The organism is Pseudomonas sp. 67(2021), assembly GCF_017491835.1.
GTDB lineage: Bacteria > Pseudomonadota > Gammaproteobacteria > Pseudomonadales > Pseudomonadaceae > Aquipseudomonas > Aquipseudomonas atacamensis.
Window position 1 is genome coordinate 1 of the sequence record NZ_JAFGYL010000002.1, and the last position, 57,671, is coordinate 57,671.

A 57,671-nucleotide genomic window follows, 5' to 3' on the forward strand; every position below is an offset into this window, starting at 1 on the left:
GTGGAGACGCGACGCCTCCGGCGCCCGCGACCGGATTAACCTTGTCGGCCGATGGCCGGGTGCTGAGTGGTTTTGGCGAAGCTGGCAGTGTCGTTCAGGTACGCGATGCAGCCGGCAACCTTTTGGGTTCCGGTACCGTTGGCGCCGATGGCAGTTTCCAGGTCGACCTGGGTACGCCACAGAACAATGGCCAGCCGCTCGACGTCACGCTCACCGACCCTGCGGGCAACGTTTCGACGCCGGGTACGGTCACTGCGCCGGATACCACCGCGCCCACTGCGCCTGGCAACCTCGCTGTGAGCGCAGATGGCACGCAACTCGGCGGCACCGGTGAAGTCGGCTCGACCATCCAGGTGCGCGCCGCCGATGGCACGCTGCTCGGCAGCGCCTTGGTTGCGGCGGATGGCACCTTCAGCGTCGTCCTCAGCCCCGCGCAAACCGGCGGTCAGCCGCTGACAGTGAATGCCACCGATGCCGCAGGCAACACCTCGACCGGCGCAACGGTCAGCGCGCCGGAGATCGTCGAACCGACGACGCCAGGCAATCTTGGTTTGAGCAGCGACGGCAGCCAACTGACCGGCACCGCCCGGGCCGGCACCACGATCGAAGTCCGTGCCGCCAACGGCGAATTGCTCGGGCGCGCGGCGGTGGCCGCTGACGGTACTTTCCTGCTGACGCTGGTTCGTGCGCAGGCCAACGGTGAAACCTTCAGTGTCGTGGCAGTCAACAGCGCCGGTGCGCAATCGCCGGCCATCACCTTCAATGCGCCGGACATCACCGGCCCCGCCGCTGCTACGGATCTGACGGTGAGCAGCGATGGCCTCTCGGTCACCGGCCGTGGCGAACCCGGCAGCACAGTCAGCGTCACCAATGCCCAAGGCACACTGCTCGGCACGGCTTTAGTCGCAGCCGATGGCTCGTTCACCGTGCAACTGAGCGCCGCGCAAATCGATGGTGAGGCGCTGAGCGTGCTGGTCACCGACGCCGCCGGCAACCCTTCGCCAGCAGCGACCGTTATCGCCATTGATCTCGACGGACTGACCCAGCCGAGCGACGTTGCCCTGAGCGTGGATGGCCTGCAGATGAAAGGTCGCGGCCAGGTCGGTTCGACCGTGACAGTGCGCGACGCCAACGGCAATCTGCTCGGCTCGGCAGTGGTCGCTGCGGATGGCACGTTCACGGTGCAATTGAGCAGCCCGCAGAACAATGGTGAAACGTTGCAGATCAGTGCCAGCGACGCCGCTGGCAACACCTCCGCCCCATTGACCTATGTAACGCCTGACACCCAAGGCCCGGCGGCGGTGTCCAACCTGACACTCGATGGCCAGGGACAGACGCTGACCGGCAAAGGCGAAATCGGCGCCTCGGTCATCGTGCGCGATCCGGCCGGCAATATCATCGGCACCGGCACGGTGGGTGCCGACGGCAATTTTACCGTTCCACTTTCCACACCACAGACCGATGCGCAACAGCTGCAAGTGATCCAGACCGACGCGGACGGCAATCCTTCGGCGCCGGTCAACGTGATCGCACCCGATCTGACCACGCCGGTTGCCGTGACCGATGTAAGCATTTCCGCCAATGGCGCCGTGGTCTCCGGCGCGGGTCAGATCGGCGCCACCGTTACTGTCACTGACACCAATGGGACCGTGCTGGGAACAGCTGTCGTCGGCAGCAACGGCCGGTTCGAAGTCACGTTGTCCTCGCCACAAACCAATGGCCAGAACCTCAGCGTCGTGCAGACCGATGGCTCGCCGTCGGGCTCGCCGGCAGTTCCAGTTGAAGCGCCGGATATTCAGGCCCCAACGGCTCCTTCGGATCTGACGCTGAATGCAGGTGGCACTGAACTGAGTGGCACCGGCGAGCCCGGTGCCACGGTGTCGGTCAAGGATTCGGCCGGCAATGTGTTGGGCACCGCGATCGTCGACGGCAGCGGCGCCTTCACAGTGCCGCTGAACAGCCCGCAGATCGAAGGCCAGCAACTGCAAGTCAGCCAATCGGATGGCGTGAACGTTTCCCCCGGCACACCACTGACGGCGACGGACACCACCGCGCCGCTGGCGCCGGACAATGTCGTGCTCGCCAGTAACGGCGTGACCTTGACCGGCACCGGGCAAGCGGGCAGCACCGTAACCGTCAGCGCGCCCGACGGCACGGTGCTTGGCACTACGGTGGTCGCCAGCGACGGCAATTTCAGCGTCAATCTGAGCCCGGCTCAGCTCGACGGTCAGGTGCTGAACGTGATCCAGACCGATGCGAGCGCCCTGCCCTCGCCGGCCACGCCGGTCACCGCACCGGACATCACCGCCCCACCTGCACCGAGCGGTCTGCTCATCGATCCGGCGGGTGCCACGGTCACCGGCACCACGCAGCCCAATAACACGGTGCAGGTGCTGGATACCGACGGCAACGTCATCGGCACCGCGACCGCTGACGGCACGGGCGCCTTCACGGTCGACCTCGATACTGCGCAGACCAATGGCGAAGCCTTGCAAGTCGTGGTGTCGGATGGCGCCAACAGTTCGCTTCCCGGCAGCGTCACCGCGCCGGACAGCACCCCGCCGGCAGCGGTCAGCGATCTCGCGCTCAACCCCGCCGGTACGCAAGTGTCGGGACTTGCCGAACCGGGCACGACGGTCACCGTCAGCATTGCCGGCGGTGGCGCTGTGCTGGGCACCGCGACGGCCGATGCGGATGGCCGCTTCGTCGTGACCCTCAGTCCACCGGCCGAGCCTGGCGGCAATCTGGAAGTCATCAGCACGGATGGCGGCGGTAATGATTCGCCCGTCGTGCCGCTGGCAGGACTGGACGGTAGCCAAGTCGCGACCCCGACCGATCTGGCCTTGAGTGCCGATGGTTTCACCCTGACCGGCGCCGGTACGCCCGGTTGCACCGTGACGGTGACCAGCAGCAGCGGCACGGTGCTCGGCTCCGGGCTGATCAACAGCTTCGGCCGCTTCACCCTGTTGCTCAGTAGCAAACAGATCAACGCGCAAGTTCTCCAGGTGACGGCCACCAGTCCCGACGGTGACGTGTCGATTCCGGGCACGGTGACGGCGGTCGATGGCACGGCGCCGGACGCTGTGACCAATCTGGCGCTGAACACCAACGGCACGACACTCACTGGACGCGGAGAGGCCGGGGCGACGGTCACTGTCACCGACGCCACAGGTACCGTGCTCGGTACTGCACTGGTCGCCAGCAATGGCACGTTCAGCCTGACGCTGACGCCGGCACAACTTAATGGCCAGGCGCTTACCGCGATCCAGAGCGACGCCGCCGGCAACCTGTCGCAACCTGCCGGCATCATTGCCACCGATCTGCAACCGCCCGCCGCAGCGACTGGCGTTACGATCAATGACGTCGGCACCGTGGTCAAAGGCCAGGGCGAAGCCGGCAGCACCGTGACCGTGCGCGATGCCGCCGGTAACGTGTTGGCCACCGGCGTGGTCGATCAGAGCGGCAACTTCCAGGTCACTTTGCCCAATGCGCAGAACACCGGCGAAACCCTGCAGGTCACTCTGACCGACGCCAACGGCAACACTTCGACGTCCGCTGGCGTGATCAGCGTCGACGGCACCCCGCCGGCCGCTGTGCAGAATCCACTGATCAGCGCCGATGGCAGCACCCTCAGCGGCACAGGTGAGGCTGGCGCAACAGTCAATGTCACCACCGCCAACGGCACCCTGCTGGGCAGCGCCGTGGTTGGCGCGGACGGCTCGTTCAGCGTGACCCTGGCGCCAGCACCGACCAATGGTGAGGCGCTGGCGATCAGCCAGACCGACCCTGCCGGCAACGTCTCGCCATCGACCAGCGTCACCGCACCCGACATCAGCCCACCGGCGGCGCTGACCCAAGTCGCGGTGAATGCTGACGGCGTCACCGTCACTGGTCATGGCGAACCGGGCGCCACGGTGTCTGTGCGCAGCGCCGACGGCACCTTGCTCGGCACCGCGCAGGTCGGCAGTGGCGGCGCGTTCACTGTCACCCTCAACGCAGCACAACTGAATGCCGAAGTGCTGACCGTCACTCAGGAAGATCCGCCGGGCAATGTCTCGACGGCGGTTGAAGTGGTTGCGGTGGATCTGACTGCGCCGGCGATCCCGAGCGGCTTGACCTTGAATGCAGCAGGCGTGCAACTGGCCGGTAACGCCGAGGCCGGCAGTACGGTGACCGTACGCGACAGCCAGGGCAATCTTCTCGGCACCACCACGGCGGCCGCAAACGGCACTTTCCAGATTACCCTCAACAGCCCGCAAACCAACGGCCAGTCGCTGAACGTGACGGCCACCGATGCGGCAGGCAATCCGTCATCCCCGGCAATCGTCAATGCCGTCGATAGCACGGCACCGTTGGTAGCGAGCGATCTGGCGGTGAGCGCCAATGGTGCCACCCTGACCGGCATCGGCGAGGTCGGCGCCAGCGTGGAAGTTCGCGATGCCGGCGGTGTTTTGCTGGGTACTGCGACCGTTGCCAGCAATGGCAATTTCAGCGTCACGTTGTCCCCGGCAGCGGTGGCTGGATCGAATCTTTCCGTGGTGCAGATCGATGCTGCCGGCAACACCGGACCGGCGGCGCCGGTGACTGCGCCGGGCAATCTGGCGGAAACTGCACCGACCAATCTGGTCCTCAGCGCCGACGGTCTGACCCTGACCGGCTCGGCCACCGCCGGCAGTACCGTGAGCATTCGCAATGCCTCGGGCGTGTTGCTCGGCAGCGCGCTGGTGGCGGCCAATGGCACTTTCAGCGTCACCCTCAACGCCGCGCAACTCAACGGCGAACAACTGTCTGCCGTGGCGACGTCGAGCACCGGTATCAATTCATCCCCGACCGACTACACCGCTGCCGATATCGCCGCGCCAACACCGCTGAGTGAACTAAGCCTGGCACCGAACGGCACGGCCCTGACCGGGCGCGGTGAAGCCGGCGCCACGGTGACCGTGCTCGGCACCGGCGGAGTGGTTCTCGGCAGCGCGGTGGTGGCGGCCAACGGCACGTTCAGCGTCACCCTCAGCCCGGCGCAGACTTCGGGGCAGACCCTGAGCCTGAGCCAGGCCGACGCCGCCGGCAACGAATCCAACAGCGTCAACCTGATCGCCCCGGATCTGATCGCGCCCAATGCGCCGGCGGCGCTGGTGGCAAGTGCTGACGGCACCTTGCTGTCGGGTACCGGTGAGGCCGGCACCACGGTCAACGTGTACAACGCCGCCGGAGCGCTGGTCGGGACAGGCACCGTGAGCATCGACGGCACGTTTGCGATCACCCTGACCACGCCGCAAGCCAATGGCCAGGCGCTGACCGTGTCTCTGACGGATGCGGCGGGCAACACCTCGGCAGCCACGCCGTTCACTTCGGTCGACAGCACACCGCCAGCGGCCGTTTCGCAACTGAGCATCGGCGGCGACGGCGCAAGCCTGACCGGGCGCGGCGAACCCGGCGCGCAAGTCCGGGTCATCGACAGCGACGGCAACGTGCTTGGCACCGCCGTGGTCAGCGCGACCGGTACCTTCACCCTGCCACTGAACCCGGCGTTGACCAATGCCGAAGTGATCACCCTGGTCCAGGCCGACGCAGCGGGCAACGACTCGCCGGCAGTGAACCTGACGACACCGGACTTCACCCCGCCTGATCCACTGGACAACGTCGATATCAACTCGTCCGGCGCGTTGGTCATCGGTACTGGCGAACCCGGCGCGACCGTGACCGTGCGCGATGCCAACGGCACTTTGCTCGGCACCAGCGTGGTACTCGGCGACGGCACCTTCAGCGTCACCCTCAATCCGCCGCAGATCAACGAACAGATCCTCAGCGTGCAGCAGGCTGATCCACCCGGCAACGTCAGCGCCCCGGTGACGGTCACCGCACCGGATCTGACCCCGCCAGCGACGCCGGCCGATCTGCAACTGAATGCCGATGGCGGCCTGCTCACCGGTACCGGCGAAGTCGGCGCCACTGTCCGTGTGACGTCGGCCGATGGCACCGAACTGGGCACCGGCACCGTGGGTAGCGATGGTCGTTTCCAGATCACCGTGACCCCGGTGCAGACCAATGGCCAAGCGCTGTTCGTGGTGTTGGCGGATGCGGCAGGAAATGCCTCGCCTGCCGGCACCCTGACGGCGCCTGACAGCACGCCTCCTGCAGCACTGACCGATGTCGAGATCGACGCCAGCGGCAGCCTGATCACCGGCTCCGGTGCGGCTGGCTCGCAGGTGGTCGTCACCAATGCGCTGGGCACCATCGTCGGCACTGGCACGGTGCAGGCCGACGGCAGTTTCAGCGTGACGCTCGACCAGCCGCTGCTCAATGGTGAAGCCTTATCGGTGATCCAGCGCGATGCGGCGGGCAACCCTTCGCCGATCGTGCCCGTTACTGCGCCGGACATCACCCTGCCCGCTGCGCCAACAGGCCTCGCTCTTACGTCCGACGGCGTGACACTGACCGGTACCGGTGAAGCCGGCGCCACGGTGCGCGTGCTCAGCGCGACTGGCACTGTGTTGGGCTCGGCAACCGTGGCCGCCAATGGCTCGTTCAGCGTGACCCTCAATCCGCCGCAGGTGAATGGCGAGCTGTTGAGCGTCAATCAGACTGATCCGGCTTCAAACATTTCACCCACAGCACCTCTGCAAGCGGGCGACAGCACTGATCCACTGGAAGTGGCCGACCTCAACGTCAGCCAGGACGGCTTGACCGTCACCGGTACCGGCGAGCCCGGCGCAACCGTCACCGTGCTTGACGGCGCGGTGGTGCTCGGCACAGCGACGGTGGCGGCAGATGGCAGTTTCAGCGTCACGTTGTCGGCTGCGCAACTCGATGGTCGCGCACTGTCGGTCGTGCAGGCCGACGCACAAAACAACCAGTCCGACCCCGTACTGGTCGACGCGCCGGACAGCACTGCACCTATCGCACCAACGGTGACATCGCTGACCGGCGCGGGCACCTTGCTCGCCGGGACCGCTGAAGCCGGCAGCACCGTGACTGTGCTGTCCGCCACCGGCACCGTGCTCGGCACAGCGGTGGCATTGGGCGACGGCACCTACACCGTCACGCTGAATCCGGCCCAGGCCAACGGTCAGTTGTTGTCGGTGATCGCGACGGACGAGGCGCAAAACGCATCGCCAGCGCTGCTCTACCCGGCGGCTGATACTACCGCTCCAGATGCCGTCACCGGTCTGACCATCAGCGGCGATCTGAGCCAGCTCGCCGGTCGTGGCGAAGCCGGCGCGAGTGTCGAGGTGACCGATGCGCTGGGCAACATTGTCGGCAGCGGCACAGTGGCCGCCAACGGCACATTCCTGATCGATCTGGCCCCAGGCATCACCACCGGCCAAGTGCTGACAGTGAATCAAACAGACGTCGCAACTAACGTGTCCGCAGACGCCGACCTGACTGTTCCGGCAGTGCCAGCCCCGGCTGCGCCGGACAATCTTGTGCTGACAGCCGACGGCGTGACGCTGACCGGCACGGCGGCGATCGGCACCATCATCAATGTCTACGCGCCGGACAACAGCCTGATCGGCACCGGCGTCACCGGCGGGGATGGCACGTTCAGCGTGGTGCTGACGCCTGCGCAAACCAACGGCCAAAGCCTGGAAGTCACCGCCAACACTGCGTTGGGTGGCGCCTCGCTGCCGACTGAAATCACCGCAGGCGACGCCTCGGCGCCGGCGCCACTCAGCGATCTGGCGGTCAACGCCAACGGCACTTTGGTTACCGGTCGCGGCGAAGTCGGCGCGTCGGTGACCATCACCGGCGCTGGCGGCGTGGTGTTGGGCAATGCGACGGTTGGCGCCAATGGCACTTTCAGCGCACAGCTCAATACGCCGCAGGTCAACGGTCAGGTGCTCAATGCGACACAGACCGATGCGTCCAATAACACCTCATCCGGGCTTAACGTAACGGCGCCCGATATCACTCCCCCGGCCGCTCCGACGGCGCTGGTACTCAGCGGCGCCGGACTGGTGCTCGGCGGGCTCGGTGAAGCCGGCGCCACCGTTACTGTGCGCGGTGTCGGTGGCGCGGTGCTGGGCACGGCGACGGTGGCGGGCAATGGCTCGTTCTCGGTGACCTTGTCATCGGCGCAACTCAACGGCCAGCAACTGAGCGTCACGCAGAGCGATGCGGCGGGCAACGTTTCGCCGGTTACCAACCTCAGCGTCGCCGATACCACCGCGCCAGCGCCGCTGAGCAATGTCAGCCTGAACGGCACCGGGCTGGCGGTCAGCGGCACGGGTGAAGCCGGCGCGACCGTCAGCGTGACCAACGCAGCCGGTACCGTCCTCGGCACCGCCGTGGTCAATGCTGGGGGCACCTTCACCGTGCAACTGTCCAGCGCGCAACTGAACGGCCAACAGCTCAACGTCCAACAGGCCGACCCGACGGGCAATCTGTCGCAGGTCTTCAATCTGACGGCCCCTGACGTGCAGGCGCCGATTGCAGCCAGCGGTCTGACGCTCGCTGCCAACGGTCTGACTTTGAGCGGTACGGGCGAAGCCGGTGCGACGGTCAACGTCTACGGCCCGGGCGGCGCGCTGATTGGCACCGCCACCGTAGGCAGTGGCGGCACGTTCAGCTTCAACCTGAACACCGCGCAACTCGACGGGCAGCTGTTGACCGTGCGTCTGGTCGACCCGGCCGGCAATCTGTCGCCCAACGCCAGCCTGACAGCGCCGGACATTACCGCGCCCGGCGCGCCGACCGGCGTCAGCGTCAATGGCAGCGGCACCGTGCTCACTGGCGTCGGTGTGCCCGGTTCGACCATCAGCGTACGCGGCGTCGGCGGTGTGGTGCTCGGCACCGCGACCGTTGCCGCCAACGGCAGCTTTTCGGTAGTACTGGCATCGGCGCAGATCAACAGCCAGGTGCTCAGCGTCACCCAGGCCGATCCGAGCGGCAACGTATCGGCTGCGGCGAACGCGACGGCGCCAGACCTGACGCCTCCAGCGGCGGCCACCGCGCTGCTGGTCGGCGCCGACGGCCTGACCGTCACCGGTACCGGCGAAGCCGGCGCAACCGTGACCATCAAGTCGGCCAGCGGCACCGTCCTGGGCACCGCTACGGTCAACAACCTCGGCGTGTTTACCGTCACCCTGAGCAGTGCGCAGATCAACGGTGAAAACCTCACCGTCAACCTCAGCGACGCACGCGGCAACGTTTCGGTGGCCGCCAACGTCATTGCGCCGGACGTCGACGTCAACGCGCCAGTGATCGCCAGCGATAACCTCGCCGTCGGCACCGTCACCCTGGCTCCGGTCACCGCGTCGCAGACCTTCAACGACTCGTTCACTACGCTGCTGGCCGGGTTCTCGAAAACCTTCACTTTCACCGTCGCCGGCGGCACGCGTCTTGATCCGACCCTGACGCTAACCACCAGCAGCCTGATTTCGCTGATCGATGGCGTGGTCTACACCCTGCAAGTCAAGGATGCCAGCGGCAACTGGGTGACTCTGGATGTCAACGGCAGCGGCGGCCTGCTCGACCTGATCGCGCTCGCCGGCCAAGGCGTGCGGGTCGACATCGGTAACCTGCTGTCAGGCGATTATCGACTGACGGTTTCAAGCACCGGCATCGGCGTGCTGACCACGGTCAATACCCAGCTGCAACTGGATGTCAGCAGCCTGACCCAGTTCAACGGCATTGCCGGGCCAGCGGTGACCGGCAACGTCATCACCAACGTTGGCGTCGATGGCACGGCCGATCAGACCGGCCCGGACAACGGCGCGCAGTTGCAGATCTTCAAGAACGGCGTCTGGGTCAGCGCTGGGGCCGGCACCACGGTGCAAGGGTTGTACGGCACGCTGACCATCGACGCCAACGGCAACTACAGCTACAAACCGAACGGCAGTGTCGGCAGCGTCGGCAAAGTCGACGTGTTCAACTATCAACTGGTGCACCCGAACGGTTTGAGCGACACCGCCAATCTGTATGTGCGCATCGACAGCCCGCAAGCCAGCGAAGTGTGGAATGACGCCAATCTCGGCAGCCCGGCACTGGTGGTTGATGCCACAGCGGACATCGCCTCAACCGACGTCACCCTGATCAACCGCGAAGTCACCACCAACTCTGCCCTTGGCACGTTCAATGTGCTGCTGGGCGGCGGCAGCGGTAACTACAACACCGTGGTCGCGGCCGATACCGTCAGTGACCTGACCGTGGTGGTCAATTCGAGCAACCTGTTGGCGCTGCTCGGTTCGATGACGGTGGGCCTGTACAAGCTCAACACCGCCACCAACCAGTACGTGCTGGTCAAGAGTTACGGCGGCAACGCGCTGGTCAATCTCGGCGGCGGCAACTACGGGATCAAGTTCGACGACCAGACCGCCGGCAGTTATCAGGTGCGGGTGGCAGTGGGCGGCCTCGGCCTGCTGACCAGCGTCAACACCAGCCTGATCAACGTCGCGACCTACAACAATCAGTTCGTGGTCGGCAGCTACACGCCGGTATCGGGCAATCTGCTCACCGACACCGCTGGCGGCGGCGCCGATGTGTTGGGCTCGGTCTACACCTTGCTCAGCGTGCTGGTCGCCGGCAATTACGTTGCGCCGGGTTACAACGGCGTCTCGCTGGTCGGTAACTACGGCACCCTGGTGGTCCAAGCCAACGGCAACTACACCTACACGCTCAAGGCCGGGCTGACCGATGCGGTGATCGGCCAGGAAGACACCTTCACCTACCAACTCACCCACCCCAACGGCACCGTGGATACCGCGACGCTGACCATCGACCTGAACAAGGCCGGCGCATTTGCCAGCACCGCTTTCTCGGCCCTGGCCAGTGATGACCTCGGTCTGGCCCATGCCACTGGCAGCGACTTGATCCAGGGCACCGAGGGCAACGACACCCTCGACGGCTCGCACGGTGGCGCCGTGACCCTGCAAGGTGGCGGTGGCGACGACACGCTGATCATCGCCGATCAGCAATTCACCTCGGTGGACGGCGGCAGCGGCACCGACACCCTGCTCTGGGCCGGTGGCGACGTGTCGATCAACCTCGGGGATCTGCAGAGCAAAATCCACAACGTCGAAATCCTTGACCTCAACCATTCCAGTGCCGTTGCGCTGACACTGAATCTCAGCGATCTGCTGGCGATCACGTCCTCGGACAACAACACCCTGCTGATCAAGGGTGACGACAGGGACAGCGTGCACATGACCGATGGCTGGGTCGCCGATGGCACGCAACAGGCCGACGGCATCGACTATGTTCAATACACGGCGCAGGAGGATCCGAGCCACCACTTGTGGGTACAGAACGGCATTCAAGTGGTTTGAAACAAGACATCGAACGTTGGTCTCTCAACAGTAAGGGAAGTCTGTGGAGTCAGTTTTTCGCCAGAAATGGCCGGTGGTCCTGTTGACCATCGGCCTCTACCCCGCTTTCACCGTCGGCGTTCGCGCCGACGACAATCTCGACAGCAGCTTGCGCAGCATCAGCCCGTCGCAACTGCAACAACCGGCAGGCAATGAAAGCCGTCAGCGCCCTGCCCCTGCTCTGAAAGCGTCCGCCGATGCGGACGCGTTGGGGCTGGAACAAGCGGTCAGGCTCGCCGTGGACTGGCACCCACGCATCGGCGAAGCCATCGGCACCCTGTTCCAGCAAGGCGAAGGGGTCAACGTCGCCGAATCCGGCTATTACCCGCAGGTCACCGGCGGCATCAAGGGTGGCTACACCAGCGGTTACGGCAGCGATGCCGGCAGCCAGTCGGTGAACATTTCCCTGAAACAGATGCTGTATGACTTCGGCAAGGTTTCCAGTTCGGTCGACGCCGCCCGCGCCCGGGTGGCGCGCAGTCAGGCCGGGATTCTGCTGGCGATCGACGACATCGCCCGCGACACCGCCAGGGCCTACATCGAGGTGCAGCGTTATCAGCGTCTGCTCGAGGTTGCGCGCGAGCAGATTCAGGGCATCGGCGGCATCGTTGATCTGGCCAAACAGCGCAGCGACATGGGCGCCAGCACCCGTTCCGATATGGTCCAGGCGCAGTCCCGGTCCGAAGGCGCGACGGCGACGTTGCAGGAATTCAAGGCGCAATACGCACGCTGGCAAGCGACCCTGACCAGTCTGCTCGGACGGCGCACGCCGCCGGCGGTCAGCGACGCCGCCGCGCCTACGCTAACCCAGGCCTGCGACGCCTCGCAGATCTCCGACACCCTGCCCGCCGTCCTCCAGGCCGCCGCGCAACGCACCCAGGCCCAGGCCGAGCTGGCCCAGGCCAAAGCCGAGGCCTACCCGACCCTGTCGCTGCAACCGTCGGTCAACCAATACCTGGACGACCACTACGACGATCAGAACTCGCGCGCCGATCGCACTCAGGTCGGGATATTCCTCAACCTCGAAGTGCCGATCTATCAGGGCGGCGCGATCAGTGCGCGCAGCCGCGCCGCCGGGCATGCGCTGACCGCAGCGGATTCGGCCGAAGACTTCGCCCGTCTGCAAGCGCGCCAGGGTCTGGCCGAAGCCCAGGCGCAAACCTCGGGCCTGAACCGGCGGCTGCGCTCGCTGGAATTTCGCCAGACCAGCATCACCGAGGCACGCATGTTGTATGGCCGTCAGTACCTGGAACTGGGCACGCGGCCGCTGCTGGACTTGCTCAACGCCGAGCAGGAAATCCATCAGTCGCGCTTCGATCTGGTCAACACCCAGGCTGATCTGCAACGCCTGCAGATCGACTGCTTCTACAACAGCGGTGCGATTCGCCGGGTCTTCGGCATTGACCACAGCGCCATCCAGAATGTCGAGATCCTGCCATGACCGATGCCAGCATCACTGTTCCCGAACCCGCTGCTGCCGAAGCTCGCGAAGATTATTCACCGTGGCTGGAAGCGGTGCTCAAGGTCGCCCGTCACTATCGCCTCGACGTCTCGCCGGAAAGCGTGCGTCTGGCCTCGGTGCACAGCGAAGGCCGCGTCGAAGAAGTGGTTCGGCACATGGCGCGTCAGGCCGGTTTGAGCGTGAAATTCGCGGCATTCGACAACAAGAGCCTGAGCCGCTGGCGCACGCCGCTGGTGGTGCAACTGCGCGACGGTCAGGTCGGCGTGCTTGAAAGCATCGGCGAAACCGGCGAGCTGGGCATTTGCTTCAGTGGCGACCAAGGTTTGCAGAGCCGCATGGAGGCTGGCGCGCTCGCCGAGCAGGCGCTGCGCACGGTGATTCTGCGTCCGACGCAACCGGTGGCCGACGTGCGCACCAACGATTACATCAAGCCCTACGACGAGCACTGGTTCCGGCGCATAGTCCTCACCGATCTGCGGCCTTACAGCCAAGTGATGATCGCCTCGCTGGTGGCGAACCTGCTGGGCATGGCCGGGGTACTGTTTTCCATGCAGGTGTACGACCGGGTGATTCCGGCCGAGTCGCTGCCGACCCTGTACGTGTTGTTCGGCGGGGTGATGCTGGCGCTGCTGTTCGATTTCGTCATGCGCATTCTGCGTCTGCGCATCACCGATGTGCTGGGCAAGCGCGCCGACTTGCGCGTCTCCGATCTGGTCTTTGGCCACGCCTTGCGCCTGCGCAATTCCGCGCGGCCGAAGTCCACCGGTTCGTTCATTTCGCAGTTGCGCGAGCTGGAGCAGATCCGCGATCTGATCACCTCCAGCACTGCCACGGCACTGGCGGACATGCCGTTTTTCCTGCTGTTCCTGCTGGTGTTCTATTTGATCGGCGGGCCGCTGGTGTTGATTCCACTGGTGGCGCTGGTGTTCATGTTGCTGCCCGGGATCATCGCGCAACCGCGTCTGGCGCGACTGGCCAATGCGTCGATGCGTGAAGCGGCGCTGCGCAACGCCATGCTGGTAGAAAGTATTCAGGGCCTCGACGACATCAAGGCATTGCAGGCCGAGCAGCGTTTCCAGCAACAGTGGAACCAGTACAACGCCGCCTCCGCAGACAGCAGCCTGCGCCTGCGCACCTTGACCAACAGCCTGGTGGCGTGGACGCAGAACGTGCAAGGCGGAGTGTTCGCAGTCGTCATCGTGTTCGGCGCGCCGATGGTGATTGCCGGCGACCTGACCACCGGCAGTCTGGTCGCGGCGTCGATTCTGTCGTCGCGGATGATGGGGCCGATGGCGCAACTGACCCACGTGCTCACCCGATGGCAGCAGGCCAAGGTCGCGCTCGAAGGCTTGAACCGGATCATGCAGATGCCGGTGGATCATCCCGAAGGCAGTCAGCGCGTGCACCTGCCGGCGATTCGCGGCGACTACCGCATGCGTCAGGCCAGTTTTCGCTACAGCGAGGAATCGACCCCGGCGCTCAACAACATCGACCTGAGCATCCGCCCCGGCGAGCGCATCGCCCTGCTCGGCCGAAACGGCGCCGGCAAGTCGACGTTGCTGCAAGCGCTGGGCGGCGCGATGGATCTGAGCAGCGGTGAAACCAACCTGGACGGCATCGCCCTGGCACATCTGGATCCGGCCGACCTGCGCCGCGATGTCGGCCTGCTGTCGCAACAGGCGCGACTGTTTCACGGCACCTTGCGCGACAACATCACCCTCGGCGCCGGTCAGGCCAGCGATCAGGAAATCATCGCCGCGCTGACTGTCACTGGCGCGCTGGATTTCGTTCGTCAGCTGCCCAAAGGCATGGATCATTTAGTGCTTGAAGGTGGCTTGGGCCTTTCGGGCGGTCAGCGTCAAAGCCTGTTGCTTTCACGCTTGTTGATCCGTCAGCCACAAGTGCTGTTGCTCGACGAACCGACGGCCGCGCTCGATGACGTCACCGAGCGTCTGCTGCTGGAAAAACTCGCGACCTGGACCCAGGGCCGAACGCTGGTGGTCGCCACGCATCGGGTCAGCGTGTTGCAACTGGTCGAGCGGATCATCGTCCTCGACAACGGGCGTATCGTCATTGACGACCACCGCGACGCGGCATTGGCGCGGCTGCGCGCACCGGGCAAAGGAGTGGCGGTATGAAGCCGATGATGACCGATGTGCCTGACCCGATGTCCTACCTCGACGGCCGTGATGAGCGCGCACTTGCCGGTGGCGCAAAGGTGATCTGGGGTTGCGCGCTGATGCTCGCCTGCTTCATTGCCTGGGCCGCGTGGTTCGAGATCGTCGAGGTCTCGACCGGCACCGGCAAAGTGGTGCCGAGCTCGCGCGAGCAGGTGATTCAGTCGATGGAGGGCGGCATTCTTGAGCAGCTCAATGTCAGCGAAGGTGCTTTGGTCGAGCGCGGCCAGATCCTCGCGCAACTGGACCCGGTGAAGAACCAGTCCAACGTCGGCGAAAGCGCGGCCAAGTACCGCGCGGCGCTGGCCAGCGTCAACCGCTTGCAGGCCGAAGTCAGCGAAAAGCCGCTGACCTTCGATGCATCGCTGCAGGAATTTCCCGATCTGATCCGCGCCGAAACCGAGCTCTATCAGACCCGGCGCAAAGGTCTGGCGGAAACCCTCGACGGTATTCAGAGCTCGCTGAAACTGGTGCGCAGCGAACTGGCGATCACTGAAAACCTGGCGAAGATCGGCGCCTCGAGTCGGGTTGAAGTGCTGCGACTGACCCGTCAACGCTCGGAGCTGGAATTGAAGGCCACCGAAGCCCGCTCCGATTACATGGTCCGCGCCCGCGAAGACCTGGCCAAGGCCAACGCTGAAGCGCAGATGCTCGAAGCGGTGATCCGTGGGCGCACCGATTCACTGTCGCGCCTGACCCTGCGCTCGCCGGTGCGCGGCATCGTCAAGGACATCGAGGTCAGCACGATTGGCGGCGTCATTGCGCCCAACGGCCAGGTCATGCAGATCGTGCCGCTCGATGAACAACTGCTGATCGAGACGCGCATCTCGCCGCGCGACATCGCCTTCATTCACCCGGGCCAGGCGGCGAAAGTGAAAATTACCGCCTATGACTATTCGATCTACGGCAGCCTCGACGGCGAGGTGGTGACGATCTCGCCGGACACGATTCAGGACGAAGCCAAGCCGGAAATCTTCTACTACCGCGTGTTCATCCGTACCGCTTCGGATGAACTGCGCAACAAGGCCGGCAAACGCTTCGCCATCGTGCCCGGGATGATCGCCACGGTGGACATCCGTACCGGCGAAAAAACCGTGCTCGACTACCTGATCAAACCACTCAACCGCGCCCGCGAAGCGTTGCGCGAACGCTGATCAGCGGCTGGCCAGTTTGGTCGCTGGTGGCGTCGTTGGAGTGATGCTGGCCTGATAGCGCGACCACTCGCGATTGATCTCCGCGTACGGCAAAAAGATGCTTACGCGCGGTTGATCGAGCAAGTCTTTGCGCTTGAGGCGGCTGACGTCGTCACGGGTGAGAAACGCCACGTTGATGCCAACCACTTTGCCATCGGCGGAAAACACCGGCCCGCCGGACATGCCTTTGGCCAGCGCGCCATTGTGGGTGCCGTAAAGCACGTTGCCCTCTTTGAAGTCGAGGCGAACCATGGCCGGCAACGCCTGGCCGGTGCCCTTGACCGACATGTACAGCGAATTGAACCCCACCGAAGTCAGCTCCTCGCCCGGCTTGTAGCCGCGCCACGCCGGCACGCTATTGGCCTTGTGACGGAAAAACTGCACGTCTGCCTGCCCTTGGAAAACCGTGCCCGACAAGTAAGGAATGTGCTTCACCGTCACGGCGAAGTCTTCATTCCATTGCACAGCCGAACCCATCAGCAGGTAAGGCAAAGGCGCGCCGGAGTGGACGACAAAGGCTTGGTCTAAAACAGGATCCTGAACAAAAGCGACTGGCATTCCATTGCACCCGCTGAGCAGCAACGACGCTGCAACAAGTGACTTGAGGGGGCGCATTTTCGGTACATCTTGAAGTGAGGAAAGGTGCTGCAATATGTCATTGCGCCATCACTTCTAGCAATAGGCTCAGCCTACCGCTTGTCGGCATGCGATATAGTGAGTTAATGATTGGATCCAAGCGATTTCCAGGAAATACGCGCAATCAACAGCGAATGAACGCAAATGATCGCGATTGTCTTCAACCAGGTCGAGTGATCCCATGCTGACGAAGCTTGCGGTACAGGGTATTGCGGCTAATCCGAAGACGACGGGCAACTCGCGCGACATGCCAGTGTTCAGCTTCAATCAAGCTGAGCAGAGTTTGCCGTTCGGATACGCCCAGTGGATCGTCAACAGGTTGGTCGTCACTTGCGGGCAGTAACTCGTGCACGTCCTCCAGCGTGACCCGGCCTTCCACTGCCAACGCCACCAACGTCCGCAAACAGGTGCGCAGTTGCCGGACGTTGCCCGGCCAAGGCTGCGCCAGCAAGCGCTCTCGAACTCCCGCTTGCAGCCGCACAGTGGCGCCCGCCGCTTCTTCGCGCAGCAGCAGGTCAAGCAGACGGCCCTTGTCGGAACGCTCGCGCAGCGGCGGCAGTTCCACGGCGAAACCGCCAATGCGATAGAACAGGTCCTCGCGCAGGCGTCCGTCGGCCACGCAGGCTGGCAGATTCTGGTGGCTGGCGCTGATCAGGCGTACATCAAGCGGTCGCGGCGTTGCGCTGCCCAGCGGCACAACCTGGCGCTCTTCGAGCACGCGCAGCAGACGGGTCTGTAGCGCGAGGGGCATGTCGCCGATTTCGTCGAGAAACAGAATGCCGCCATGGGCCTGCTCAAGCTTGCCGACCATGCCGTCCTTGCGCGCGCCGGTGAAGCTGCCGCCGCGATAGCCGAACAGCTCGCTTTCAATCAGCGTCTCGGGGATCGCCGCGCAGTTGATCGCGACAAACGGCTGGCCGGCGCGGGAGCTGGCGCGATGCAGCGCTGCCGCAAAGGCCTCCTTGCCGGTGCCGGTTTCACCTTGCAGAAACACCGGCACGTCACGCTCCAGTACACGGAGTGCGCGGGCGAATCCGCGTTGCAGGCGCGGGTCTTCCAGGCACACGCGCTCATCCTTGATTGGCGGGACAGGCGCAAGGGTCAACGGCGCGGAGCGGATCGGTTCGCGCAACTGGCCGTAGAACAAGCGCCCGTCGGCCAGGCGCATCGGCCAGCAGACGTGCGCCTGAGCACTGGCCTGATCGAGCAACTGCTCCATCGGCGTTTCCAGCAACATGGTCAACGACTGCCCGACCATCTGCTCGCGGCTCAGGCCCAACAGATCCAGCGCCGCCGCATTCACCGAACAGATCCGCGCACTCTCGTCGAAGCTGAGCAGGCCTTCACCCAGCAGCCCGACAAACCCGGCGTCGGGATGAAACCGGAGCAAATAGCGTTGCGGATCGTGGCCGAGGAAAAAACAGCTCTCGATCAACCTGGCCGACAGATTGGTCAGGGCCATGGCCTTGAAGCGTTGCTCAAGGCTGCTTTCCTCGCGCACGGAGGACAGGTTGAGCACGGCGAGCAACTCACCGCTGGCGTCGAATATCGGGCTGGCCGAACAGGTCAGGCCGACGTGCTGGCCACGGAAATGCTCGTCGCGGCGAATGGTCACGTGCTGGCGCTCGACCAGGCAGGTGCCGACACCGTTGGTGCCCTCGTGCTCCTCGCTCCAGACCGAGCCGAGCCACAGCCCGGAGCGCTGGAACTCGCCGCGTTCGGCTTCGTTGAACACGCTGTCGATCGCCACGCCGCGCGCATCGGTGAGCAGCACGACATGGCCGTCACGTCCCAGTTGCTGATGCAGGCTGTTCATCTGCCAATGCGCAACGGAGATGATGTGTTCCAACGGCGCACGGTGTTCGCGCAAACGTGCCTGTTCAAGCACATCCGGCGCGCGGCGGCTGGCCGGATCGAGCTGGTATTGATCCAGGCAGCGCCGCCACGAACGGGTGATCGCCAGGTCTGCCGCCGCGCTGTGGCTGGCAACAGAGCCCTGCACGGCTTGCAGTACCTGGCGCGCGTGGGCGTTGATCGAGGCCGGTTTCATTGTTGTTGTTCTCCGCTTCGGTGAAGACACGGGTGTGTCCGCAGCTTAGATGAAAAGCTCGTTGCGGGGGAATTTCGCGCCGAGTGACACAGTGTCATCCGCGATTCTCGAATTTGTGACATTTCGCCTGCGCCAAGCCTTGTCGGCCTTTGCATCAAACGCTCTGGCCCGCGCCTTTCAATGAGATGGCCCAAGCCTTGCTCTGATGCCATGGCTTACCAAAACAACAAGATCGGGAGTGGCCCCATGAACATCGCTATTGAAACCCCTTTGCAATCGCCAACAGCGCAACTTGCGGCCTGGGTCGAACGCCTCGGCGAACGTCTGGCGCAACGAGATGTGGACGGCACGCTGGAGTTGTTTGCCGAAGAATGCCACTGGCGTGACTTGCTGCTGTTCAGCTGGAACCTCGTCACCCTGGAAGGCAAACCGGCGATTCGCGACATGCTCGAAACACGCCTTGAGCAGACCCGGCCCGAACGCTGGCAACTCGAAGGTGAAGCCACGCTCACCGATGGCGTGCTTGAAGGCTGGATGAGCCTGGAAACCGACACCGCACGTGGCAAAGGCTACGTGCGCCTGAAGGACGGTCTGTGCTGGACTTTGTTGACCACCATGCGCGAGCTCAAGGGTTTCGAAGAACCCAGCGGCCGCCGCCGGCCGATGGGCGCGAGCCACGGCCATGCCCACGCTGACAAGCGCAACTGGCTGGAGCGCCGCCGCGACGAAGAAGCGGCGCTGGGCATTACCACGCAACCGTACTGCCTGATCGTCGGCGGCGGTCAGGGCGGGCTCGGCCTCGGCGCAAGGCTCAAACGCATGGGCGTACCGACGCTGATCATCGACAAAGCCGAACGCCCCGGCGATCAATGGCGCGGCCGCTACAAGTCGCTGTGCCTGCACGACCCGGTCTGGTACGACCACATGCCCTACCTGCCCTTCCCCGACCACTGGCCGGTGTTCACCCCGAAAGACCAGATCGGCGACTGGCTGGAGATGTACACCAAGGTCATGGAACTCAACTACTGGCCGCGCACTGAATGCCTCGGCGCTACGTTTGACGAAGAGACTGGCCGCTGGACCGTGGAGGTCCTGCGCAACGGCGAGCCCGTCACCCTGCAACCGACGCAACTGATCCTCGCCACCGGCATGTCTGGCGTACCGAATGTGCCGGTGTATCCAGGCGCTGAAAACTTTCAGGGCCAGCAACATCACTCCAGCCGTCACCCCGGCGGCGATGCGTGGAAAGGCAAGCGCGCAGTGGTCATCGGCGCGAACAATTCAGCCCACGACATCTGCGCCGATCTGGTGGAAAACGGCGCCGAGGTGACCATGGTGCAACGTTCGAGCACGCACATCGTGCGTTCGGACAGCCTGATGGAACTGGTTTTCGGCGGGCTTTATTCCGAAGAGGCGCTCGAGTCGGGTCTGACTACGGATAAGGCCGACCTGCTGTTCGCCTCGATTCCGTACAAGGTCATGCCACAGTTTCATCGGCCGATCTTCGACGCGATCAAGGAGCGCGACAAGGACTTCTATGAACGCCTGAACCGGGCGGGTTTCATGCTCGATTTCGGCGATGACGAATCGGGTTTGTTCATGAAATACGTACGCCGTGGCTCGGGTTACTACATCGACGTCGGCGCCTCGGAACTGATCGCCAACGGCACGATCAAGCTCAAGAGCGCGCCGGGCCTCGGTGTCGAACGCATCGAAGCGGATGCGGTGGTGCTCACCGATGGCAGCCGCTTGCCGGCCGATCTCATCGTTTATGCGACAGGTTATGGCTCGATGAACGGCTGGGCCGCGAAGCTGATTTCTCAGCAAGTCGCCGACAAGGTCGGACGCTGCTGGGGCCTGGGTTCCGGCACCACCAACGACCCCGGCCCGTATGAAGGTGAACTGCGCAACATGTGGAAGCCGACCCAGCAGCAGAACCTCTGGTTCCACGGCGGCAACCTGCATCAGTCACGGCACTATTCGCTGTATCTGGCGTTGCAGTTGAAGGCCCGTTTCGAAGGCCTCGACACCGATGTCTATCGCCTTGCACAGCGGCATCATCTGGGCTGATTCCTCAAGTGGTCGTTCGTCGGTGCGCAGGCCAAGCGCACCGGCGAACTGGAAAGTGCGTGCTAGGGTGTCTAGCCCAAGCACGTTTCAATCCAGGAAAAATGAGGAGGATTCATGCCACTTCATCCCATTCTGTTCATGGGCGGCTCCGGCGCCATCGGCCACCAGACGGCCCGCGCATTGCGCGCAGCGCATCCCGACGTCCCCTTGCTGATCGGCGGACGCGACCTCGCCAAGGCTCAGCAAACCGCCGAGCAAATCGGCAATGCCCAGGGTGTGGTCATCGATGCTCGCGCAGATGATCTGGGGCTGGGTGATCGCCCGGTCAGCGCCATCGCCTTGTTCTACATGGACCATGCCCTCGCCGGGCTGCGCTTTGCGCAAAAGCGCAAGGTGCCGCACCTGAGCATCTCTTCCGGGGTGTTCGAAATCGCCCCGCAAATCGCCAGTTTCATCCACTCGCCCGACGCGTCTCCCATTGTCCTCGGCTACGAATGGATGGTCGGCGCCACCACCGTGGCAACGCTGCACATCGCCAAGGCATTCGCCCGCGTGCACGACATCCGCATTCATGCGCTGGTCGACGAACAGGACGGCGGCGGCCCGACCGTAGCCGTCGATTTTGAGCACTTGAACAAAATGCTGCCCGCCGCACTGACCCGCCGCGACGGCAAATTCATCTGGCGCGAAGGCGACGACGCCAAGGTCAGCTTCCGCGCCGTCGACGGCACAATCATGCAGGGCGCCGGCTTTTCCTCGATCGACGTCACCGGCCTCGCCGCCGCCACCGACGCCCCAAACGTCGAGTTCAACCTCGCCAGCGGCATCAGCTCGACCCGGCGTCAGGGCCAGCCGATGTCGACGGAAATACTCATTGAACTCGAAGGCACGGATCACGAGGGCCAGCCATTGCGCACACGCCACGCAGTAGTTCACCGATCAGGCGCAGCAGCGTTGACCGGGCTCAGTGTGGCCATGTTGCTGGAGCGACTGGTTGGGCTGGATGGGCAAGCGCCGGTAAGGCCGGGGCTGTATTTTCCCTATCAATTGCTGGAGGCGCAGGTGTTTTTGCAGCGGTTGAGAGAGGACGGTGGGGAGTTGATCGAACTACTTGAGTGAGACGGCGCACAGGTCGCTCGACACTTGAACTGCTCGTTTGAGAGAGTACCGGTCCTGCCCGCCACTGCTCGCAAGGATTGATTGCCATGGATTGCATCCCCACGCTTTACGCCCGCCGCTTGATCCTCACGCCGCTGCAACTGAGCGATGCAGCGGCGGTGCAACAATTGTTTCCGCAATGGGAGGTCGTGCGCTATCTCGACAGCCGCGTTCCGTGGCCGTATCCGGACGACGGCGCGCTTGTTTACGTCCGCGATGTCGCGCTGCCCGCGATGGCTGCCGCAAAGGAATGGCACTGGATGATCCGCACCCGCGTTCAGCCCGAGAGCTGCATCGGCAGTATCAGCCTGTTTGATCAACCGGGTAACCATCGAGGCTTCTGGCTCGCCCCTCAGTTTCAGGGCAACGGCTACATGCGCGAGGCCTGCAAGGTGATCAATGCCTTCTGGTTCGACACCTTGATGCGCCCATTGATGCAGGTGCCCAAGGCCGCCGCCAACCACGCCTCGCGCAAGATCTCAGAAGATGAAGGCATGCGGATGGTTGACACACGGGACGGCCAGTTTGTGGCGGGGCCGATGCCTGTGGAGGTGTGGGAGATCACGCGCAGCGAATGGCTTGCCGAAGAAACAAACCGGTCAATTGATTGTTAGAGCCGATCAAGTGCTCAATCTTGCGTATATGCTGCTGTCTGCAAAATCAGGACAAGTACTCCCCAAACGTTCGAGACAGTAGAAATGATCTCCGATCCAGGAACACCAACGCTTGATCAACTGAAAGTATTTCTGACGGTTGTAGAAGTGGGCAGTTTTGCCGCTGCGGCCAGAAAACTGCATCGCGCGACATCGGTGGTGAGTTACTCCATTTCCAATCTGGAGATGCAGCTCGGGGTTTCACTGTTTGACCGCAAAACCACGCGCAAACCGCAACTGACGGAGGCAGGTCGAACCGTCCTGGCTGAAGCACGCACTATTACCAACGGCGTAAATGGGCTGCGCGCAAAAGTCTCCGGTTTGCTGCATGGGCTTGAAGCAGAAGTTCACCTCGCGCTCGATGTAATGCTCCCTGCCGAGCGAGTAGTCGATGCGTTGAGGACCTTTAGGGAAGAATTTCCCACAGTCACTCTGCACTTGCACATGGAAGCCTTGGGGGCAGTGACCCAACTGGTGATGGAGAAGAAAGCTGGAGTCGGCATCAGCGGTCCGCTGGACATTGGCTTGGACGGCATCGAGCGCATCGGCGTGGGCAGTGTTCAATTGATACCGGTCGCCGCGCCTGCACACCCGCTTGCAACCGAGTGTTCCAAATCCCCTGGCGCTGCCAGAGAGTTTGTTCAATTGGTGCTATCGGATCGTTCAACGCTTACGGGTGACAAGGACTTTGCCGTCGTGAGCACTCGCACTTGGCGACTGGCGGATCTGGGCGCCAAACACATGCTTCTCAAAGAGGGCATCGGATGGGGGAATATGCCGGTGCCCATGGTTCAGTCTGACCTGGACGAAGGACGCCTGGTCGAGCTTGATATGCCCGACTGTAAAGGCGGCACCTATGCCTTCGATGCGATTTATCGAACCGACTCGCCGCCCGGTCCGGCTGGGCAGTGGCTGATCAAGCGGTTCGGCGAACAGCTCTTGCCGACGTAAGCAATTCAGGGAAAAGAGCAAAAATCCGACAGCCTGAGCAAGGCTGCCGGAGAGATGCATGTCAAAAAGCAGGAAAGTTGAATTGTCGAAAGCGACTGACAACAACTGTTTATCCTCTTTTGATCCCCGGAGGCGCCATGACCGCATTTCGAAAATCCGACTTCCCTTTGAGCGAGGTTCGCCAGCATCTGGAAACCGGCCCCATCGTCCTGGTGACCTCCGCCTGGCAAGGTGAAACCAACATAATGACCATGGGTTGGCACATGATGATGCAGTTCTCCCCCGCCCTGTTTGGCTGCTACATCTGGAGTGCAAACCACAGCTACGAGCTGATCCACAACAGCCAGCAGTGCGTCATCAACGTGCCCACCGTCGAATTGGTGGACCAGGTTGTTGCCGTCGGCAACAGCAGCGGTGGCGCCATCGACAAGTTTGCCCAATTTGACCTCACAGCCGCCCCCGCAGAACGGGTAAAGGCCCCGTTGATCAAAGAGTGCTACGCCAATTTCGAGTGCAAGCTGTTCGACTCCAATCTTATCGGCGAGTACGGTCTGTTCGTGTGGGAAGTGGTCAAGGCGCATGTGGCTACGTCGGTGAAACACCCCAAAACCCTGCATTACCGCGGGCAGGGGAAATTTATGGTGGCGGGCGAAACCCTGGATTTGCGCGATCAATTCCGCCCACAGAATCTGTAATACGACACCAATAAAAAAGCCGGAATGTTCATTCCGGCTTATGCGTCAGCGCTCGGGATATAACACCATGCCCGCGTGGTACAGCACGTTATCTCGAAACTCTCCGTCTGCGGTAAAGCCAGTATCGTCCACATACTCGATGTGGTCGCCTTCCAGCCAGTAGCGCCCTTGATAAGCGTTTTTTTGCCGACCGCGGGCCTCGTCATATCGCCCTCCTGGCAGCAACTCATGGCGAATATGACCGTCGGCTGTCACCCACATGCCAACGTACTTGCCCTGATCGCCGGCTGGATTTGCCGTGGCGTTTTCTTGCGCATCAGGGGTTACGCGAATTTCGACATCGGACATTTTAGAACTCCTGTTTTCAGATCAGAGTTTCCTGCCGTTCAGCAGGACTTGAAGCAAGAGTAAAAAGTCGCGGCGCGGTGCCGGTATGCAATTCCTGCGCAGGTTTTGCCCAATGCTCCAGGCGCTCGCAGAAACGGCTAAGCGAAGGACTACGCGAACTTCTGCAAAGGAGAGAAGGCCCGCGCATCTTTCAGCGCCCGTGCCCACCAGGCCAGCTGGATTAACAACTGCGCCATCGAAACCCGTGCTTGCGCAAAGTGCTCCAGTCCGAAGCCTTGTTCGAGACGCTCGGCAATCTCAGCGAACTTCACATAACCACCAACAGGCATGGCCTGCAGCTTCAACAACTCGCATCTAAGCTCGTCGACCTCATCCTCCCCGCCCGTCGTGGTGCCATAACCAACAAATGAACAAGGTCGTCCCCGGAGGTGTTCAGGCCAGCGCGCCATCAAGACTTTCAATCCATGCTGGTAACCAAGGTGACGTGCGGGCACCAAGACGATATAGGCATCTGCTGCCGCTAGAGCTCTCATGCACACTCGACGACCGGGCTGTTCCGAAAAATCGTCTATAAATCTCAGGTCAAACGGCTCTACCACGCTCAACGCAAATTCGCTGCGGTCTTGCACCACGGCGGTAATCCATTGCACCAACGCCGTGTCTACGCCGTTGGACTGGTTGCTGTTATGGATCAGTACTAATTGCAGTGTATGAGTCATTTCAGCCTCCGAGCAGCTATCAACATGGCAATGTTCTACGGTTAGAGAAAACAACGTGACAGCAAGAGCGCGATGGTTGGAAGTGGCCACTTCTTTGCTTTCAAAGTCGGCAACCGTTCCATATCGCGTTGGCAAAATATTAGGCGCGCGAAATGGTAGATAAACAGCCCGTGCCCAGGCACACGATTTATGACGTGAGTTCACATGCGACGACTGGATATCAATTGCTTCGCCGAGATGAGCGTGTTCGTTAAAGTGGTGGAACGCGGAGGTTATTCAGCGGCCGCAAGAGCTTGCGCGATAACCCCCTCTGCCGTGAGCAAGCTCATGACGCGCCTGGAAAGCCGTCTTGGCGCACGTTTGCTGAACAGGTCCACGCGCAAGCAACTGCTGACGCCAGAAGGAATGGCTTTTTACGAACGCAGCGTTGCCATACTGGCCGATCTTGACGAAGCGGAACGCGAAGCATCTGCCAGTTCTGCACCGCAGGGCGTGGTCAGAATCAGCTGTAATGTGGGTATCGGCCGCCAGCTTTTTCTTCCCATCATCAACTTGTTCATGAATCAACATCCTGGGGTCAGCGTCGAACTTTTCCTCACCGATGAGGTGGTCGATCTCATCGAAGCACGTGCGGATATCGCCATACGCACCGGAGCGCTCAAGAACTCCAACCTTGTGGCGAAACGACTCGGGCAATCCAGAGGGCTGATCGTAGGATCTCCTGACTACCTGGCGGCCAAGGGCACTCCGCTGGTGCCTCAAGACCTTGCCGATCACAACTGTCTGGGTTTCACCTTTTCGCCTCCCGCCATGGAGTGGGCCTTGCTCGACGAGAGCGGCGAGCAACGTATGTACCCGGTAAAAGGCAATCTGCGCGTCAGCGATGGCGACGCCTTGCGTGAGTTGACGGTGCTGGGCGCAGGGCTAGCCAAGCTGGGGTTCTGCCAGGTTGCAGATGACCTGGCTGCCGGAAGGTTGGTTTGCGTCCTGCAACCATTCGTGCCTGCAAGCGTCACGGAGATTCATGCGATTTACGTCGGCCAAGGCGGACATCTGCCCGCACGCGTAAGAGCCCTGATGGATTTCCTCGCCGCCCATTTGCATGTTCATTGAACCGCAACGCGGGCAAAGGGCCGTTCCTTCAATGCATAGGCCAGCACAAGAGCCGCGGGCAAAGCAGCGCCCAGTAGGCACAGCCCTTCCCAGCCGACATACCGAATACCGAAACTTGCAACTGCGGAGCCAATAGCGCCGCCAACAAAGTTGATACTGATAAACACCGCGGTAATCCGTGAATTGGCTGCGGGGGCCAGTTTGTAGATGACCGATTGATGGGTGATCTGCAAGCCCATTACGCCAACGTTCAAGGCCATTGCGGCAGCGATAATTATCCAGAGCCCTGTCGCCGCAAAGCTCAGCACTGCCCAGGCCAGTATCATCAACGAGGCCAACCCGAATGCCAGCGCGTGCCGGTAGCCATGATCACAGAGCCGGCCAACCACACCGGGAATCAACGCGCCAGTCACTCCCGTGAGCCCGATCAGTCCGATGCTCGAAGTCGAAAAATCGAACGGCGGTTGCGACAACAGTATTGGTAATCCAGTCCACAACATGCTGAAGCTGACCATTCCCAGCGCACCGTAAAGCGCCCGGCGAGCAAGCGCTGGATACTCGAGGATGAGTTGCCACAACGAGCGCATCAACTGCTCATAACGCACGGGCTGGCCTCGGCGCTCGGGCTCGGTTGGCAAGGTGATTCTGAGCAGCATGAGCAGGATCAGCGCCGCGCACCCGGCGCTGGCGTACACCAAGCGCCACCCTGCCGCGTTGCCGATACCGCCGGAGACCAGCCACGACAGCGGTATCGCGAGCAAGGCCCCGGTCATCACCACGCCGATCACTTGACCGCGCCGATGCTCAGCTGCGATGGACGCTACGTACGGCACAATCAACATGGCAGCGGATGCCGTGACTCCACTGATCAACACTGCGGCGCAGAACAACAAGAAATTCGCGCTGGCCGCAGCCACAAACAGCGCTAGTGCGTTGATGGTAAACATCCGGCTCAGAAGCGCTCTTCTTTCGAGGACGTCACCGAGCGGGACGACCAGCACAATGCCCAGCGTGTAGCCAAGTTGAGCGCAACTCACCAGCAGGCCGGACGTGGCGAGCGGAATATCAAATGTCCCCGTTACCAACGACAGGATCGGCTGCAGATAATAGAGATTAGCGATCATGGACCCCGCTGCGAATGCGCAAAGCCACATGAAAGGTCGGGACGGGGACGACGAATTCATACAAATACTCCTCGGTAAATGCCGTTCAAAATTGGGCGAGTCAACTCACTCGCCCAGTTTTTCCCGCACCGCGTCGTCCCCGTTAACTCACTCCTCTCAGGTGTTTGCCTGATTCTGTAGCGTCCATGCCATCAGTGCGGGCTTCGCCTGTCAGGCCGTCGGGAAGTCCGCGCCACGGGCGGTAGATTCCCATGCGCTGAACTCGCGGCCCATGGCGGCAAGCTTCGCCTGCGCTGCCTCATAGGCTTCATTGCCCAACAGCAGGCGCGCCGGCGGCGCTGCGCAGGTAACCGCGGCGTAGATTGCCGCTGCCGCCCTGGCTGGGTCGCCAGCTTGATTGCCAACAGATTGCTGATATGCGCGCATCGCAGCGCCGGCGGTTGCCTGGTAATCCTCGGCCACCGTTTGCGCGGCGCCCGAAGACCCCGCCCATTGGGTTCTGAAGGCGCTGGGCTGAACGGTCATCACGCCGATACCCAGTGGCGCAACTTCGGCGCGCAGACTTTCCGACAGGCCCTCAACGGCGAACTTCGTCGCGCAGTAGTGGCCGACCGCTTCGAACCCGACCAGACCGCCTACCGATGTGAGGTTGACGATCATGCCGGTGCGCCGCTTGCGCATGCCAGGCAGTACCGCGCGAATCATATGGGCCGTGCCGAAGTAGTTGACCTCGAACATCCGCCGAACAGCCCCATCGTCGCTGTCTTCTACCGATGAGAAATAGCCGACGCCGGCGTTATTGATCAGCACGTCCACACGCCCGAAGCGATGCTCGGCCGCCTGTACGACCTGCATCGCCTGCGCCGGATCGGTCACGTCCAGAGGCAGAATCAAAGCGTCGCCGAGGGCGGCCAGATCCTCGATCTGCTGTGTGTTGCGCGCCGTGACCACCACACGCTCACCCTCATTCAGCAGCGCCGTGGCGATGTGGCGACCGAACCCGGTGGAACAGCCTGTAACCAACCAAACCTTAGTCTCGTTCATTGCAGTACTCCTCTTGATAGCGGCGGTTCAGGATTCGGCTGAACCGCGTTCGAGACCAACGTACCGAATCCGCCCCGCCGCTGTTATCCGATTAGTCCGCGACATTTGCCTGATTCTGCTCACCAACACACGTCGCTAACCACAGAGGAAGGTCCCCTTCGATATCTGCTGCATTTCTATTTTTTCGAACCTGATCATCGAAACTTGTCGGCAATTGCGCAAAGCTGCGCGGTGACATCATCTGCTCCACAACGGCGCTTCATGGTGAAGCGCTGAAATCAGCGGAATCCACGTCATGTCCCACGCAGCCACAATTTCCAGCGTCACTGCTTCAACGTCTTCCAACCTCAACAGCAGCGTTTCCTTGATCGGGCGGATTCTTCTGAGCGCGATCTTCATTCTTTCGGGCCTGTCGAAAATCGCGGCACCGGCCATGATGATTGGCTACATCGGCTCTGTCGGGTTGCCTTTTCCCGCACTGGCGTTGGGCGTAGCGATTGCTGTCGAGGTTCTCGGCGGCGTAGCGTTGATCGCCGGTTATCGCACACGTACCACCGCAGCGCTGTTGGTGATTTTCAGCGTACTGACCGCACTGATTTTCCATAACGCCCTGGCGGACCAGAATCAGTTCATTCACTTCTTCAAGAATATCGCCATGGCCGGTGGGCTCTTGCAGATCGTTTCTTTCGGCGCAGGGCGTTTCAGCCTCGACGCACGTCGCCACTAATCGAATCGCCGGCGCGTCCATTTCTTCCGACGAGCCTTGACCATCACAACGGAGAGAATCATGAAAGCGATCCAAGTCGCGCAGTACGGCCAGGCAGAAGCGCTGGAGCTCAAAGAACTTGCGGATCTGAAACCCAATGACGATCAGGTGTTAATCAATGTTGCCGGTAGTGGGATCAATCCAATCGATTGGAAAATCCTCTCCGGTGCCATGCAGCAATTCATTCCTCTGCCACTGCCCTACACGCCCGGCGTGGAAGTCTCAGGCACAGTCGCCGCGGTGGGCAGGAATGTCAGAGACTTTGTCGTTGGCGACAAGGTGTTCGGGTTTATCGGGATTACCGGCGGATATGCGACCCAGGCCCTCTCAACGCCAGATCGTCTGGCCCACACGCCGACAACCCTGTCGTTGCGAGAGGCCGGCGGCGTGCCGGCGGCAGCGCTGACCGCTTGGCAAGCTCTGCATGAACACGCCGGAATTCAGGCAGGTCAAAAAGTCCTCATTCACGGCGGCTCAGGTGGCGTGGGCAGCTTCGCAATCCAGCTCGCCCGCCTTGCCGGTGCATATGTGATCGCGACCAGCTCTGCGAAGAACCACGACTATCTGCGTTCACTTGGCGCCGATGAGGTGATTGACTACACCACGGCTAAATTCGAAGACAGCGTTGCTGACCTCGATGCGGTCATTGATCTGGTCGGCGGCGAAACTCAGAACCGCTCATGGAGTGTGATCAAGCGCGGGGGCGTTCTGGTTTCCCCCGTAAGCGCACCCTCTGCACAGAAGGCAAGCGAGCACGGTGTGAGTGGCAAAAATTTCGCCACCCGCTCCGATGGCAGCCAATTGGCCGAGATTGCCGCGCTGTTCACATCCGGCAAGCTCAGCCTTGAGGCTCAAGTGGTACCGCTGACAGAAGTTGTCGACGCGGTTAAACAAAGCTGGGCCGGGCACACCCGGGGAAAAATCGTGCTCAATGTCAGCGCTCAGGCCGAATCCTGAACCAGATCGCATACATCGCCGGCAGAAACACCAGCGTGATAATCGTGCCAACAAACGTGCCGCCGATCAGCGTGTACGCCAGCGTGCCCCAGAACACCGAGTGGGTCAGCGGAATGAATGCGAGAATCGCCGCCAGCGCGGTCAACAACACCGGCCGCGCCCGTTGCACTGTCGCTTCAACCACGGCATGGAACGGCGCCAGCCCTTCCTGCTCGTTGTGATGGATCTGCCCGATCAGAATCAGCGTGTTGCGCATCAGAATCCCGGACAGCGCAATCAGCCCGACCAGCGCATTGATGCCGAATGGCTGATTGAAGATCAGCAGCGTCGGCACCACACCGATCAAGCCTAACGGCGAGGTCAGGAAGACCATGATCATCGCCGAGATCGAGCGTACCTGGACGATGATGATGAGCAGCGTCATGGCGATCATGATCGGCAGCAACGGCAGAATCGCTTTGCCGGCCTTGCCGGATTCTTCGATGGCGCCCGCCTGTTCAATCCGGTAGCCGGAAGGCAGGTTTTCGATGATCGGCTGCAACTGCTGGATGATTGCGCCGGAAACGTCCGGTGGCTGCAAACCTTCGGCGATGTCGCCACGGACGGTGATGGTCGGCGTGCGATCGCGGCGGCGCAGGATCGGGTCTTCCATGCGCACTTCGACCTGGCCGATCTGCGACAGCGGGATGCGCTGCCCCGCCGCACCGACCAGGGTGAAGCCTTCGATCTGTGCCGGGTCCAGGCGGATATTGCCCGCCGCACGGCCAACGACCTGCACGGAACGGATGTCCTCGCGCACCGCCGTGATCGGCACGCCGCTGAGCAAAAACTGCAACTGCTGGGCGACCGCGCTGGACGTCAGCCCCACCGCCTGCAAGCGATCCTGATTCAGGTTGAAGTGCAGCGTGGGCGTCAGCGGCCCCCAGTCAGTGTTGACGGTTCTCATCATCGGGCTGTCCTGCATCACTGCCCTGACCTGCTCGGCGATGTCGCGCAGCTTCGCCGGATCAGGCCCCATCACCCGATAGGCCACCGGAAATGGCGAATACGGGCCGAAGACAATTTGCGTCGCCCGAACCCGCGCCTCTGGAGCAAGCCCTTCGGCGACCGCTTCGCGCAAACGCAACTTCAGAGTTTCACGGGCGTTTTGGCTGTCGGTCAGCACAACGATTTTGGCGAACGATGGGTCCGGCAACTCCGGCGCCATCGCCAGGAAAAACCGTGGTGCACCCTGACCGATATAGGCGGTGACGATTTTGGCCTCTTCCTGCTGATGCAGCCAGGCTTCGACCTTGGCCGCCGCGGCGCTGGTCTGCTCGATGGACGTGCCGTAGGGCATCTGCACTTCGATCATCACTTCGGGGCGGTCAGAGGTCGGAAAGAACTGCTTCTTCACCAGCCCCATGCCTGGAATCGCAACGGCAAACAGCGCGACCACCGCACCGGCCACCAGCCATTTGCGCGTGATCACCCACGCCAGAACACGCCGGAAACGGTTATAGCGCGGCGTGTCGTAGATTGCCGCGTGCCCGCCTTCGACTTTCTTGATGTCCGGCAACAGCTTCACGCCCAGGTACGGTGTGAAAGCCACGGCGACGACCCACGACGCAATGAGCGCGATGCCGACAATCCAGAACATGTTGCTGGTGTATTCGCCCGCCGTTGATTGCGCGAATCCGTTGGGCAGAAAGCCAATCGCCGTCACCAGCGTACCGGCCAGCATTGGCGCTGCCGTGTAGCTCCAGGCATAAGCGGAGGCCTTGATGCGGTCGTAGCCCTCCTCCATCTTCACCACCATCATTTCGATAGCGATGATCGCGTCATCGACCAGCAGCCCGAGCGCCAGAATCAGCGAGCCGAGGGTGATCCGGTCAAAGTTCTTGCCGGTGGCCGCCATCACCACAAACACGATCGCCAGGGTCAAGGGCACCGCCGCTGCGACCACCACGCCGACACGCCAGCCCATGCTGAGAAAGCACACCAGCATGACCACCAGCAGCGCGACAAAGAACTTGACCATGAACTCGCCAACGGCCGAGTCGATATTCACTGCCTGATCGGTGACTTTCGACAGCGTCATGCCCAAGGGCATTTCTTCGTTGATCCTGACTGTCTCGGCATCCAGCGCCTTGCCCAGATCGAGACCGTTCCAGCCCTCGCGCATGATCACGCCGAGCAATAACGCTTCTTCGCCGTTGTTGCGCACCAGGAAGGTTGCCGGGTCTTCGTAGCCGCGCTCGACCGTGGCCACGTCAGACAGCTTGAGTGTTCGGCCCTGAGCGACAACAGGCGTGTTACGGATTTTCTGCAACGTGTCGAACGCACCATCGACGCGCAAAAACACCTCTGGCCCTTTGGTTTCGACCGACCCGGCGGGCGTCAATACGTTCTGATTGTTCAGCGCGGCGAAGAGGTCCTGCGGCGACAAGCCCAGCGTCGCCAGCCGATCATGGGAAAACGAAACGAATATCCGCTCGGCCTGCTCGCCGATGATGTTGACCTTTTTCACCCCCGGCACGTGCAACAGGCGCTGGCGTAACGTCTCCGCATCGCGTACCAGCAAGCGCTGCGGCTCGCCCTTGGCTTTCAAGGCGAACAGCGCGAAGGTCACGTCGGAGAACTCGTCGTTGACCATCGGCCCGATGACACCGGTGGGCAGCCTGATCGCTTCATCATCGAGCTTCTTGCGCGCCTGGTAGAACTCTTCCTGCACCTGCGATGGCGGTGTGCTGTCGAGCAACGAAACCATGGTGAATGCCAGTCCCGGACGCGTGTAGGTTTCCGAGCGGTCGTACCACTTCAGTTCCTGCAAGCGTTTTTCGAGGGGTTCGGCAACCTGATCCTGCATCTCCTGCGCGGTCGCTCCCGGCCACGCGGTGATGACGGTCAGCTGCTTGACCGTGAACGGAGGATCTTCCGCCCGGCCCAATTTGAAGAACGACAGGACGCCGGCAACGGCGATCAGAAAAATCAAAAACACCGTGATCGCACGTTGGCGCACGGCGATAGCAGAAAGGTTGAACCGGCCCTCGCTCATGGACGACTCCCGGCAACCTGGCCATCGTCGCGGGCAAGCAAGCGCACTTCTTCGCCATCGCGCAGCAGATGCGCGCCCAGCGCGACAATCGGTTCACCGACGTTGAGCTGGCCAGCGACACGGGCCGTGTCATCGCTCAAACCCAGGACCTCGACCGGGCGCCAGCTCACTGTCGCCGGTGTGCCGGCGATGACCCACACGCCGGGGCCTTTGCCCGGGTCGTAGATCGCCGCGACGGGCACCTTGAGCGCCTGATCTGGCGAAGAACCCTGAGCAATTTCGACGGTGACCGTCGAGCCGATTGGCGCATTGGCCAAACTGCCTTCGAGCACATAGCGCGCCTCAAACGTACGAGTGGTACTGTCGGCCGAATCGGAAAGCAGACGGAGTTTTGCGCTGACGGCAGCCGACGTATCGCCATACAGTTTTGCCTGAGCGGTTGAGCCCGGCGCGGGGCGCAAGGTCTCGGGCAGATGGACGATGGCCTCCCGCTGACCGGCCCGCGCCAGTCGCACCACCGGTTGTCCCGGGCTGACGACTTGCCCCGGCTCGGCGAGGGTTTCCACCACCACGCCATCAGCGTCCGCCAGCAAAACCGCGTAGCCCGAGGCGTTGCGCGCGACGTCCGCTTGCGCCACAGCAGCATTGAGCTGCGCCCTGGCGGTGTCGGCTGCGGCTTTGAACTGATCGTAGGCCGATGCCGAAATAGCGCCGGCGGCGACGAGTTTGCGATTGCGCGCTTCGTCACCGGCAGTCTGTATGGCTCGGGCGCGAGCGGCGCTCACCGCTTCTTGCTGGGCTCGCGCCTGCAGGCCGAGGTCGATGGGGTCGAGGCGCATCAGTGGCTGGCCGCGCTTGACCGTCTGACCGGTATCAACCAGACGCTCGAGCACCTTGCCCGAAACGCGAAAGCCCAGATCGCCCTGGGTGCGCGCAGCGACGACGCCGGTGAATGATCGAGACCCATTTTCTGCCGGTTGCACCGTTGCCGATCTGACAATCGGCGCCAGGGTGCGTGGATCTTTTGAGCTGGAGGAATCCCCGCACGCCGTCAGGGCCAAGGGCAACAAACATACCGCGAGGGGGAAAGGTCGGAGCCGGCGCATGGAATTCCTTTACTGAAAATAGGATGATCATCATATTCTCAGTCTTGTGACCGATATCGTCAACAGTCACAAAGTCACCGGCCCGATGTTCAGCGCTGAATCAGAAGCGATAGCTGACAGAAGTACCGAGCCCGCTGGCGCTATTCTTGTATTTCGCGCTGTACGAACCCTTGCCCGCCGAGGTGTCGTTGATCTCGACGCTCTCTTCCCAGAGATACGAATAGGCGACGTCGATGGTGACATTCTCCGCTGGAGTCCAACCGGCACCAAGGCTGAACACTTTGCGATCACCCGTGGGAATACGCGGCCCGCGATTGGTGTTGTTCGCCGGAGACTGATCAACCGAGAACCCGGTACGCAGCACCCATTGGTTGTTCAACCGGTACGCCGCGCCGATGGCGTGAGCCCAGGTGTCGTGCCAGTTCTGCTCCTCGCTGATCGTGCCCAACTGGCCGGCTAGCAATGGCGGCAATCCACTGTTTTCGATGGTCAGCTCTTTGAAGCGACTCCAGCGCGTCCAGGTGCTGCCGGCATACAGCGTCCAGTCGTTGTTCAGTTGATGGGTGACCGAGAAGTCCACCGACTCCGGGGTGTCGACGTCCAGCGAGGCGTCATAGCTGCGACCGCTGACCCCAAGCACGTTGAAGATGCCATCGCTGAGTTTGCTTTTCGCGTCGAGGTGGTAACTGACTTTTGAGTGATAGGTCAGGCCCAGGCGGGTCTGCTCGGTGGCCTGGACCATGACCCCGGCGTTAAAGCCCAGCGCGGTGTCGTCGCCGGTGCTTTTGACTTTGCCGTCGTTGCGCCCGGGGCTCAGCGGATTGGCGACCATCCCTGACAGCTCGCCGCTGATGCGGTTGATGGTCGGGCCGAAGCCGATAGACACCTTGTCGTTGAAGGCATAGCTGATGGTCGGCTGGAACGTCAGCGTGGTGACTTCGCTTTTGTTGGCGTAGTAACGGCCGGCGAAACCGCTGCCGTAGTCGGTGATCAGACCAAACGGTACGTAGAACCCCACGCCGAACGCCCAATGCTCGTCGATCGGTTTGACGTAATAGCCCATCGGTACCGTGGTGGTCGGCACCATGTCGCCGTCTTCCTTGCCGCCGAACGTGCTGCGGGTCTGGCTGATATCGGACTTCGCAAACAGCGTCGCCTGCCCGACGCTGGCCTGCTCGCGCTTGAGCCGCGCCATGCCTGCCGGGTTGCCGAAAACGGTGCTGGCGTCTTCCGCCGAAGAAGAGCGACCGGCAAAACCCGATCCCATGCCGCTGACGCTTTGCTCATTGAGCGCGAAACCGCCGGCCAGAACATTTGAGGACGCAAGAACGACAGCCAGCCCCACCGGGTGCTTGAGCATTGTTTTTTTCATTGTGTGGACTCTATGGGTGACTCGGAATTGGAATACCTGAACTGCGGCGGCCATGTTATCCGAGTGACCATATCAGTCAATAGTCACGACTTGGGCAATTCATCGTCTGCCCTGTACAGGCGAGGCGATATAAGAGTGAGACTGATCCGAGTATTCGGATCAGCAGAGGGTCAAGGCATCAAGCTGCGCAAGATGAGGTTCGAAGTCAGCGTGGGCGCCACTTCGATGAAATCGAGGTTGTGTTGCAGCATCAGTGGATTGACGAAGGGCCGCAGCGCCAAGTGGATCGACTCGACCGTCTCGTCCAGCGGCGTCCTGCGCTCGAACTCACCGGCCTCGCGCCCTTCGCGGACAATGTCGGTGATAAAGCGCTTGATCTGCGCATCGTAACGCTGCGCACTCGGCCAGTTCTCCCCAGCGGCGAATGCGGCAATGTCGTAGAGCTTGCGGTCGTTGAAGAACAGGTTCACGCCCGTAGCGATCACAGTTTTCACCAACCGGCGGAAACGCTCGGTGGGCGTCAGGTCTTCTTCGTTGATCGCTTGCTCGACCGCCGCAACGATCTGCCCTAGACAATTCGCGCAGATGGCTTCGCCAATCGCCTGTTTGGAATCGAAGAATTTGTAGATGTACGCCTTGGAGAAACCGATGGCCTTGGCCAGATCGGACACCGTGGTCTTGGCGTAGCCGTACTGGCTGAAATGCTCGTTGGCCGCCGCGACAATCTGATCACGAATGTCGTGATCGACGGGACCACGCGGGCCGGGGAAGGATGGGAAAACTGAGGACTGATTCATGTCGGCAGCTTACTCACCCGCCCGCCGACTGACAACGTGTTGCACATCCTGAATATCACCACCCATCCACTGTGGGAGCGAGCCTGCTCGCGAATACGCCCGCCCAAACAACACCAATTTCCCAAGCTGCTGCACTACCCGGCCTTACTGATCGCAGAAAAATTGATACGAGAACAGCCATGCAGCAACATCCCGACAATGATCAACGCCCCCGCGCGCAACCATGTCTCCCACCCCTGCTGACTGAGCAGCACCAGACACGACACGATCGCAAGCACCGGAACGAAGGTCGGCACGCGAAAGTGGTCCTCCTCTACCCTGTCACGACGAAGAACCAGCACCGCCACATTGGTACTCAGAAAAACGAACAGCAACAGCAACACCACCGTCTCTGCCAGCGTGGCCAGCGTGCCTGTGAGTGTCAGGGCAATAGCGACCAAGGTCGTTGCGACAATGGCAGCCCACGGAGTTTTTCGCTGAGGCAGCACCGCACCCAAAACACCCGGCAACAGCCCCAGGTTAGCCATGCCATAAGTCAATCGGCTGGCCATGATCATGGTTAACAACGCACCGTTGGCCACAGCGATCAGCGCAATAAAAGAGAACAGCGCCGGCGGGATTGCGAGGGTCGATGCGCGGACAACTTCGAGCAAAGGCGCCGACGTTGCCACCAACTTCTCGGTAGGCAACACCGAAGAAGCCGCCACGCCCACCGCCATGTAAACCACGCCAGCCGTAAGCAAAGCGGCGAACAAGGCGCGCGGATAAACCTTGCGCACGTCCTTGATTTCCTCGGCCAGATTGGCCGAAGTTTCGAACCCGACGAAGGAATAGAACGCCAACAATGCCGCCCCCAGCACCGCCAGCACGGGACTGACGCCCGGTTTGAACGTGAGCGTCCGCCCCAGATCCGCCTCGCCTGTGCGGAAATACCAGACCGCAGCCACGATCACCAGAATCAACCCGGACAGCTCAATCACAGTCATCACCAGGTTTGCCCCAAGCGACTCCTTGATCCCCCGCGCGTTGAGCAGGCCGATAGCCAGGAGAAACACCAGGGCGGCAATCTGCGGCGATACGTCAACGAAGGCGTTGAGATAATCACCGGCAAACGCCAGCGACAAACCCGCAGCGCTGGTGACCGCAGCCGCCAGCATGCAGAAACCGACGAGGAAGGAAATGAGCGGCGACTTGAACGCCTTTTCCGCGAACACCGAAGCCGCGCCGGCGTGGGGATATTTGGTCACCAGCTCCGCGTAGGAACCTGCCGTCAACATGGCGAAGAACAATGCGATCAGCAGCGGCACCCAAATCGCGCCGCCCACCTCCCCGGCAATGGTTCCGGCGAGGGCGTAAACACCCGCGCCGAGTACATCGCCGAGAATAAACAGAAACAGCATCGGGAAAGTGATTGCCCGGCGCAGAGCAGGTTTATGAGTGGGAGCCGTCACGGTCATTCCTTGGTTCGGGTGTGGAGGAGCTGGAGGGTTGTCACCTCAAACAATGGAAAATGGTGAGCAAAGCAAAGTTCCAAATCTATGACGGCCCGATTGGCACGGCGCTATAAACATTGCCCACTCGACACCTGTGGGAGCGAGCCTGCTCGCGAAGACTCCAGCCCGTTCAACACAAAACCTCAGCCAAAACCATTTCCCTAAACACCTCGTTTAAAACCGATATCAAGACTATTCCAGCAAGCTACAACGCCTTGCGCCATTGCCTACGACTACGCCAGAATCCGCCGGCTTGTGCGCCTCGGGCCGGGGCTCTATCGTTGGCCGGTCACTGAAAAACAGTGATCGGGTTTGGTAGCCCGCTTTCCACATGGCGCATAACGTCATCCTATGCAGATGCTTTCGCATCGGTTTTATGGTGGCCATGCGCAGGGCGTTTTCGAGCGCGCCGGTTTTTCCATGTGGGCCGGTCTACCAACCTTCGTATGGCCACCACCCTTCGTTTGGTAGCGAGAGTGATGGCTCCCTTGGTCACATATGGAGCTTCACCATGTTCAAAGTCACGCCAAACCCGCCACAGTCAGACGCAACCTCCCCCTACGAATCCCTCGACTCAAAAAAACTCCACAAAGCCGCCGACCGCGCCCTCGACCACTACCTCAAACCCACCGACACCCTCAAAACCACGCCCTACCAAACCAGCAGCATGTTCCTCGCCAACCCGAAAATCGCCACCGAAGAACTGCTGGTCAACGCCAGCGAATCACTAGGCTCCGCCTCGGTAATGCTGAGTGATGTGATCGGGATGGTTGAAGGATCTGCTCGCAAGACACTGCAAGGTATCGCGCAGGTCGTCATGCTCGGCGAACTGGCGGTCAATCAAGCGTTGGATAACGTCGTGCCGGTCGAGTAATCCTGCGGATGCAGGCGTTCGCTAACTGCCTCGCCCTCATCGCGCGCTCCTCGATAGCCCAGCCTTGCGCTGGGCTTTTTGCGCGTCAGTGGCAGTGGTAGTCGTTGGTTTTATGGTTGCGATGGCAACCCTTTGCATCAGTGCCACCGCTGTGCGCAAAGGGTCTTATGCGCTCAGGCCAATCCAGCCATGGAAGCCGACATACAGGCCAACGCCAATGATCAGCACGCTGGACAGGTAAGGAGCGCGGCGCGCCACGGTTCCCAGCCACGGCCAGCGATTGGAGGCCTGTCTGGCACCAATGGCCGCAGCGGCACCGACAGTGACCAGAGTCAGCGCCAGGCCGATACTGAAACACAGGACGAGCATGCCGCCGAGCGCGATCTCTTTGACTTGCAGGCACAGCAACAGGACAGTGATGGCAGCCGGACAGGGAATCAGGCCGCCAGTCAGTCCGAACATGACGATCTGACCCGTGGTCACTTCGCGGTTGCTGAAGCGTTTACGGATGTCGTTGGCATGAGCACGTTCGTGCGCATCCTGATAGCCATCAATCGACAGCTCCAGGCCTTCCAATTCGGAATGCGCATGCCCGTGACCATGCTCCTGGAATGTCAGGTCGTAATGATGCGAATGCCCGGCATGTCCAAGGCTCAACCGAGCGCTGAACTCGTGCGGCTCCGGAATATCCACCGTCGACTGCAGAAAGCCTTCACGCTCGACGAAAGCGAACGATTGGCTGCTGCCGTCCGGACGCGTCGTGGTCAGGCGAACATCCGAGGCTGCCCAGGCGTGTCCGCTCAGGGTCTTCAGGCGCCAGTGCGGTGGCATGCCTTCCTCGAAGATCGACAGTTCAACACGGCCATGGCCGGTATCTATTCGGTGCGTTTCATCATGATGACCATGGTCGTGTTCGCCGTGATAGTGATCATCGCTTTGCTCGAACTTGAACATCTGCTCACCGCGCCAGGTACGCCACAGCATCCACAGGGCGATCGCGATGATCAGTGCAGCAGACGCAAGCTGGAAATACGGCTCAGTGGTTTCAGCGTCCAGACCTTTGCCCAGGTACATGCCGCCGATGGCGACCAGCCACACCACGGCGGTGTGCGAAAGCGTTGCGGCCAACCCCAACAAAACAGCCTGTTTGACCGAGCCACGGATGGCCACGATGAAGGCCGCCATCATGGTTTTCGAATGACCTGGTTCAAGCCCATGCAAGGCACCGAGCAGAATCGCGCTCGGGAAATACAGCCAGGCGTGAGCCCCGCCTTGCTGCAACAGTTCAGCGAAATCGGGCATGTCAGACCTAAAGGTACTTGGTGATTTGTTTGAAGGCTTCCAGCGGTGCGCGCTCGCCATTGCCTAGCGCCGAAACAGTATCTTCGAGGCAGTGGTCGATGTGATCCTGGATGAGCGTGCGTTTGGCCTGGCAGATCGCTTTCTCGACCGCATGAAGCTGCTGGGCGATATCCACGCACTGACGCCCTTCTTCGATCATGGTGATGATGCCGCGCAAATGCCCGTCCGCCCGTTTGAGGCGTTTGATGATCGCCTCATGACTTTGGTGGGTGTGGGGATGGCTGTGGTCGTGTTCGTGTTCACTCATGAGTTGAGTCTCAGGGCTCGATGAATTACGCTGGCATCGTATCCCCCCAGGGGGGATTAGGCAAATCGCTTGAGCGCCCTGTCAACGAGTTGAAACCTTTAACGCCATGTACAGCAAAACACTGATAACGACGGTAGTAATCGCGCTTGCTCTCGCCATGTTCATGGCCTGGGCCGGGCATACCTATTCGTTGTCAGTCACCTCGGGGCAGCCAGCCTGGGAGATCGCTCAGGACGTCCATCATGCTCACGGCGAAGAGTCGTCATCCAGCCACGACCGGCGATTACCTGAGCGTCAAACAGTAGTCCGGAACACATTGAGAACGAGGCCGCAAATGCGGCCTCGTTTTTTTCTGCGCGAAGAAAAGTGCTGGATTCAAATCCCGCAAATGTCCGTGCGCAACCGCCAGGCGTCCTTCGCCGGCGGCATACCGAACAAGCGGGCGTAGTCTCGACTGAACTGCGAGGGGCTTTCGTATCCGACTGCATATCCCGCCTCTGCGGCGTCGACCGCTTCGGTGACCATCAGCCGACGTGCTTCCTGTAGCCGCAACTGATTGCGAAACTCCAGCGGGCTCATCGAGGTGATCGCCTTGAAGTGCGTGTGAAACGAAGAACGGCTCATGCCAGCGATTTCGACGAGTTCATCTATTCGACACGCTTCGTTGTAGTGGCTGCGCAGCCAGGCAATGGCCTTGGCAATCTGGTTCAAGCGGCTGTCTGCTTGTGCCATCTGCCTGATGATGCTGTTGCCATTCTCGGTTAGAAGGCGATAAAGCATTTCGCGAATCACCAGCGGAGCGAGCGCTTCGATATCCCGTGGCCTGTCGAGCAGCCCGGCCAGCCGAACCGCAGCATCCAGCAGTTCTGGAGTCGTATCGTTGAGCGTAATGCCTGCCGGCGGTGCACTGACGCTCTCTTCTCTTAGCGGATGGCGCAGCGCAAGTTCACTCAACACAGCGGTATCGAGATCCAGCGCCAGGCACAGATAGGGAACAGCCTCACTCGCCTCGATGACCGAGCCCATCACCGGAAGGTCTACCGATGCAATCAGGTACTTGGCCGGATCGTAAACATAGGCGGTAGTGCCCAGCATCGCTTGTTTACGTCCCTGAGCGACAAGGCAGAGCGTTGGCTCGTACACCACAGGCATCGGCATCGTGGGCGAAGCCGAGCGAATTAGGCTGACACCCGGAATCGCGGTGCTGTAAACGCCGTCATCCCGGACGTGACGACCAATGATATCGACAAGCTTGGAAAGGGAATTCAAACACAACTCCATAACGTGACGATGCGGCGGATAGGCATCTGGTACCGGATGATCAAGCAAGAAATCAGGACGATCCTGCAACAGCCCTCCTCCGCTCATAAGTCACACTTCAAATGAAGCCCAGAGAAACTGCCGTCCACACCCGCGCCGATTCTTTGCCAATGCCTCATATAGAACAACGGCGTCGGGGAACGCAACTAGCGGCTTACAGATAACAACTACGGCCCATCCAACTCGGGACAGATTAAGGAGCACAGGAAATGACGTTTGTTCAACGCCTCTCTACAGCGCTAGCACTAGTCTTCACCACACTCATTGCAGGGCCGGCGCCCGCCGTGGCCAGCGAACCAACTACGGAACGCAATCGCCAATTCATTGCGCAAGCGTTCAACCAGTGGGCTCAAGGCGGCCGGACGTTCTTCACAGATGTCCTGGCTCCCGATGTGATCTGGACAATCAAGGGGACGAGCCCTTCGGCAGGTACTTATCGGGGCCGAAACGACTTCCTGAAACGCGCAGTCCAACCCTTCGCAAAACGGCTCGCCTCGCCCGTTCGCCCGACGGTGACGGATATCTGGGCTGAGGGCGATGACGTCGTCGTGCACTGGGACGGCACCGCCACCGCAGCCGATGGCGCGCCTTATCGCAATAGCTACGTATGGATTATGCGCATGCGAAATCTGCAGGCAGTTGAGGTCACTGCCTTTCTGGACCTGGTGCCTTATGACGACGTTATCAGGCGAATTCCGCTTAAAGCGGGCGATGGTGAATAAATAAGCCCGCCAAGATCGGCTGAAGGATCTGCCTGAAGGAAGCTGCGAGATTTTACGCAGGGCGGACATGTCACCGAATGTCGGCTTTCGGCCAGAAGCGGACATCGGCAAGCGACTGCTGACGGCCAAAAGCTGCCCATTCGATTACCGCGTAGCTCCACTCCCAGAGCGATTTATCAGGAGGCTAGACGTTGTGCTCGGATGTGACAATGATGCCTAACCGACTCGAATAGTGTATAAAAAGCAACGAATTATATCTTTCATTAGAATGGATAAAAATCAGGAATGAAGTCATCAGAAATATTTAATGCATTATCTAAGGAGGCGATGTTCTGTAAAGAGTTGTTGGGGTCTGGAGCAACTCAAATTCGTAAAGCAAACTATGCAACGCAGGGTTTGTATTTTCAGGCATTCAGTAATTTAAGCATCGGCCTCGAGCGTATGGGGAAGCTATGTCTAACGCTCAATCACTTTATTAGCGAAAATGGAAAATTCCCAACTAATGAATATCTAAAAAACAACATCGGCCATGACCTTTTAAAATTGTATAGCAAATCGCAGGAGTTGATCACGGATAGGCAGTTGAGCTTGGAGCATTCACCTGCTCTGAATGGTCTGATACATCAAAATATCATGATTGTTCTGTCGAAATTTGCAAAAGGAGATCGCTATTCGAATTTTGATTTTTTAGTTGGGTCTCGACAATCCAATCCGACTGGCGAGTGGTACTTGAAAGTTGACATGGAGATATATAAAAAAGATATAACCGAAAGAAGAAAAAAGATTATAGAAGATGAGTCTGAAATTACTGGCTCGATTATGAGCAGGTTAGGGATGGTTTGGCACACATCTGAGCAAGGAGCTGAGATAAGCACCTATGAAGACGCAAGCCATCGGACAGGCGTTTATGAAGCTGTGGCGCCAAAACGACAGCTTTATGTACTCCAGATGATTCGTTATTGGGTTGAGATTCTTTTCGAATTACAGAATTTAAGTAGACCTATTAACAACGAGGCCACCCCTTACTTTAACGAAATTCTTGGCGGGTTTGGAAATGATGACTCATATTTTCGCACCCGTAAAACTTGGGATACGATGTAGTCTTTTGAGTGGTGAATTTTATATGTTCGCTTAGTAATCATCATCGTGATGACTAAATCATATTTAGATTGCAAACCGGCAAAGGCTGTAATTTGGCGATTGCAGCCGGAGACGACTGAAAACTACCGGCAAGAAGCACTCATTCCGCGTCAGACTCGATACAGAGCCCCGATGATGTCTAACTCAGGCTTGAGTTTATCAAGCCTCGGCTGTCCAACGAGTAATGCGAGGAAGGCGGGGCAGCGACGATACAGCCAGTGTTGCGCGGAAAGCAGCATCCACCATTTAGCTTTAGTCACATTTCACGTAATAGGAGTCTTCCAAGCCCCGGTGGGACTTCAGCATCGGACCGAAGTAAATATGACAGTCCTCGCCTCCTTGCCTTTCATAGACTGGGAGTGTGTCATTGATCTGGCGAGGGACTTTCTTTCTTGCTTCAAAAGTCGCCTCTCTCTTTTCTTTGATTTTGTGGGGTTGGTTTTCTTCTTGCTCGATTTTGGCTTATCCGCTGGAGGGCAAGCTTGATTTAGAAACGTTCGAATCGCCTTCCTATAATTAAATAACATCTCAAAGCCGACGGTAATTTCTGCTCCAACCTCAGGCAACGGCTCAATAAAATCAGAAATTATAGCTAGGGACTTTTTGTTCCAGCGCCCGTTCGCGTGACACAAAGAATTTCTTACAGCAATCAGTTCATAGCAGCCCTGCTCTGACCACTTATATTCTTCCTTGATGAGGGTGGCGAGTTTTTCAACTTTGGATTGCGGCATATCGCCCGCTGTAAGTCCAAGCTTGGCTAAGGCATCTCCCATCATCTCGTCAAAAATCACAGCCAAATCTTGAATAAGCATTTTGATTAACTGGCTGGAAATTTCCCCAAAATACTCCCTCGGATCTAATCTGAACTCTAGCTTTTTGTTCTTGGTTTTTGAGGGTAATAGCATGGAAGGGTATGAGCAGACTGGTGAAATCCATCCGTTCGCATCGCGGAATCTTTCATCCAGAGACCCCAAATCACCAAAATCAACCTCTTTCGCCATGTGCAATGAATGCACAATTGTGTACAGGGTTCGGGTCCATACGTTAACTCGGTTCCAATCCATTGATTTAGTCTCTGACGTTGATATATTTAGATAAAATTCAATATTGCTATAAATGGCGAGCAATAGCCATAGGCAATAAGTGCCATCTCTTGGCCGGAAGCAGCGATTTTCGAAGGTCAGCTATCGGCCAGAACATTCACTCACGAGAAAAGGGGGAGAACAGCGGAGAAAAGGGACTGCCGATGAAAAATAAATCAGTCCCTTTTTGTCGTCCCTTTTGTCCGAGTGAACGGTTTAACAATTTATTATGATCCATTCCCAACTCTTCGCTGCCACTCTAAGCCAAATAACGGCTGCCTACGCATTGTCTTGCAGAACCCATCAAGGCCCGGATAAATGTTCGCTGCATTGATATTCATCTGGTTTAACTTTTTTAGACCACTGTAGCGTAGCTTTTTGGGAATTATGTACTTGACCATGTCAGGGTTGCCTATCTGATAATCTTTAACTGTTTCTTCATGCGAATACTTCAATGTGTTTGTAGCCACAAACAACCCTTGTTGAGAAAGCAGACGATGATTAGAAAATGTTGGTTCAAAGGCAAAAAGAAATGGATCATCAGATGCATCCTCATCTTCGAGTACTCTTGAGTAAACTTCAAGGCGATTTTTACCAAAGTATTCGTCGTCATCATTTTTTATAGCGTGATGATTTACGCAATAAACTGCAGCACTCCCTTCACCTGCCTCAAGAGCAAAAAACAATGCAATATAGGGGGAGAACGTAAAATCAAGAAGCCTAGTGGGTGCCCCATGGTGCTGCATTAACGACAACCAACTTAGACGATCAGCTTCTTTGGGTAGCGATGATAGATAAATATGTGCGTTGCACATAAAGCGATCGATCATTACTCGCTCATGCTCCAGCCTATTCATGCGCTTTTCAGTTTTTGCAAATGCCTTATGAATTGCTTGAGCCTCTTCAAATGCTCGATGTAACGAGCTTTCCAATTTCCAAGAGGAATCTTGTTGGCCACGATAGATCCATTTTCTATAATGTTTTCGTGAAACAGCTTTGTCGTACTCATCCCAGCTCTTGAGAGTTATGACTTCCATAATGATTATTTACTCATAACTATAAAAAGACGACACATATGTCGGAGTTTTTTGTCACTTGCTTCTGATAACGATCCTTGCTCATGGTCAGCACCTTTATCGGCTTTATACTCCCTGAAGCGGTGCAATGCACTTTTCTTCTAGATGGATATATTTAAATTTTACACCCTCAGTCGACTCCTTGAAAACGGCATCAAGGTCATCAAAAGAAGCAGCAACTATCGCCTGGAAGTTATTTTGACTGGCTAGCATGCGAAATAGCGCTTGCTGGCTTTTTGTGGCCATGGAGTGCTGGCCTGGCTCGTCCATCATGATGAAACCGAGGTGATTTCCGTTAATATCTCTGCTTGATGCTGTTTGGTAAAGAGCCATGATATAACTCCAGATTAAGCGAACAAAGTCACTTGCACTAGAATTTTGCGCCATATTTCCATTGCGCACGGCCTGCGCTTTTGTCTTGGCATCTGAAGGCGAGTCCACAATTTCTCGCAGTTCCAAGCGGGATAGCTGGGGTAACAGAGAGTCTTCGTTGAAAACAATGTCCGCGACATCAGCGCTATGGTAGTCGAACTCTCCCGCATTACCCCTGAAATGTTGCGCGAATCTTTGGATACGCCTTTTATCCTCTTCAGAATATCTATCTTTGGGGAGTAGCTTTCTCTTGTCTTGGTTTGCCTTGAATGCGGTGGCGAGTTTTGCCATATCTGCAAGTGAGTCTTCAAGTTTGTCAGAGAATTCCTCCAAACGTTCAATCTCCCACTCCAGCAAAACCTGCTTTTTCACAGCAGCCTGAGAGACTATGTTGCCTTTAGCTGCATCTTTGCGCAGAGACGAAAGTACGGATCGCTCTTTCTCAAGTTGACCTGAGTAATTTTGGCATATAATCTCCGCGTCGCGAATTTTCAGTTCTAGGCCCGTTTCTTGTTTAGCGAGCATTTTTGCCTGGCTTTCTAGATAATGAATGTTGGTCTCAATATCCATTGCTGAGCCGGTCAGATTTATGCTGATCAGCGAATCCTCAATATGCTGGTGACACGTCGGGCAAGAGTCGCTTGCGGCATGCAGGTGCTTGCTTGCGCCATATTCCCTAAGCTTTTTCGTGGTTTTGTTACGTGTGAGTTCTTCCTGAGTTTGTGTCTTGATCTGAATGTGGGTGCTTAGAGTTGAATTGAATATCGTCAAATTGCTTAGTGATGTTTCATAATCGTTCACCAGTTTAGTGACGATCGCCGTCTGTTGTTGCAGTTCCTCGGATATTGGAGAGTTCGGAGAGCCGTTGTCAGGATTGATAGCCAGTTCAAGGTCTCTGTATTGTCTTTTCAGTGTGGCGATGGTTGTGTAAAGGTTCGACTGTTCACCGTTCGCAGTGCGCAACGCTTGTACTTCGTTCTGCTCAAAATCTGAAGCTATTTTGTTTGGGATTCCAGTTAGATTTAGGCGTAGAACTGCAGCTTGCGAGGAGAGTTCTTTTTGCTTGGATGTCCAGTCATTGTTCAGACTGATGGACTCCAAATCCAACTCCATGCGCTGGGATTCTTGATCGAAGACACCTAGGCCAAGTAAGTATTCGACAACGCGCACGCGGGCATTGCTGACGCTATAGTAGGGTATATTCGCTATATAGTCTGTCCAACCACGTTTTTGCTCAATTGCAATCGCAGCAAAAATAGCTTGGAGGTACAGTTTGACTCGCTTTCCGTTGGAGTCGTGAATCTTGGGTAGATTTAGACCTAAAAAATGCTCAAGATAAGTAAAAAAGCCTTCCTGATAAACGGCGCTGTAGTTGTCGTGAATAAATTTGTAACTAGTGCCGCGCGTGCCTGAGTCAGGCATATGGGTTTCTATTACTTCTGCTAATTTTGTATTGTGAGTCTCGCTTTTGATCCAACGCCTGATCGTGCTCGTCTCGCCAAGATGATTTTCTATTTCTACGGTTACATAGGACTCAGTTATGTGATGCTTTTTGCTGTCATGAATAACATAGTCTCTGACAGCGTAAGAGAGCGCTGACTCTCCCTTGCCGCCTACAAGCTCCTCCATCCCTAATGAGTATAGTAGGCAGTTCACGATGGTACTTTTGCCCGAGGAGTTGGATCCGCGAATAATATTCAGACCTTTTTGAAAGGTTGTGGCGAAGCCGAACTGTGCTCCTGAACAGGAGATGTCTATGCGAAAAGATTTGATGTGCATTATTTATTCCCAGTCCCTGGCTGTTTTTGTAACCATCGTCTCGGTGAGTTTTTTACCAAGCAGGTCTAATTGCTTTTTTTCTTTGGCTAAAAACTCAGTATCGCTATTGATCTTTAGAAGGAACTCTTCGCCTGCGGGCAGGATTATTATTCCAGTCTCCTCCGGCCTTAGCAGATTCTCTTCCACAGCTATTTGGAGGGCTACTGCAAGAGCGGGATCGAATCCCCAGACAGGTATAGATAGCTGCTTATTTTTTATGGCAGCCTGGAGGTCGGCAATACGAGAGTCTTTTTTTAACGCCCAATTGATCAGATGGAGCTTCAATAGGCTGCATTTCTGGGAGCGACCGCAGATTTTAATTATTAGTAGGCATTGCGCTATCTTGTATAGCGGCCTGTGCTCCGCTAAGACTGGTGCGGGCCGAGGGTTAAACTTTAGCGTAGCCATAATATTTCACTCACTATAGTCGAGTTGGCAGGCGCCCAGCCAGTACGAGATCTCATTAGCCACTATTTGGGAGGCCAGAGCATAGTCAACTGAGGGGTTGAGCTCTCGAATCAAGAGATCCGTTAGTTCGGTTCTGATTTTTTCAGTGAGTACGTCGGGTGTAGCGTTGAGGGTGTCCGACCACTCTTCCACATGCTTATGAAATACCGAGAGAATGCGCTTAACCTTTTGGTACAGTAAAGGCGAGGCTTTGTTCAGTTCGTCATGGAAGCGGCTATATCTAAGAAAGCCCTCAAGCGTTGAAGAATAGAGGCGTTCCACCTTGGCCTTGTGAGCGCCATTCTCCATATTGAGTACAACTTTTTGAAAGCCCGCCGCTACTCTGGCAATAGATTTTCGTAGGATGTTTTCTTCGTAATTTATGCTTTCCATGTCAAAAAATGGTAGTTCTAAAGTAATACCTGGAATGTGAAGGGCTTTTCCTTCCAATGCTTGGAATGCATGAATGTCGACTTCATAATGATCCGCTGTGTGCAGATCTATCCTGAAGTCGGGACTAAGTATGGAAAGATTCCAGGCTCTAGCTTCAGCTTCCTTTGCTTTGGCATGTTTTATTAGCTTGTTATCCGAAATTTCTGGTGTGACAAAGCACCAGTTTTTTATACGAGTGTCGCCGAGCCGAGCAAAAAGTTCCGCCTCATTTGTTCGCAGCTTGCCAATATCTTTTGTGATTTTATCTCTTTGCTTTATATATAGCATGTCAGGGTTGTAGTGTTTGTTAGGGCAATAGCATTGGAATGCTACGCCGGTAGCTACATACCCTTCGATTCCCCAATCCCCAGGTGAAGCGGGCATTTCGACATAGCCATCTGCGCCGTGTCGATGCTTGAGTATTCGCTGTAACAGCGATTCCCAAGAGTTCCCGTCAAATAGGCCTAACCTAGATTGAAACATCGGGTCTTGACTCCATTCCTCTATGCTTCCTGGCCCCGAGGCTGATCCTTGAGGCGATGTGGTGTTCGCAGAATACTCAGAAGTTTCGGCATAGGCTAGCAAGAGGCTACTACGGGCTGACTAAGGAGCAATTACTCGCCGGAAGGTGACCAGACTCGAGTGGCCGCTACTGGCTGGTAGAGGTCGCGTGCGAACGTCCCCTTTTGGCCGGTAGCGTTCGCTTGTGAGCGTCCGCTAATGGCCGATTGCTGCCAGTCGCCATGGGCGCTCTGCTGCCAGGCCATGTATTCGCCTCGCGAAACCGCGCTTCAAACACCTGAACTCTCCGCAATCTCCCCTTCGCCCCGCAAAAATTCCACAAACGCCCTCAGCGGCGAAGGCATGTGACGGCGGCCGTGGTAGTAAAGAAACGGACCGTCGAATGTCTGCCACCAGTCCTCGAGAATCGGCACCAGTCGACCATCGGAGAGCGGCTCGCGCAGGAAGTCCTCGAAGGTATAGACGATGCCCAGTCCGTTGATGGCCGAGCGAATTTTCAGATCGTGCGACGACGTCAGCAGTTGCCCCTGAGGCGGGATACGCACGATACGGCCGTCTCGATGAAACTCGAATACGCCTACTTTGCCACTCTCGAAGCGATGGCCAAGCAGGTCATGGCTCGGCAGTTCTTCGGGGTGAGTGGGCGTACCGCGTTCAGCCAGATAGCCCGGGGCGGCGGCTGCAACGAAGCGTTGGCGACGCGGGCCGATGGGCACGGCGATCATGTCCTTGGCCAGGCTCTCTTCATAGCGCACGCCGGCGTCATAGCCGCCAGCGTTGACGTCGACAAAGGCGTTGTCCATGACGACTTCGACACTGACTCCTGGATAAAGGCGCAGAAAACGCGCCAGCAGGTCGGGCAACAGAAAACGTGCCACCGGCACTGGCACATTGAGCTTGAGCGTGCCGACCGGGCGCTGAGCATCGTCGTCGAGATCGTTGAAAGCGGCGTCGATTTCCTGCAAGGCCGGGCGCAGGCGCTCGAGCAATCGCTCGCCGGCTGCCGTCGGCGTGACGCTGCGCGTGGTTCGATTGAGCAGGCGCACGCCCAGGTCGCTTTCCAGCCGACGCATGCAATCGCTCAGCGACGAGGCGGACAAACCGCGTTTTTGCGCGGCAGCACGAAATCCCCCCGCCTCGACCACCGCAGCAAATATCGACACATCGGTAAGGTTTGGTTTACGCATGAACGCTTCCTCCGCAAGCGGCTGACTGTACGCCATGCCGTACGGGCCATCCACCAATGCCCGACTTATCCTCGCGCATTCGTACACCGATACTGCTCACTCGCCCCCGCCAACCGGGAACCTGTCACGCGAATGAGAATCCCCCGATGAGCCATTCACCCGCTACGCCAAGCAATACCGCGACCCAACGCCTTCTCAAGGCCACCCGAATGCTGTTCGCCATTTCCGCGATGGCCGGCACACTGGCTGCGCAGGCGACTTCCCGAACGGAGCCGAAGCCGGACTGGTCTGCCCACGATATGCCCAGCCAGAAAGGCCGCATCGTGCTGGTGACCGGAGGGACCAGCGGCATGGGCTATGAAGACGCGCTGGCCCTGACGCGCGCCGGTGCCGAGGTGATCATCGCCGCACGCAACGCCGAGCGCGGCCGCGAAGCAATCACGAAGATCAAGCAAGCCGTGCCCGAGGCGCGCGTGCAATTCGAAACGCTGGATCTTGCCAATCTGCAATCGGTGCGCGACCTCGCCAACCGTCTGCAAGGGCGCCTGCCGAGGCTCGACGTGCTGATCAACAATGCCGCGATCATGTCGCCGCCTGTTCGAGGCGTTTCCGCCGATGGCTACGAGATGCAACTGGCGACCAATTATCTGGGGCATTTCGCTTTGACCGGCCTGCTGATGCCCCTGCTACGCAAAAGCGACGATGGTCGGGTGGTCAGCCTGTCGAGCATCGCCGCCGGGCGCGCAAGCCTGAACTTCGACGACCTGCAGGCTGAGCGCAGTTACGACCCTTTTGCCAGCTACAGCCAATCGAAACTGGCGGTTCTAAAGTGGAGTATTGAGCTGCAGCAGCGCAGCGATGCCGCCGGTTGGGGGATACGCAGCATCGCCGCGCACCCCGGCGTTGCCGTGACGGATCTGATCGCCCGGGGGCCTGGCCTGGACAGTGAATTCGGCAAACAATGGGCTGTAGAGCGGGACCTGTATCATTCCGCAGCGCAGGGCGCGCTGCCCACGCTGTATGCGGCGACGGCGCTGGAGGCGGTCGGCGGCGCCTACTACGGCCCCACCGGAGATAACGAGAAGCGCGGGCCGCTGGGCTTCGCCAAGATGCCGCCGGCCGCTGCCGATCGCTCGAATTCGGCCACACTGTGGCAACTCTCCGAGCGACTGACCGGCGTCATCTACCGCTGACCGCCCGGCACGGGCAGGCCCCGTGCCATTGCCCCGCCACTCCCACAGGAGCGCAACATGGATACGTCTCTTCTTGCCCACCGCGCCGGCGCCATCATCAATGCCGAGGCTCACGAGCTGCGCCCTGCGCTCAATGGCTTTCTGCTGTTCGTTTGCCTGTTCGCCGGCTATTTCATGCTCCGTCCGATCCGCGAATCGATGGGCATCACTGCCGGCGTCGAGAACTTGCAGTGGCTGTTCACCGCGACCTTCCTGGTCATGCTGGCGGCCGTTCCGCTGTTCGCCTGGCTCAGCGCACGCGTGCCGCGCCTGCATTTCGTGGACTGGGTGTACGGATTCTTCTGCACCAACCTGCTGTTGTTCGCCGCCTTGTTCCTGGGCGAGGAAAGCCCGTGGCTGGCGCGCGTGTTTTATGTGTGGATATCGGTCTACAACCTGTTTGTCGTATCGGTCGCCTGGAGCCTGATGGCCGATGTCTTCGACAGTGCCCAGGCCAAACGTCTGTTCGCGTTCATCGCGGCGGGCGCCAGCGTCGGCGGCCTGAGTGGCCCTGCGCTGAGCGCCTTGCTGATCGGTCCGCTGGGTGAGTCCGGCCTGATGCTGCTGGCCGCTGTTCTGCTCGGCGCTGCGATGTGGTTCAAGCGCCAGCTGATGCGCTGGCGTGAACGGGGTGGCGCAGGACGCCCCGATGCCGCGCCGAGCGAAAGCCCTCGCAGGCCGTTGCCGGGAAATCCGTTCAGCGGTATGACGGCCGTTTTGAAATCACCCTACCTGCTCGGCATCTGCGGCTTTGTGGTGCTGCTGGCGACAGTCTCCACCTTCCTTTACTTCGAGCAGGCACGCGTCGTCGCCGAACACTTCCCGGACCGCGAGGCGCAGGTGCGCGTGTTCGGCATCATCGACTTTGTCGTGCAGGCAGGCGCCCTGCTCTGTCAGCTGTTCATCACTGGACGCCTCGCGCAAAGGCTCGGCGTCGGCGTGCTGTTGGCCATGGTGCCGCTGGTCATGTGTGCCGGGTTCATCGGACTGATCTTCGCGCCCGGCTTTGGCCTGATCGCCGCGCTGATGATCGTGCGCCGCATCGGTGAATACGCCTTCGTGCGTCCAGGCCGAGAGATGCTGTTTGCCCCGCTCGATGCCGAAAGCAAGTACAAGGCAAAGAACTTCATCGACACCGTGGTCTACCGCGCCGGCGATGCCATCAGTGCCTGGGCGAAAAGCGCGCTGGACGCCCTCAGCCAAGGTGCTGGCATGGCAGCGCTGGTCGGCGCGTTGTGTGCACTGCTCTGGGGGCTGCTGGGGTGGCGGCTCGGCGAGCGGGCGGACCGCCGAGCCAAGGTGGCGGGAGTGCGGCAAACCCCAGCGTAGCGTTCAACGGTCATTGACTGAGACAGGCATTGCCGTAGAATCGCCCGCCCAAAAAATCAGCTTGCAGAGCGAGAAGGAGCTTCGATGCAACGGGTGATGATTGTTGGTCAGCCTGGGTCTGGCAAAAGTACGTTGGCGCGCAGGCTTGGTGAGCGCACGGGGTTGCCGGTCGTGCATATCGACACGATCCATTGGCAGCCAGGCTGGATCGAGCGAAGCCCGGATGAGAAGACCCGACTTTGCCTGGAGGTCGAGGCGCGTGATCGCTGGATATTCGAAGGTGGCCATTCAACCACTTGGGAAAATCGCATCGCCCGTGCAGATCTGCTGATCTGGATCGATCGTTCGCCACCGCTTCGATTCTTGCGCGTCCTGCGTAGAACGCTGCTCAACCACGGTCAGTCTCGGCCTGACTTGCCGGAAAACTGCCCCGAACAGCTGGCGAACCTGCCGGAGTTTCTCAGGTTCATGTGGCGGACGAGAAAAACCTCGCGAGCCAAAATGCGCCAATTCGTGTCAACGGCGCCATCGGCTTGCCGGGTGGTTCATCTGCGGTCGAATCGAGAGACGAGGATTTTTCTTGAAAGCATTCGCCCTGCACAGGGCCAGACTTTGCAGACTGACTGACGGCTGACAGCTCCACCAGGGAACTGCCGGTGCCAGGCATCGTCCGAGCTTAAGCGTTTAAGCAAACTGCTCGCCACGAGGTTTCCGTTTGAAAGCTGCCATCGTCAAAAAATACCGTCTGATCATCAAGACCCTCGGCTACGTGGGCTGGTCTTTGTTCTGGTTGCTGCTCTGGGACATCGCCGTCACCGTCGACTTCATGCTGTTTCTCAACGCCAAGCTGAACCTGCCGTTGATGCCGCTGACCTTGCTCGGTTCAGCGTTGATCGTGTTGATCAGTTTTCGCAACAGCAGCGCTTACAACCGCTGGTGGGAAGCGCGGACGCTGTGGGGATCGATGATCAACAATTCCCGCAGCTTCGCCCGGCAGGTGCTGACGCTGCTGGACGACGCTGGTGGCGAGGTGAATCCGGTCAAATCCACGCTGTTGCGCCGCCACGTCGCTTACGTAAATTGCCTCGCCGCGCACCTGCAAGGTCAGCCGTGTCCCGACGAGGTACGTGCGTTTATTCCCGCCGAAGAATTCGCCCGCAGTGGCACAACCAATAACTTTGCCAACGATATCCTCACCGGCTCGGCGACTCTGCTCGCTCGCGAATACAAGGCCGGGCATCTGGACAGTATTCGCCTGGCGCGGCTCGAGTCGACCTTGGTGGATCTGTCCAACAGTCAGGGCGGCATGGAGCGGATCGCCAACACCCCGCTGCCCTACCCTTATGTGTATTTCCCACGGCTGTTCATTTCGCTGTTCTGCCTGATCGTCCCGATAGGACTGGTCGAATCCCTCGGTTGGTTCACGCCGCTGGCGTCGACCGTGGTCGGGTTCATGCTGCTGGCCATCGAGCGCATTGGCACCGATCTGCAGAGTCCGTTCCGCCACAGCGAACACCAGATTCAAATGGAAGCGCTGTGCGAAACCATCGAAAAGAATTTGCAATCGATGCAGCGTGATTCCTTGGGGGATGTGCGCAGGGTTGAGGAGCCCGCTTGAGGCGCTGCTTAAGCAGCAGCGCTTTTCATCAGATGCGCAGTGACTATTGACGAGTGTCCGCCGCCTCGGCCGGGTAAAACTCGCCCTGCTTGCCCATTTCTTCGAGTCGTTCGCGCGCTACCGCCTCAACACGGGCCACTGCGTCTCGATCGTCAGGGTCAACCAACTGCAAGCACAGGCGTCGAACATTTTGGTCATGGGTGCCCTCGCTGAGCATTTCGTGGGTGAAGACTTGCTCTCCACGCCACAGGCATAACTGGGTATGAGTCCCGCCGAGCCATATCTCGTTGATTGATCTCAGATCAGTGGTAGCGAGTTGATCTACGGTAATTGTCTTATCCATTGCGCCGTACCTTGAAAGAGCTTGTGTACAGGTACGACTTGCAGGCGTAGCTAGACGTTCAAGTCGTCGACAGTCCACCCACGCCCCACTTATTCGGAAGACTCTTATGAAATCGCCAAAAATCGAAGATTACATCGCTCAATGGCCATTACTGGGCGTGGACTCCGCTGCCCCTTGGGCGGTGGTTCAGGATTGCGAGAGCCGGATTCTGGAATTGCTTGAAACGCTCGGCCCGGGATACCGGCGCCACAGCAATTGTGCGATTCATGAAACCGCCATTGTTGAGCAAGGCGCCGTTCTCAAAGGCGCAATCATCATCGGAGAAAGCTGCTTCGTCGCGGCGGGGGCTTATCTACGGGGAGGTGTATACCTCGGCAAAAACTGCATCGTTGGCCCCAGCTGCGAGCTGAAAAGTACCTTCATGCTCGATGGCAGCAAGCTTGCCCACTTCAACTTCGTCGGCGACTCATTGATTGGCGAAGCGGTCAATATTGAAGCCGGTGCGATCATCGCCAACTACCGTAACGAACTGGACGGAGCCGATATCAAGATCCGCCACGAAAATCAGGTGATCGAAACAGGCGTCAGCAAATTCGGAGCGCTAGTGGGTGATGGCTGCAAGATTGGCGCAAACGCTGTGATTGCTCCTGGCGCTTTGTTGCGGCCCGATACGCGTGTTCCTCGCTTGGGGTTGATTGATCAGTTCGCTTACGATCAATAGCAATCAGCCAAAATGCACAGGCTTGCACGCCGCGGCGAGTCGAAGCGGCAAAGTTTTTTTAGCAACACGCAGCAATCAGGTTTTGGATGCCCATCTAGTCTCTTATTTATTTAACGGTAAATTTGTTGTTGGTTTTATTCGTCGTACTGTCAACAAACCAAATCGCGACCCCATCTGTTAAAACCCTGCTGCATTCCTTTCCGTATTTTTGATAGGCAACGCAGATCACATCCTCCGTAATCACCCAACTTCCTGACTGCATGGACTCGCTGGAGATCTGAATTTGTGCAGTTCCGTCAGCGCTTAATACTTGAGAAAAAGGATAGCCAGTGGAGGTTACGCTGGAGTGTTTTCGGCCTATGACCGTAGTTTTTATTTCGCTGCCCGTTAGCTGCTTTGCGGTCGCCGGTGCGTCCGCATGGGCGTCGAGCGCAGCTTGATTACCGGACGAAGCGCAGCCAATCATAAATAGAACGGCAACCGCACAAAAAAGGAGCTTTTTCATAACTATCACCCTTTCGCTTATTGAAGCGCTATAGAAGTACCGAACTTATATTAGACACGGAACGGATCGACAATATATTCGATTACTATAAAGCCAATAGCACTCCCACCTATACATCCCCAAACTATAAAGCAATCGGACACAATTAGATTTAGTTTGGTAGCGTCGCCGCGATTTAATTTTGCGAATTCACACCATTCAACTTAACGATGTAGTGCTGGCGCCCAATTGGCGATTTCCGCCCATAGCGAGCCATCAGAAATGACCGCTGAAGTCGAAAGCAAACGATGCTCCAAAACCTTGTCACCAGACAGTCACGCCAATTTCCTAATCTTCATCCCTTCCGTCGCCCCAAGAGCCCGCATTCCAAAATGCCGCCCATCACCGCCACCTCCCCACCCCGCCAAAAGATCATCCTGCGCTCCGACAACCTCACCTCTTCCGATTTCGGCGCCCTGTTCTCCAGGCTCTTCGGCAACCGCTACGCCGATACTCCGCCGCCACCTTCCAACATCATCATCGGCGGGGTCTACGGGCGGCACGACGGGGTGAGTTTTCGGCGTATGCATTACCACGGCGATTTCAGCGTCACCCTCCCCGACCCGCAGAACGAAATCACTTTCGTCATCCCCACCGCCGGCAAGATCGTTTTCAACCACGCTACCGAGTCCATCGGCATGGAGCATGTCGGCCTGGCAATCGACAAGGCGGACATCCGTTCGATGCGCTTTGTTGATGATCACGCGCACCACGGGATTTCGATCAATCGTCAGCAGCTCACCGAGCGGTTGTCGGCGCTGCTGGAGAAACCGGTCGTGCAGAAGATCGTGTTTGAGCCAAGCGTGGATCTGAATACCCCGGCATTTCAGGGCCTCAAGGCGTTGATTGATCTGGCCACGGGCACTGAGTTCGATGCCTTGATCAACAGCGGCACGTTGATGCCGTCACGGTTGCGCGAGATGTTGATCGATGCGGTGCTGGAGGCGTGGCCGCACAATTTCACCGAGGCTTTACGGGGGCCGGCGCCGTGTGTGGCGCCGCGACATGTGAAGGTGGCGATGGAGTTTATTCAGGCGCATCCGCAGCAGTTGGTCA

The 57,671-nt window shown here is 59.2% G+C and carries 44 protein-coding genes (1 of these 44 running past the window's edge); 21 read left to right on the forward strand and 23 right to left on the reverse strand.

Annotated elements, in window-relative coordinates:
• The 4 genes from J5M66_RS03595 to J5M66_RS03610 form a co-directional block, all read left to right on the forward strand.
• A partial coding sequence (locus J5M66_RS03595) for a BapA/Bap/LapF family large adhesin (RefSeq protein ID WP_207817481.1) occupies positions 1 to 11,267 on the forward strand: 11,267 nt, incomplete at its 5' end.
• Between the two features lie 43 nt (positions 11,268 to 11,310).
• On the forward strand, positions 11,311 to 12,747 hold the full coding sequence (locus tag J5M66_RS03600) for a TolC family outer membrane protein (RefSeq protein WP_207807211.1): 1,437 nt from the start codon (positions 11,311 to 11,313) through the stop codon (positions 12,745 to 12,747).
• Positions 12,744 to 14,906 (forward strand): type I secretion system permease/ATPase, encoded by a 2,163-nt coding sequence (locus J5M66_RS03605; protein WP_207807212.1) that lies wholly within the window; start codon positions 12,744 to 12,746, stop codon positions 14,904 to 14,906. The genes J5M66_RS03600 and J5M66_RS03605 overlap by 4 nt, the downstream gene beginning before the upstream one ends.
• 8 nt (positions 14,907 to 14,914) lie before the next feature.
• Positions 14,915 to 16,099, forward strand: a complete 1,185-nt coding sequence (locus tag J5M66_RS03610; RefSeq protein WP_038862077.1) for an HlyD family type I secretion periplasmic adaptor subunit — start codon at positions 14,915 to 14,917, stop codon at positions 16,097 to 16,099.
• Here J5M66_RS03610 and J5M66_RS03615 read toward each other — a convergent pair whose 3' ends face one another.
• Both J5M66_RS03615 and J5M66_RS03620 read right to left on the reverse strand, forming a co-directional pair.
• Entirely contained in the window at positions 16,100 to 16,696 is a 597-nt protein-coding gene (locus J5M66_RS03615) for a trypsin-like peptidase domain-containing protein (protein ID WP_207807213.1), read from the reverse strand.
• Between the two features lie 238 nt (positions 16,697 to 16,934).
• Positions 16,935 to 18,824, reverse strand: coding sequence for a sigma-54-dependent Fis family transcriptional regulator (locus tag J5M66_RS03620; protein ID WP_207807214.1), 1,890 nt, complete (start codon positions 18,822 to 18,824; stop codon positions 16,935 to 16,937).
• A 246-nt stretch (positions 18,825 to 19,070) separates the two neighbouring features.
• On the opposite strand from J5M66_RS03620, the gene J5M66_RS03625 reads away from it, so the two are divergent.
• The 5 genes from J5M66_RS03625 (at position 19,071) to J5M66_RS03645 (ending at position 24,351) form a co-directional block, all read left to right on the forward strand.
• Positions 19,071 to 20,894 (forward strand): NAD(P)/FAD-dependent oxidoreductase, encoded by a 1,824-nt coding sequence (locus J5M66_RS03625; protein ID WP_207807215.1) that lies wholly within the window; start codon positions 19,071 to 19,073, stop codon positions 20,892 to 20,894.
• Positions 20,895 to 21,008: 114 nt separating this feature from the next.
• Complete coding sequence (locus J5M66_RS03630) at positions 21,009 to 22,013, forward strand: NAD(P)-dependent oxidoreductase (protein ID WP_207807216.1); 1,005 nt, start codon at positions 21,009 to 21,011, stop codon at positions 22,011 to 22,013.
• 86 nt (positions 22,014 to 22,099) lie between these two features.
• Positions 22,100 to 22,666, forward strand: coding sequence for a GNAT family N-acetyltransferase (locus J5M66_RS03635; protein ID WP_207807217.1), 567 nt, complete (start codon positions 22,100 to 22,102; stop codon positions 22,664 to 22,666).
• An 84-nt stretch (positions 22,667 to 22,750) separates the two neighbouring features.
• A complete protein-coding gene (locus tag J5M66_RS03640) occupies positions 22,751 to 23,656 on the forward strand; it encodes a LysR family transcriptional regulator (RefSeq protein WP_024012654.1) in 906 nt (301 codons plus the stop codon).
• Positions 23,657 to 23,793: 137 nt separating this feature from the next.
• Complete coding sequence (locus tag J5M66_RS03645) at positions 23,794 to 24,351, forward strand: flavin reductase family protein (RefSeq protein ID WP_207807218.1); 558 nt, start codon at positions 23,794 to 23,796, stop codon at positions 24,349 to 24,351.
• Positions 24,352 to 24,396: 45 nt separating this feature from the next.
• Here the strand turns inward: J5M66_RS03645 and J5M66_RS03650 are convergent, their stop codons facing one another.
• Complete coding sequence (locus J5M66_RS03650) at positions 24,397 to 24,612, reverse strand: Atu4866 domain-containing protein (RefSeq protein ID WP_122708345.1); 216 nt, start codon at positions 24,610 to 24,612, stop codon at positions 24,397 to 24,399.
• Between the two features lie 236 nt (positions 24,613 to 24,848).
• On the reverse strand, positions 24,849 to 25,418 hold the full coding sequence (locus J5M66_RS03655; RefSeq protein WP_207807219.1) for an NAD(P)H-dependent oxidoreductase: 570 nt from the start codon (positions 25,416 to 25,418) through the stop codon (positions 24,849 to 24,851).
• 204 nt (positions 25,419 to 25,622) lie between these two features.
• On the opposite strand from J5M66_RS03655, the gene J5M66_RS03660 reads away from it, so the two are divergent.
• The gene (locus J5M66_RS03660; RefSeq protein WP_207807220.1) at positions 25,623 to 26,531 is read left to right on the forward strand and encodes a LysR family transcriptional regulator; all 909 of its coding nucleotides are present in this window, start codon (positions 25,623 to 25,625) and stop codon (positions 26,529 to 26,531) included.
• Here the strand turns inward: J5M66_RS03660 and J5M66_RS03665 are convergent.
• Together J5M66_RS03665 and J5M66_RS03670 are read right to left on the reverse strand one after the other, a co-directional pair.
• Positions 26,525 to 27,715 carry an MFS transporter gene (locus tag J5M66_RS03665; protein ID WP_306663720.1) on the reverse strand — a complete coding sequence of 397 codons (1,191 nt, stop codon included), beginning with the start codon at positions 27,713 to 27,715 and terminating at the stop codon, positions 26,525 to 26,527. The two genes, J5M66_RS03660 and J5M66_RS03665, sit on opposite strands and share 7 nt — an antisense overlap.
• A gap of 150 nt (positions 27,716 to 27,865) precedes the next feature.
• Positions 27,866 to 28,699, reverse strand: coding sequence for an oxidoreductase (locus J5M66_RS03670; RefSeq protein ID WP_136493557.1), 834 nt, complete (start codon positions 28,697 to 28,699; stop codon positions 27,866 to 27,868).
• Positions 28,700 to 28,994: 295 nt separating this feature from the next.
• On the opposite strand from J5M66_RS03670, the gene J5M66_RS03675 reads away from it, so the two are divergent.
• Both J5M66_RS03675 and J5M66_RS03680 read left to right on the forward strand, forming a co-directional pair.
• On the forward strand, positions 28,995 to 29,426 hold the full coding sequence (locus J5M66_RS03675; protein WP_016774387.1) for a DoxX family protein: 432 nt from the start codon (positions 28,995 to 28,997) through the stop codon (positions 29,424 to 29,426).
• Between the two features lie 60 nt (positions 29,427 to 29,486).
• A complete protein-coding gene (locus J5M66_RS03680) occupies positions 29,487 to 30,422 on the forward strand; it encodes an NADP-dependent oxidoreductase (protein WP_207807222.1) in 936 nt (311 codons plus the stop codon).
• Here J5M66_RS03680 and J5M66_RS03685 read toward each other — a convergent pair.
• From J5M66_RS03685 to J5M66_RS03705, 5 genes are all read right to left on the reverse strand, one after another.
• The gene (locus tag J5M66_RS03685) at positions 30,400 to 33,459 is read right to left on the reverse strand and encodes an efflux RND transporter permease subunit (protein WP_207807223.1); all 3,060 of its coding nucleotides are present in this window, start codon (positions 33,457 to 33,459) and stop codon (positions 30,400 to 30,402) included. The genes J5M66_RS03680 and J5M66_RS03685 overlap by 23 nt on opposite strands.
• Positions 33,456 to 34,565, reverse strand: coding sequence for an efflux RND transporter periplasmic adaptor subunit (locus J5M66_RS03690; RefSeq protein WP_207807224.1), 1,110 nt, complete (start codon positions 34,563 to 34,565; stop codon positions 33,456 to 33,458). The genes J5M66_RS03685 and J5M66_RS03690 overlap by 4 nt, the downstream gene beginning before the upstream one ends.
• A gap of 100 nt (positions 34,566 to 34,665) precedes the next feature.
• Positions 34,666 to 35,937 (reverse strand): outer membrane protein transport protein, encoded by a 1,272-nt coding sequence (locus tag J5M66_RS03695; RefSeq protein ID WP_123442698.1) that lies wholly within the window; start codon positions 35,935 to 35,937, stop codon positions 34,666 to 34,668.
• Positions 35,938 to 36,107: 170 nt separating this feature from the next.
• Positions 36,108 to 36,734, reverse strand: a complete 627-nt coding sequence (locus J5M66_RS03700; protein WP_207807225.1) for a TetR/AcrR family transcriptional regulator — start codon at positions 36,732 to 36,734, stop codon at positions 36,108 to 36,110.
• A 134-nt stretch (positions 36,735 to 36,868) separates the two neighbouring features.
• On the reverse strand, positions 36,869 to 38,191 hold the full coding sequence (locus J5M66_RS03705; protein WP_243432889.1) for an APC family permease: 1,323 nt from the start codon (positions 38,189 to 38,191) through the stop codon (positions 36,869 to 36,871).
• A 547-nt stretch (positions 38,192 to 38,738) separates the two neighbouring features.
• Between J5M66_RS03705 and J5M66_RS03710 the strand changes: the two genes are divergently transcribed.
• Positions 38,739 to 39,101 carry a hypothetical protein gene (locus J5M66_RS03710; RefSeq protein WP_130899684.1) on the forward strand — a complete coding sequence of 121 codons (363 nt, stop codon included), beginning with the start codon at positions 38,739 to 38,741 and terminating at the stop codon, positions 39,099 to 39,101.
• Between the two features lie 85 nt (positions 39,102 to 39,186).
• Here J5M66_RS03710 and J5M66_RS03715 read toward each other — a convergent pair whose 3' ends face one another.
• From J5M66_RS03715 to J5M66_RS03730, 4 genes are all read right to left on the reverse strand, one after another.
• Positions 39,187 to 39,288, reverse strand: a complete 102-nt coding sequence (locus J5M66_RS03715; protein ID WP_125916459.1) for a YHYH domain-containing protein — start codon at positions 39,286 to 39,288, stop codon at positions 39,187 to 39,189.
• Positions 39,267 to 40,403: a nickel/cobalt efflux transporter gene (locus J5M66_RS03720; protein WP_207807226.1), complete on the reverse strand. Its 1,137-nt coding sequence runs from the start codon at positions 40,401 to 40,403 to the stop codon at positions 39,267 to 39,269. The genes J5M66_RS03715 and J5M66_RS03720 overlap by 22 nt, the downstream gene beginning before the upstream one ends.
• Before the next feature lie 7 nt (positions 40,404 to 40,410).
• The gene (locus tag J5M66_RS03725) at positions 40,411 to 40,710 is read right to left on the reverse strand and encodes a metal-sensing transcriptional repressor (RefSeq protein WP_016774379.1); all 300 of its coding nucleotides are present in this window, start codon (positions 40,708 to 40,710) and stop codon (positions 40,411 to 40,413) included.
• A 375-nt stretch (positions 40,711 to 41,085) separates the two neighbouring features.
• Positions 41,086 to 42,060 carry an AraC family transcriptional regulator gene (locus J5M66_RS03730; RefSeq protein WP_243432888.1) on the reverse strand — a complete coding sequence of 325 codons (975 nt, stop codon included), beginning with the start codon at positions 42,058 to 42,060 and terminating at the stop codon, positions 41,086 to 41,088.
• 179 nt (positions 42,061 to 42,239) lie between these two features.
• Here J5M66_RS03730 and J5M66_RS03735 point away from each other — a divergent pair, with 179 nt between their 5' ends.
• Together J5M66_RS03735 and J5M66_RS03740 are read left to right on the forward strand one after the other, a co-directional pair.
• Positions 42,240 to 42,752 (forward strand): nuclear transport factor 2 family protein, encoded by a 513-nt coding sequence (locus J5M66_RS03735; protein WP_207807227.1) that lies wholly within the window; start codon positions 42,240 to 42,242, stop codon positions 42,750 to 42,752.
• A gap of 285 nt (positions 42,753 to 43,037) precedes the next feature.
• Positions 43,038 to 43,853 carry a hypothetical protein gene (locus J5M66_RS03740; protein ID WP_207807228.1) on the forward strand — a complete coding sequence of 272 codons (816 nt, stop codon included), beginning with the start codon at positions 43,038 to 43,040 and terminating at the stop codon, positions 43,851 to 43,853.
• 338 nt (positions 43,854 to 44,191) lie between these two features.
• Here the strand turns inward: J5M66_RS03740 and J5M66_RS03745 are convergent, their stop codons facing one another.
• From J5M66_RS03745 to J5M66_RS03770, 6 genes are all read right to left on the reverse strand, one after another.
• A complete protein-coding gene (locus J5M66_RS03745) occupies positions 44,192 to 44,893 on the reverse strand; it encodes a hypothetical protein (protein WP_207807229.1) in 702 nt (233 codons plus the stop codon).
• Between the two features lie 308 nt (positions 44,894 to 45,201).
• Complete coding sequence (locus J5M66_RS03750) at positions 45,202 to 46,011, reverse strand: FRG domain-containing protein (RefSeq protein ID WP_207807230.1); 810 nt, start codon at positions 46,009 to 46,011, stop codon at positions 45,202 to 45,204.
• Between the two features lie 105 nt (positions 46,012 to 46,116).
• On the reverse strand, positions 46,117 to 48,201 hold the full coding sequence (locus J5M66_RS03755) for an AAA family ATPase (protein WP_207807231.1): 2,085 nt from the start codon (positions 48,199 to 48,201) through the stop codon (positions 46,117 to 46,119).
• Between the two features lie 3 nt (positions 48,202 to 48,204).
• On the reverse strand, positions 48,205 to 48,525 hold the full coding sequence (locus J5M66_RS03760) for a hypothetical protein (RefSeq protein WP_166497424.1): 321 nt from the start codon (positions 48,523 to 48,525) through the stop codon (positions 48,205 to 48,207).
• Positions 48,526 to 48,654: 129 nt separating this feature from the next.
• Entirely contained in the window at positions 48,655 to 49,503 is an 849-nt protein-coding gene (locus tag J5M66_RS03765) for a hypothetical protein (RefSeq protein WP_207807232.1), read from the reverse strand.
• 407 nt (positions 49,504 to 49,910) lie between these two features.
• Positions 49,911 to 50,828 carry a LysR family transcriptional regulator gene (locus J5M66_RS03770; RefSeq protein ID WP_207807233.1) on the reverse strand — a complete coding sequence of 306 codons (918 nt, stop codon included), beginning with the start codon at positions 50,826 to 50,828 and terminating at the stop codon, positions 49,911 to 49,913.
• Positions 50,829 to 51,037: 209 nt separating this feature from the next.
• Between J5M66_RS03770 and J5M66_RS03775 the strand changes: the two genes are divergently transcribed.
• The 4 genes from J5M66_RS03775 to J5M66_RS03790 all read left to right on the forward strand — a co-directional run bounded on the left by J5M66_RS03775 (position 51,038) and on the right by J5M66_RS03790 (position 55,007).
• Entirely contained in the window at positions 51,038 to 52,021 is a 984-nt protein-coding gene (locus J5M66_RS03775) for an SDR family oxidoreductase (RefSeq protein ID WP_243432887.1), read from the forward strand.
• A 57-nt stretch (positions 52,022 to 52,078) separates the two neighbouring features.
• On the forward strand, positions 52,079 to 53,389 hold the full coding sequence (locus J5M66_RS03780; RefSeq protein ID WP_207807235.1) for an MFS transporter: 1,311 nt from the start codon (positions 52,079 to 52,081) through the stop codon (positions 53,387 to 53,389).
• 84 nt (positions 53,390 to 53,473) lie between these two features.
• Entirely contained in the window at positions 53,474 to 54,016 is a 543-nt protein-coding gene (locus J5M66_RS03785) for an AAA family ATPase (protein ID WP_207807236.1), read from the forward strand.
• 88 nt (positions 54,017 to 54,104) lie between these two features.
• The gene (locus J5M66_RS03790; protein ID WP_024012629.1) at positions 54,105 to 55,007 is read left to right on the forward strand and encodes a bestrophin family ion channel; all 903 of its coding nucleotides are present in this window, start codon (positions 54,105 to 54,107) and stop codon (positions 55,005 to 55,007) included.
• Positions 55,008 to 55,050: 43 nt separating this feature from the next.
• Here the strand turns inward: J5M66_RS03790 and J5M66_RS03795 are convergent, their stop codons facing one another.
• Positions 55,051 to 55,350: a hypothetical protein gene (locus tag J5M66_RS03795; protein ID WP_207807237.1), complete on the reverse strand. Its 300-nt coding sequence runs from the start codon at positions 55,348 to 55,350 to the stop codon at positions 55,051 to 55,053.
• Between the two features lie 106 nt (positions 55,351 to 55,456).
• On the opposite strand from J5M66_RS03795, the gene J5M66_RS03800 reads away from it, so the two are divergent.
• Positions 55,457 to 56,071: a transferase gene (locus J5M66_RS03800; RefSeq protein ID WP_024012628.1), complete on the forward strand. Its 615-nt coding sequence runs from the start codon at positions 55,457 to 55,459 to the stop codon at positions 56,069 to 56,071.
• A 106-nt stretch (positions 56,072 to 56,177) separates the two neighbouring features.
• Here the strand turns inward: J5M66_RS03800 and J5M66_RS03805 are convergent, their stop codons facing one another.
• Positions 56,178 to 56,576 (reverse strand): hypothetical protein, encoded by a 399-nt coding sequence (locus J5M66_RS03805; protein WP_016774367.1) that lies wholly within the window; start codon positions 56,574 to 56,576, stop codon positions 56,178 to 56,180.
• Positions 56,577 to 56,947: 371 nt separating this feature from the next.
• On the opposite strand from J5M66_RS03805, the gene J5M66_RS03810 reads away from it, so the two are divergent.
• On the forward strand, positions 56,948 to 57,671 hold the 5' portion of the coding sequence (locus J5M66_RS03810) for an AraC family transcriptional regulator (RefSeq protein WP_206422196.1). It continues 260 nt past the right edge of the window; the window shows 724 of its 984 coding nt (coding positions 1-724); it begins with the start codon at positions 56,948 to 56,950; its stop codon lies beyond the right edge, outside the window.

Coding starts and splice junctions, on each gene's coding strand:
- J5M66_RS03605 (WP_207807212.1), top strand. CDS start 12,744: ATGACCGATGCCAGCATCACTGTTCCCGAACCCGCTGCTGCCGAAGCT.
- J5M66_RS03610 (WP_038862077.1), top strand. CDS start 14,915: ATGACCGATGTGCCTGACCCGATGTCCTACCTCGACGGCCGTGATGAG.
- J5M66_RS03615 (WP_207807213.1), bottom strand. CDS start 16,696: ATGCCAGTCGCTTTTGTTCAGGATCCTGTTTTAGACCAAGCCTTTGTC.
- J5M66_RS03620 (WP_207807214.1), bottom strand. CDS start 18,824: ATGAAACCGGCCTCGATCAACGCCCACGCGCGCCAGGTACTGCAAGCC.
- J5M66_RS03625 (WP_207807215.1), top strand. CDS start 19,071: ATGAACATCGCTATTGAAACCCCTTTGCAATCGCCAACAGCGCAACTT.
- J5M66_RS03630 (WP_207807216.1), top strand. CDS start 21,009: ATGCCACTTCATCCCATTCTGTTCATGGGCGGCTCCGGCGCCATCGGC.
- J5M66_RS03635 (WP_207807217.1), top strand. CDS start 22,100: ATGGATTGCATCCCCACGCTTTACGCCCGCCGCTTGATCCTCACGCCG.
- J5M66_RS03640 (WP_024012654.1), top strand. CDS start 22,751: ATGATCTCCGATCCAGGAACACCAACGCTTGATCAACTGAAAGTATTT.
- J5M66_RS03645 (WP_207807218.1), top strand. CDS start 23,794: ATGACCGCATTTCGAAAATCCGACTTCCCTTTGAGCGAGGTTCGCCAG.
- J5M66_RS03650 (WP_122708345.1), bottom strand. CDS start 24,612: ATGTGGGTGACAGCCGACGGTCATATTCGCCATGAGTTGCTGCCAGGA.
- J5M66_RS03655 (WP_207807219.1), bottom strand. CDS start 25,418: ATGACTCATACACTGCAATTAGTACTGATCCATAACAGCAACCAGTCC.
- J5M66_RS03660 (WP_207807220.1), top strand. CDS start 25,623: ATGCGACGACTGGATATCAATTGCTTCGCCGAGATGAGCGTGTTCGTT.
- J5M66_RS03665 (WP_306663720.1), bottom strand. CDS start 27,715: ATGAATTCGTCGTCCCCGTCCCGACCTTTCATGTGGCTTTGCGCATTC.
- J5M66_RS03670 (WP_136493557.1), bottom strand. CDS start 28,699: ATGAACGAGACTAAGGTTTGGTTGGTTACAGGCTGTTCCACCGGGTTC.
- J5M66_RS03675 (WP_016774387.1), top strand. CDS start 28,995: ATGTCCCACGCAGCCACAATTTCCAGCGTCACTGCTTCAACGTCTTCC.
- J5M66_RS03680 (WP_207807222.1), top strand. CDS start 29,487: ATGAAAGCGATCCAAGTCGCGCAGTACGGCCAGGCAGAAGCGCTGGAG.
- J5M66_RS03685 (WP_207807223.1), bottom strand. CDS start 33,459: ATGAGCGAGGGCCGGTTCAACCTTTCTGCTATCGCCGTGCGCCAACGT.
- J5M66_RS03690 (WP_207807224.1), bottom strand. CDS start 34,565: ATGCGCCGGCTCCGACCTTTCCCCCTCGCGGTATGTTTGTTGCCCTTG.
- J5M66_RS03695 (WP_123442698.1), bottom strand. CDS start 35,937: ATGAAAAAAACAATGCTCAAGCACCCGGTGGGGCTGGCTGTCGTTCTT.
- J5M66_RS03700 (WP_207807225.1), bottom strand. CDS start 36,734: ATGAATCAGTCCTCAGTTTTCCCATCCTTCCCCGGCCCGCGTGGTCCC.
- J5M66_RS03705 (WP_243432889.1), bottom strand. CDS start 38,191: ATGACCGTGACGGCTCCCACTCATAAACCTGCTCTGCGCCGGGCAATC.
- J5M66_RS03710 (WP_130899684.1), top strand. CDS start 38,739: ATGTTCAAAGTCACGCCAAACCCGCCACAGTCAGACGCAACCTCCCCC.
- J5M66_RS03720 (WP_207807226.1), bottom strand. CDS start 40,403: ATGCCCGATTTCGCTGAACTGTTGCAGCAAGGCGGGGCTCACGCCTGG.
- J5M66_RS03725 (WP_016774379.1), bottom strand. CDS start 40,710: ATGAGTGAACACGAACACGACCACAGCCATCCCCACACCCACCAAAGT.
- J5M66_RS03735 (WP_207807227.1), top strand. CDS start 42,240: ATGACGTTTGTTCAACGCCTCTCTACAGCGCTAGCACTAGTCTTCACC.
- J5M66_RS03740 (WP_207807228.1), top strand. CDS start 43,038: ATGAAGTCATCAGAAATATTTAATGCATTATCTAAGGAGGCGATGTTC.
- J5M66_RS03745 (WP_207807229.1), bottom strand. CDS start 44,893: ATGGCGAAAGAGGTTGATTTTGGTGATTTGGGGTCTCTGGATGAAAGA.
- J5M66_RS03750 (WP_207807230.1), bottom strand. CDS start 46,011: ATGGAAGTCATAACTCTCAAGAGCTGGGATGAGTACGACAAAGCTGTT.
- J5M66_RS03755 (WP_207807231.1), bottom strand. CDS start 48,201: ATGCACATCAAATCTTTTCGCATAGACATCTCCTGTTCAGGAGCACAG.
- J5M66_RS03765 (WP_207807232.1), bottom strand. CDS start 49,503: ATGCCCGCTTCACCTGGGGATTGGGGAATCGAAGGGTATGTAGCTACC.
- J5M66_RS03770 (WP_207807233.1), bottom strand. CDS start 50,828: ATGCGTAAACCAAACCTTACCGATGTGTCGATATTTGCTGCGGTGGTC.
- J5M66_RS03775 (WP_243432887.1), top strand. CDS start 51,038: ATGCTGTTCGCCATTTCCGCGATGGCCGGCACACTGGCTGCGCAGGCG.
- J5M66_RS03780 (WP_207807235.1), top strand. CDS start 52,079: ATGGATACGTCTCTTCTTGCCCACCGCGCCGGCGCCATCATCAATGCC.
- J5M66_RS03785 (WP_207807236.1), top strand. CDS start 53,474: ATGCAACGGGTGATGATTGTTGGTCAGCCTGGGTCTGGCAAAAGTACG.
- J5M66_RS03795 (WP_207807237.1), bottom strand. CDS start 55,350: ATGGATAAGACAATTACCGTAGATCAACTCGCTACCACTGATCTGAGA.
- J5M66_RS03800 (WP_024012628.1), top strand. CDS start 55,457: ATGAAATCGCCAAAAATCGAAGATTACATCGCTCAATGGCCATTACTG.
- J5M66_RS03805 (WP_016774367.1), bottom strand. CDS start 56,576: ATGAAAAAGCTCCTTTTTTGTGCGGTTGCCGTTCTATTTATGATTGGC.